Source organism: Micromonospora sp. NPDC048170 (assembly GCF_040652795.1).
GTDB lineage: Bacteria > Actinomycetota > Actinomycetes > Mycobacteriales > Micromonosporaceae > Micromonospora.
Genome location: NZ_JBEZMR010000001.1, coordinates 322541 through 380211, shown reverse-complemented (window position 1 = coordinate 380211; position 57671 = coordinate 322541). Strand labels below are relative to the sequence as shown.

Below are 57671 nucleotides of genomic sequence, written 5' to 3'. Positions count from 1 at the left end.
GGTGGCCGGCGAGCCGGTACGCCTTCCGGCGTTCGGCACCATCGCGGACGGCATCGCCGTCGGCCGGCCGGGGGACCTCACCTTCACCCACGTCCGCAAGCTGGTGGACGAGGTGGTCACGGTCTCGGAGGAGGACATCTCCCGGGCGCTGTTGATGCTGCTGGAGCGGGGCAAGCAGGTGGTCGAGCCGGCCGGTGCGGTCGGCGTGGCCGCGCTGCTGGCGGGCGTCGTCGAGGTGGAGGCGCCGGTCGTGGCGGTGCTCTCGGGCGGCAACATCGACCCGCTGCTGATGCTCCGGGTGATAGAGCACGGCCTTGCCGCCGCCGGGCGCTACCTGCGGGTGACCGTACGCTGCTCGGACCGCCCGGGTCAGCTCGCGTCGCTGCTCGGTGAGATCGCCGAGCACCGGGCGAACGTGGTGGACGTGGAGCACCAGCGGGCCAATCCGCACCTGCGCCTGGGCGAGGTGGAGGTGGCCCTGTCGGTGGAGACCCGGGGTGTGGAGCACTCCGACACGCTGATCAGCGCGTTGCGGGCCAGCGGCTACCAGGTGGTCTTCGCCGGCGAGGCGTGACACCGGGGACCGGTGCCACGCCTCGCCGGGTCGTGTCGTTCGTCCGTATCACCCCGGGCCGAGCCGGGCGGCGGAGATGCTCAGCCGGAGAACGGCTCGAAGCTGACCACGGTCACCTTGATGTCGGCTCCGCTGGGAGCCGTGTAGGTGCAGGTCTGGCCGGGGCGACCACCCAGGATCGCCTTGCCCAGCGCCGACTCAGGGCTGTAGACCGTCAGGTCGGTGGTCGACGCGATCTCCCGGGAGCCGAGCAGGAAGGTGTCGGTGTCGTCCTTGTCGTCGTCGAAGTAGATCGTCACGACCATGCCGGGCGACACCACGTCGGCGGCCGGTGCCCCACCCACCTTGGCGGTGCGGAGCAGTTCCTTGAGGTAGAGGATGCGCCCCTCGGCCTTGCCCTGCTCCTCGCGGGCGGCGTGGTAGCCACCGTTCTCCCGCAGGTCGCCCTCCTCGCGCCGGGCGTTGATCTCGGCGGCGATGACCGGCCGGTTGGCGATCAGCTCGTCGAGCTCGGCCTGGAGCCGGTCGAATGCGTCCTGGGACAGCCAGGTGGCGGGCGCCTCGTTGCCAGTGGACACAGGCGGTCTCCTCGTTTGTGCGTGCTGGCTGACAGGTGAAGTTCCAAGCTACCAGTGCGGTACGACACAGGGTGCGCTCGAGCGCCGTCGCGGCCCTCGGCACGGAGGCCGTCCGCGGCGTCCGCGCCGATGCCTCCGGCCCGCGTCGTGGCTGCTCAGGCGGGGGGTCGGCAGCGCACCACCTCGCCGATGAAGGGTCGGGCGGTGGTGGCCAGGCGGTGCTGTGTGGTCACCTGCCGCTGGTCGGGCCGGGCGGTCACCGTCACCTCTTCCCGGGCCACCTCGGCGCCGTCGCGGTCCCGGGCGCGCAGCAGGCAGACCGCCGAGCCACCCTCCGGCACGGTGACCCGGAAGTCGACCAGCACCTGACTGTCGGTGATCCCGGTGTAGGTGATCACCTGGGAGTCGTAGTTCGGGTCGCCGTACTGCCGGTAGAGCCGCACCGAGACCAGGGTCATGACCGCGACCAGGGCGACCACCAGCAGACCCGCCAGCAGCGGGCGGCGACGCCCGGGCGCCCGGCGGCGGCCGTACCGGCCCGGCGGGAAGGCGGGCGCGCCCGACGGAAGTGTGGCGTGCGTCTCGGTCACCGGCGGGTATCTCCTGGCGTCGTTGTCGGCGGCATCAGCAAGAATGGCAGAGTTCCATCCTCCCAGCCCGTCCTGTCGTCAAATATGACAGGTCGGCACCGGCAGGTCCCGGCGCGGGGGAGGATTCCGGCAGGTCAGCCGGGCGGTCCTGCGGGGGGTCCGCCGGCGGGCAGAGACGAGGAGCGCCGACGTTGGCAGAGCGACTGCGACTGATGGCCGTCCACGCGCATCCCGACGACGAGTCGAGCAAGGGTGCCGCGACCATGGCGAAGTACGTCGCCGAGGGCGTGGACGTCCTGGTGGTCACGTGCACCGGCGGCGAGCGCGGCAGCGTGCTCAACCCGAAGATGGACCGACCGGACGTCTGGGCCAACATCGCCGACGTACGCCGGGCGGAGATGGACGCCGCGCGGGCGATCCTCGGCATCGAGCAGGCGTGGCTCGGCTTCGTCGACTCCGGCCTGCCCGAGGGCGACCCGCTTCCGCCGCTGCCCGAGGGCTGCTTCGCCCTCCAGGACGTCGAGGCGGCGGCCGGCCCGCTGGTGCGGCTGATGCGCCAGTTCCGTCCGCACGTCGTCACGACGTACGACGAGGAGGGCGGCTACCCGCACCCCGACCACATCATGACCCACAAGGTCAGCGTGGCGGCGTTCGAGGCCGCCGGCGACCCGGAGCGCTACCCGGAGCTGGGCGAGCCGTGGCAGCCGCTCAAGCTCTACTACGACATCGGCTTCTCCAAGGGCAAGATCATGGCGCTGCACGAGGGGCTGCTCGCCGTCGGCCTGAACTCGCCCTACGAAGAGTGGATCAAGCGCTGGGAGGACCGCCCCGACAAGGGGCCCCGGATCACGACGCGGGTCGAGTGCGCCGACTACTTCCCGGTCCGCGACGACGCGCTGCGCGCCCACGCCACCCAGATCGACCCGGACGGCTTCTGGTTCCAGGTGCCGATGGAGTTGCAGAAGCAGGCGTGGCCGACGGAGGACTTCGAGCTGGTCCGCTCGACGGTCGACAGCCCGCTGCCCGAGTCGGACCTCTTCGCCGGGGTGCGCGAGACGGCCCATGCCCGCTGATCCGACCGAGGGCTACCCTGGTCACCAACCGCACACCGGAGGAACACCATGCTGACCGCCGCACAGGTGCTCGCCCAGAACAACTTCGGGGACACCCGCACGGGTGGCCTGGCCGGGCCGATGGGTCTCTTCCTCATCCTCGTTCTGGCGACCGCCACCGTCCTGCTGATCCGCAACATGAACACCCGGCTGCGTCGGCTGCCCGACCGGTTTCCCCATCAGGGCCCGCCGGAGACGTCCGACCGGGCGGAGGCGGCAGTCGTCGATCCGACAGAAGGCGGGCGGGCACAGGATTCATCCTCCGCTGCTCCCACCGGGCGTCAGCAGCGTCGCAACGGCTAGTCCACGCATGATTCACGTCGAACCGGGCCGTAGCCCCCTGTTGCGGCCACCGGGTTTGCCTTAGCCTCTCGCCGGGGGGACCAAGAGTTCCCGAGCCGTGCGCGGGAGGGGGCGCCGATGACCACCACACCAGCGGTCGCCCGTCGTACCGGCGAGCGGCCCGCCGGCGGAGCGGATCGGTGACCTCCGGCAGGGCCGGCGAGTCGACCGACCGGCTCGGAGCCCGCGACACCTCCGCGCGGCTGCTCCTGCTCACCATCGCCGTCGTGCTGACCGCCGTGGTCGCCGCCGCACTGGGCTGGACCGCGCCATCACGCCTACCCGCCGGCGACCCGCTCGGCGGGCCGGCCCGGTTCGGCCTCGCCGTAGTCGTGTTCGCCGTCGCCCAGCTGGCCCGGCTGCGGTTCCGCACCGCCGCCGGAATGGTGAGCATCACCTGGGGCGAGGCGGCGCTGATCATCTGCCTCTACCTGACGCCCACCGGCTGGCTCCCCTCCACCGCGCTCCTCGGCACGGCTCTCGCCTGGTCGGCCATGTCGCTGCTGGGCGACCGGCGGCCGGTGCTGGAGGTGGTCCGGATCACGGCCTCGGTGACCGCCGCCACCGCCCTGGCCGTCTCGGTCACCACCGCGCTCGGTGATCCGCTGCTGGCGACGCCGACCCCGGCGCTCGCCCTGGCCGTGCTCGCCGGATCGGTCAGCTACCTCATCGCCACCGCCTGGCTCGGCGGCGCCACCCTGGCGCTGCGGCACGGCATTCCCGTCGCGCCGCCGCTGCTTGCCGCGCTGCGGGGCAAGCTGCTGATGTTCGTCGGGAACGTGGCCGTCGGCCTGGTCGTGGTGGCGCTGCTCGAGCTCGACGCGCGCTGGCTGCTGCTGCTCCCGCCGCCGCTCTGGCTGCTTCAGCAGACCTACCGGCACCGGCTCCGCGCCGACCAGGAACGCCGCACCTGGCGGGCCTTCGCCGAGGCCACCGCCGCGCTCAACCAGCTCGACGAGCGGGGCGTCGCCACGGCCGCGGTGAGTGGCGCGCTGGCCCTGTTCAACGCCGAACTCGTCGACGTCGACGTGGCCCGGGGCGACGGCCGGTGGCGGCGCTACCGGGGCGACGCAGGCGGCCAACTGGTCGATCGGGAGGTCGCACCGCCCGGCCGGACCGAGCCGGAGGAACACGAGCTGGTGCGTACCCTCACCGTGGGGGCGGCCCGGGTGGGCGAGCTTCGGGTCCGGTTCCCGCGCTCCGCGCCCCCGATCGCCTGGGAGCGCGACGCGGTGGCCGCGTTCGGCGACGCACTGGCCGCCGCACTGCACGACGCCGCGACCCACCGGGAGCTGCGCCTGGTCACCGCCCGCTCGTCGTACGAGGCGGTGCACGACCAGCTCACCGGGCTGGTGAACCGGTCGGCCATGCTCAGCAAGGGCGACCAGGCGCTGCGCCAGCTCGCCCACGACCATCCGGTGGCGCTGCTGCTGCTCGACATCGACCAGTTCAAGGAGGTCAACGACACCCTCGGGCACGCCGCCGGCGACCAGTTGCTGCGGTTGACCGCCAACCGGCTGGGCACCCTCGCCCGCAGCGGGGACCTGCTCGCCCGGCTCGGCGGCGACGAGTTCGCGCTGCTGCTGACGTCGGTCCCGGTGATCGGTGACCGGGCCGCCCCGGTGGCGTACGCGCTGCGGCAGGCCCGCGAGATCGCCGAGCAGCTCGCCGCGCCGACCGAGGTGGCCGGGGTGCGGATGTCCGTCGAGGTATCCGTCGGGGTGGTGGTCGCCGACGCCGGCACCGCCGACCTGACCGAGCTGCTGCGCCGGGCCGACATCGCCATGTACCAGGCAAAGGAGGGCGGTGGCAGCGTCGCCGCGTACGACTCCACCCGGGACGCAGCGAGCACCGACCAGTTGGCGCTGCTGGCCGAACTGCGCGAGGCGCTGAAGGCCGACGACCAGCTCGTGCTGGCGTTGCAGCCGGCGGTCGACCTGGCCACCGGCGCCCCGACCGGGGTGGAGGCGCTGATCCGCTGGCGGCACCCGCGCCGGGGCTGGCTCGGGCCGCACGACTTCATCCGGCCGGTCGAGAACAGCGAGCAACTCGGCACCTTCACCCGCTACGTGCTGGACAAGGCGCTCGCCGTCGCCGCCGGCTGGGCCCGTGACGGGCTCGACGTGCCGATCTCGGTCAACCTGTCGGCGCGCAGCCTGCTCGACCCCCGCCTGCCCGCCGAGATCGCCGATGCCCTGCGCCGGCACCAGGTGCCGCCGAACCGGCTGGTCCTGGAGATCACCGAGACGGTGGTGATGAGCGAGCTGGAGGTCATCGACGAGGTGCTCGCCACGCTGCGGTCGATGGGCGTGCAGCTCGCGGTCGACGACTTCGGCACCGGCTTCTCCTCGCTGACGTTCCTCACCCGGATCGCCGTGGACGAGCTCAAGGTGGACCGTTCCTTCGTGATCCGCATGGCCGACTCCCCGGAGGCGGCGGCGATCGTACGGACCACCGTCGGGCTCGCCCACGAGCTGGGGCTGCGGGTGGTGGCCGAGGGTGTGGAGACCGCCGAGCAGCGCTCCGCCCTGGCCGAGCTGGGCTGCACGGCCGCCCAGGGCTACCACTTCTTCAAGCCGATGCCGGCCGACAAGATCGGCGCGGTGCTGGGCACCCTGCTCGACGAGGCCCGCCCCAACGTCTTCCCGCTGCGCGCCGACGGCGCCTCCTGACCCGGCCCCGCCCGCCGTACCGCCCAGCGGGCCACTGCGGAGCGCGGGCGGGCGCGTCACCGGGTGGTTATGGTCGTCGGGTGAACCGACTCGCTGACGCCACGAGCCCGTACCTGCTCCAGCACGCCGACAACCCGGTCGACTGGTGGCCGTGGTGCGACGAGGCGTTCGCCGAGGCGAAACGGCGGGACGTGCCGGTGATCATCTCGGTCGGCTACGCGGCCTGCCACTGGTGCCACGTCATGGCCCACGAGTCGTTCGAGAACGAGCAGGTCGGCGCCCTGATGAACGATGGCTTCGTCTCGATCAAGGTGGACCGTGAGGAACGCCCCGACGTCGACGCCGTCTACATGACCGCGACCCAGGCGATGACCGGGCAGGGCGGCTGGCCGATGACCGTCTTCGCCACTCCGGACGGCACCCCGTTCTTCTGCGGCACGTACTTTCCCCGGGAGAACTTCCTCCGGCTGCTCCAGTCGGTCACCACCGCCTGGCGGGACCAGCGGGACGCCGTGATCCAGCAGGGCGCCGCCGTGGTCGAGGCCATCGGCGGTGCGCAGGCCGTGGGCGGCCCCACCGCGCCGCTGGACGCCACGCTGCTCGACGCCGCGGCCGACCAGCTCGCCAAGGAGTACGACGAGGTGAACGGCGGCTTCGGCGGCGCGCCGAAGTTCCCGCCGCACATGAACCTGCTCTTCCTGCTCCGGCACCACCAGCGCACCGGCTTGCGGCGCAGCCTGGAGATCGCCCGGCACACCTGCGAGGCGATGGCCCGGGGCGGCATCTACGACCAGCTCGCCGGCGGCTTCGCCCGCTACTCCGTCGACGGGCACTGGACCGTGCCGCACTTCGAGAAGATGCTCTACGACAACGCGCTCCTGCTGCGCGCGTACACCCAGCTCTGGCGACTGACCGGCGACCCGTTGGCCGCCCGGGTCGCCGCCGAGACCGCCGCCTTCATGATCGACGACCTGGGCACTCCCGAGGGAGGCCTGGCCTCCGCGCTGGACGCCGACACCGAGGGCGTCGAGGGGCTCACCTACGCCTGGACGCCGGCCCAGCTCGTCGAGGCGCTGGGGGAGGACGACGGACGCTTCGCCGCCGACCTGTTCGCGGTGACCGACGAGGGCACGTTCGAGCACGGCACCAGCGTGCTGCGGCTGGCCCGGGACGTCGACGACGTCGCCCCGGAGGTGGCCGCCCGCTGGGAGCGGATCCGGGCCCGGCTGCGCGAGGTCCGCGACACCCGACCCCAGCCGGCCCGCGACGACAAGGTGGTCGCCTCCTGGAACGGGCTCGCGGTCACCGCGCTGGTCGAGCACACCGCGCTCACCGGCGACCCGGTCACCGCCGCCGCGGCGGTACGGATCGGGGAGGCGCTGGCCGATCGGCACATCGTCGACGGGCGGCTGCGTCGGGTCTCCCGGGCCGGGGTGGTCGGCGAGCCGGCCGGCGTGCTGGAGGACCACGGCTGCGTGGCCGAGGCGTTCTGCGCGCTGCACCAGCTCACGGGGGAGGGGCGGTGGCTGGAGCTGGCCGGTCAACTGCTGGACACCGCGCTGGAGCGGTTCGCGGCCCCGGGCGGCGCCTTCTACGACACCGCCGACGACGCCGAGCGGCTCGTGACCCGCCCCGCCGACCCCACCGACAACGCCACCCCGTCCGGGCGCTCGGCGATCGTCGCGGCGCTGGTCGCGTACGCGGCGCTGACCGGCCAGACGCGCTACCGGGAGGCCGCCGAGGCTGCCCTGTCGACCGTGGCGCCGATCGTCGGCCGGCACGCCCGCTTCACCGGCTACGCGGCCACCGTCGGGGAGGCGCTGCTCTCCGGGCCGTACGAGATCGCGGTGGTCACCGACGAGCCGACCGGGGACCCACTGGTCGCGGCGGCGCACCGGCACGCCCCGCCCGGCGCGGTGATCGTGGCGGGCCACCCCGGCCAGCCCGGGGTGCCGCTGCTCGCCGACCGGTCGCTGGTCGACGGGCGGCCCACCGCGTACGCCTGCCGGGGTTTCGTCTGCGAGCGGCCCGTGACGGCGGTGGACGACCTGGTCGCCCAGCTCACCCGGCGCTGAGCCGCCCGGTGCGGCGGTGTGCGATCGGCCATCCGGCGGCGCAGGTGGCGGGCCGTCCCGATAGGCTGGCGCCGCTATGGATTCCCGTACCGGTCTGCCCGTTGTCGGCATGGTGGGCGGCGGCCAGCTCGCCCGGATGACCCACCAGTCCGCGATCGCCCTCGGCCAGTCGCTTCGCGTGCTCGCGCTGGCCCCCGACGACGGCGCCGCGCTGGTCGCCGCCGACGTCCAGTACGGCGACCACACCGACCTCGCCGCGCTGCGCACCTTCGCCAAGGACTGCGACGTGGTCACCTTCGACCACGAGCACGTCCCCACCGAGCACATCCGGACGCTGGCCGCCGAGGGCGTGAAGCTCTTCCCGCCGGCTGACGCGCTGCTGCACGCCCAGGACAAGCGGGCCATGCGGGAGCGGCTCGGCGAGTTGGGCGCACCGAACCCGGCGTGGCGGCCCGTCGCCGAGCCGGCCGACCTGGTGGCGTTCGGCGACGAGACCGGCTGGCCGGTGGTGCTCAAGGCGGCCCGTGGCGGGTACGACGGCCGAGGCGTCTGGCTGGTCGACGGCGCGGCGCAGGCCGACGAGCTGGCCACGACGCTGCTGGCCGGCGGCACCCGGCTGATCGTCGAGGAGCGGGTGCCGCTGCGCCGGGAACTCGCCGTGCAGGTGGCCCGCTCGCCGTTCGGGCAGGTCGCCGCGTACCCGGTCGTCGAGACGGTGCAGCACGACGGCATCTGCGTCGAGGTGCTCGCCCCCGCCCCGGGTCTGCCGGAGGAGCTGGCGGTCGCCGCCCAACAGCTCGCCATCGACCTGGCCACCGCGCTCGGCGTGGTCGGCCTGCTCGCCGTGGAGCTGTTCGAGGTCGCCGACCCGGCCGCCCCCGCAGGCAGCCGGATCGTGGTGAACGAGCTGGCGATGCGGCCCCACAACTCCGGGCACTGGACCATCGAGGGCGCGCGTACGTCGCAGTTCGAGCAGCACCTGCGGGCGGTGCTCGACTACCCGATGGGGGACACCTCGCTGACCGCCCCGGTGGTGGTGATGGCGAACGTGCTCGGTGGCGAGCCGGGCGGGATGTCGATCGACGAGCGGCTGCACCACCTCTTCGCGGCCGAGCCGGGCGCCAAGGTGCACCTCTACGGCAAGCAGGTGCGGCCCGGCCGCAAGATCGGGCACGTCACGGTGCTCGGTGACGACTTGGACGACGTACGGACGCGGGCCGCGCGGGCCGCCCGCTGGCTGCGGGAGGGGCACGAGTGAGCACCGTTGGGCTGATCATGGGCAGCGACTCGGACTGGCCGACGATGAAGGCCGCCGCCGAGGTGCTGGACGAGTTCGAGGTGCCGTACGAGGTCGAGGTGGTTTCGGCGCACCGTACCCCGATCAAGATGATCGACTACGGGCGCGCCGCGGCCGACCGGGGCTTGAAGGTCATCATTGCCGGGGCGGGTGGCGCCGCCGCCCTGCCCGGAATGATCGCCTCGGTCACCCCGCTGCCCGTGATCGGCGTCCCGGTGCCGTTGAAGCACCTCGACGGGATGGACTCGCTGCTGTCCATCGTGCAGATGCCGGCCGGCGTGCCCGTGGCCACCGTGTCGATCGGCAACGCCCGCAACGCCGGGCTGCTCGCCGTACGCATCCTGGCTGCTGCCGATCGCGCTCTGCTCGATCGCATGTCCGCCTACCAGGCCGACCTGGAGCAACTGGTCGCCGAAAAGGACGCCGCCCTGCGCGCCTCCCTAACCTGACTCTTCCTTCCTTTCTGCCCCGCCCTCGCCCCCGCCCTTCCCTCCCTTTCGCCAAGCTCGCGATCTTGCATTTTCAGCCCTCGATATGCGTAGTTCGCGCTATTTGTCCGGGCCGGAAGTGCAAGATCGCGATGAGGGGTGAATGGCGGAGGGGGAGGGGAGGAAGGCCGTGTGCAGGGTGGGGTGTGTTGCTTTGGGTGACGGTGCTTGCGTTACTCAGGGTTATGGCTGTGGCTGGTGGTGGCTTCCGCCCTCTGGCGCCTTTGCTCTGCAGCCGCCGATGCACCAGTCCTCTGAGCTGGCTGTTTCTGTCGATCTTGCTGTTTGAGCGTGCAAGCGTTCGGAACGCACAGTAACTGTTGCGTTGGTGGCTGCAGAGCAAAGGGGCCGGAGAGGGTGGTGGCCGCCGGTTCGATCCGTCACGCTGTGTAATCTCGGATTTGGTGCTCGACCGAGTCGCCGGATCGTCGGGTTGCAGGAGCCGATCGTGCGGTGCCGGCAGGTCTCGCTGAGGCAGCGATGTGGGATTCAACACTGCGCCGTCCGGACCGCACGTCGCCCTGACCGCGTGATGCTTCGACCCACGCCGCCTGGACCGCACGCCGCCCGGACCGCACACGGCCCGGACCGCGCGCCGCCCCGATCGTGTGATGCCCTGATCGCCTCGGCCTGGCTGGGTCCCGCGTCGGCAGCGGCGGAGAGCTGCCCCTCCGGGCCTACCGCATGCCGCGTAGGGCCGTCTGGAGGCGTTCCTGGGCGCGGCGTCGGCGCTCGTTGCTCGCGCCGAGCACCAGCAGCAGGATGCCGACGGGGATCAGGGCCAGCCACGGTCCAAGGCTGAACAGCGCGTGTACTGCCGCGACCGCGGTGACGGCAGCGCCGACGATCACGGGTGCCTGTTGCTGACTCATCGATCCGAAGACGAGCACGGCCACGGCACCGAGCAGCAGCAGCACCTGGCGCAGCGTGCTGGAGTCGGTGGCCAGCACGATCGCAAGGGTCGGCACGAACGCGACGACCAGCGCAGGCCCGTACGCGGCCCAGCTGGTCAGGTCGGGTCGGTGCCGCAGCTCCAGCACCCCGACGAGCAGGGCGAGCGCCGCGAAGGGCAGCGTGTACGCCTCCGGTAGCGCCACGTCGGCGACCCGCATCAGGATCCACCAGGCGACGATCTCGCAGACCACCACGGCCCAGAACAGGATGCGTCGCTCCACCGGCCGGCGGCCCGGTCGGGTCGCCGCCACGCCGAGGACCGCACCCCAGGCGGCCAGCAGCGCCGCGATGTGCCGGGGCGAGTCGAAGGCCAGCGCCAGGGCGATCAGGGCGGCGGCGTACCCACTCCACTCGACGGTGGCCGCCTCCCGTTGGGCTTCGGGGCGACGCAGTCGGGGCAGGGTCGCGGCGAACACCTGTAGGGCCGCGCCGACCGCCAGCACACCGAACGCCGACCAGACGGCCGCCAGGCCGGCCACCAGGCCGGCGGTGAGCACGAAGAGCTGCGCCATCAGCGAGGCGAACAGCCAGCCGAGGATGCGCGCCCGCTGCGTGGTGCCGAAGAGCGCGGCCACCGTGCCGACGCCGACGGCGCCGCCGAGGGTGAACAGGGTCAGCTCCCGGGTCGCCAGGCTGCCCACCAGGCCCGCGCCCCCGGCAGCCAACCCGATGACGAAGACGAGCACCCGGGTCAGCCGCAGCGAGCGGGCCCGCTCGGCCAGCGGTGGGGGCGGGGTGAGCGCCAATCCCAGCATCGAGATGGTGAACACGGCCAGCGCAGCCAGGGTGCTCGCCGGCCAGCCGTTGCCGAGCGACACCGGCGTGATCAGCAGGGTCACGGCGGCGCCGGGCAGCACCACCGGCACCGCCCGGGAGCGCCGCCCGCCGCTGAAGCCGGTGGCGGCCAGCGCGGCGGTCGCGGTGAGCAGCAGCGCGGTCAGCACGTGGGTCGCATCGACCGCGTCGGGCGGCGGGGTGAGCAGTTCCGGCGGTGGTCCCTGCCAGACCCGGGCGAGGCTGCGGTGCGGATCGACCAGGGCCACGATCAGGGACGGCGCGATCGACACCAGCGCCAGGGCGGTGGGCAGCGCGGCGGCGGCGAGTGCACCGGCGGCGGGGCTGACCCGCCAGCGGCGCTGCGTCCCGTCGTCCGGCAGCCGCCGCAGCGCGCCGTCGAGCAGCACCGACCAGCGCCGCACCGGCTGGGCCGCGTCTACGGGCGGTTCGGTCGCGCCCCGGACCAGTTCGGCGAGCACCCCGAGCAGGGCGGCCGCGGCGGCGTAGACACCGACGGGCAGGCCGACGGGCACGGCGGCCAGGGCGCTCACCGTGGCACCGCCGGCGGCCGCCGCGCTCGCCCAGGGCAGGTACTGCGGGATCCGCCGCCGGGCGGCGGCCACCGCCGCCAGCCCCAGGCTCGACGCGGCCAACGCGGCGGTGAGCACCACCTCCGGTGCGCGCTCGAACTCGGCCGCCAGCGCCGCGACGGCGCCGGGGAACGCGAACAGGGCGGCGCCGGCCGCGGCACCCCCGATCTGGGCCAGGTGCGGCGGCATCCCCTCGGTTTCGACGTCGTCCACCAGCGGTACGGCCAACGACCGGGCCAGCGCCGCCACCATGACGCCGATCAGCGCGATGCTGCCCAGCGCCAGCGCGGTCGTCCACGGCCGGACCAGGCCCGCCCCGGCGGCGTGCAGGGCGACGACCCCGGCCACGACTGCCCGGGACAGGCCGGCGCGGGGGTCGACCGAGGCCACGGCGGCGGCCCCGAAGAGGGTGGCGACCATGCCACCGACCAGGACGGGCGACCACCACGGCAGGTCGAACGCGGCCGGTGCGCCGATCGTGGCGAGCACAGCCGCCACACCCGAGACGTCGTACTTCCACGGTGGCGGCAACAGGACCGCGGCGGCGACGCCGAGCAGAGCCAGCGCGACCGGGGCCTGCCACGTCGACCCGCCGGTCGGTCCGACCGGCCAGCCGGTGAGGTCCCCGGCCCAGATCGGGCCCGGGGTCGCGAGCACCCCGACCCCGCCGCGCAGCGCGCTCCAACCGGCCAGCAGCCCGATCAGCATGCCGCCGACGGCGAGGCCGACGATCGGCCCGCGTCGCCACTCCTCCGGCATCGCCCGGGCGGCCACGGCCACCACCAGCACCAGCCCGGCGGCGACGGCGAGCTGCCCGCCGGGGGCGAGCACGGCCGCGATCCGGGCCAGGGTGGCGATCAGGGCGGCGGTCACCGCCGCGGCGGCCAGGTCGGAGCCGTCGAGGGTGAGGTCAGAGCGTCGGCCGGCGTCGATGGGGCCGGCGAACACCACCATCGCGGCGGCGACGAGCAGCAGGCCGCCGACCCAGGCGTCCGCGGAGGTGGCGCCCGGCGCCCCGAACGCGGCGGCGGTGACCGTGACCGCGCCGAGGGCGGTGCCGACCGCCAGGGGCGTCGGGATGCGTCGTTGGGAGACCTGCACGACGGCGGCGTAACCCAGGGTGACGCAGACCGCCAGGAAGCTGGCCGCGAGCACCGGGACGGTGACTTCGCGCAGGCTCGCCGGGGTGGGCGTCGGGTCGACGGGCACGGTCGCGGCCACGAAGGCGGCCACCGCGCCCGGCAGCGCGAACGCCGCGCCCCCGGCTGCCCAGACCGAGACGGTGTCGGCCGCCGCCGGGGCGAGCCGCATCCGGGGGGCCACGGCGACCAGGACACCAGCGGTGAAGAGGGTGAGCAGCACCGCGGCGGTCAACGCGGGCCGGGCCAGCCCGGCGCCCGCGCCGAACAGGCCGACACCGGCGGCGGCAGCCGCGTGCGCCAGTGCGGCGCGTTCGGTGCGCGCGGAGAGCCCGACCACTCCGATGCCGACCGCCGTCAGCACCATCGGCCAGGGGGCCACCGCCCACCCGAGACCGAACGACGCCGGTACGGCGAGTGCCGTCAGCGCCGCGCCGACCACGGCGAACTCCCGGCGGATCTCCGTCGGCAGGGCCAGCACCGCGGCGACGGTCAGCAGGAAGGCGCTCGCGGCGAGCTGCCAGACGGCCGGGCCCACGGCGGCCGACAGCTCGGCCGGGTAGCGGTCCAGGTCGGCTGCCCAGGCCGGCAGCGCGGCCCGGACGGGGGCGACCCCGGCGCGCAGGGCACCCCCGGCGACCATCACCCCGCTGACCGTGAGCGCCACCGCAGAGGCGAACTGCGGCCCGCGTCGAGCCGCCTCCGGCACCACCCGTACGGCCAGCCCGGTGAGCGTGATGACCGCCGCGATCAGCAGCAGCGCGCGCCCCGGGAACGCCACCGAGGCGATCCGGCTCAGCGCGCCGATCACGGCGAGGGTGAAGATCCCGGCGCCGAGGTCGGGCAGCGGCGGCCGGCGCAGCAGCAGCGTCCCGCCGAGCCCCACCGCGGCGGCCAGCAGCAGGGCCAGCCCCGCCCCGGTCGCGGTCGGCACGGTGCCCGCGCGGAGCAGGGCGGAGACGGCGTACGCGAGGGCGAGGGCGACCGCCACCCCGTGCAGCACGAGGGTCAGCTCACGCAGCCACGGCACCGGCTGGGCGGCGGGAGTCTGCTCCGCCGCCGGCGGGTCGACGTCGAGCACCTCGCCGGCCTCCTCCGGCGCCCCCTCCGGCCGGTCGTCGGCACGGCGCTGGCGGGGCGGGGCGGGACTCGCCGAGGCGGCGGGCGCGGCCGGCGGCTCGGGAAGGTCGCGGCGGACCGGCCGCTCCAGCGTGACGGCGGAACGTGCCAGCCAGAGGTCGAGCAGGGCCACCGCCGTCAGCACCAGCGCCCAGCCGCCCGGGCCGGAGATCCGGTCGTACGCCAGGAGGGGGAGCACCGGCTGGGCGGCCAGTACGGTGGCGAACCGGGGCGCGCGCAGCTCCGTCCAGCCCGCGTAGCCGAAGGAGACGCCGGCGGTGGCGGCGAAGATGATTCCGGCGAAGACCGCGCCCGAGGCGCCGCCGTTGCCGATCCGGTCCACCGCCCACAGCGCGTAGCCGGCGAGCGGTACCAGGAGCAGGCCGACCGCGGAGATGGTCTCGGCGGTCGAGGTGAGCCCGCGCCGGGCCAGCACCGGCGGGGCGAGCAGCATCAGCACGGTGGCGAGCAGCAGGACGCCCAGCCGGGCCAGCGCGTCCATCGAACTGGTGGCCACCGCGGCGAAGACCACGGCGGCGACCCCGAGCAGCAGCGCGCCGAGCCCGAGGGGGATGTTCTGGACCTCGCGGGAGGACGCCTCCGGCGGATGCTCCGGGTTGTCGGCGTCGAGCCAGGTGGCGGTCGACGGCGGGGGCGGCGGCGGGTCGTCCGGGCCGGCCGGTGCGCCCTGCCGGGGCACCCGTGGTGGAGCTCCGGTGGCGGCCGTGGGCGGGCGGCGGCCGGGTCTGCGGCGCAGCACCCGACGGGGACGGGCGGCCTGCTTGAGACGTTCCTCACCGGCGTGCGCGAGGGTGTCCCGTTGGAAGAGCGCGGCCTGCATCCTGGCGGCGATCTGCCGCTGCTCGCTGGCGATGGCGGCCTCGCGGGCCTTCATCTCCGCGATGGACCGCTCGATCTCCGCCAGGTGCTCGACCCACTGTGGCTGGTGCGTGCCGCAGTGCGGACAGCTGACGGCCGGCTTGATCTCCTGGCCGCACGAGGAGCACTGAAAGCTCGCCACGACACCCCTCCGCCCGCACTGTGGACTTCCACCTTGGCAGCATGCCCAATGTGGGCGCGGATTTCGACAGTTGTCGGCGGGTCCGGGGCAAAGGTCGTCAGGGCGGACGGCGAACGGCCGGTCGCGGAGCGTGCTCCGGGAACGGCCGTCGGTCGTCGATCGTCAGGGGCGGCCCATGCCGCGGTACTCCCAGCCGGCCTGCGTCCACAGTGCCGAGTCCAGGCAGTTACGCCCGTCGACCACCTTGCGGCCGGCGACCAGCTCGCCGAGAGCCACCGGGTCGGCGTTGCGGAAGTCGGCCCACTCGGTGAGTACGCAGACCAGGTCCGCGCCGGTCACGGCCTCGTTGATGCCGGGTTCGTAGACCAGTTCGGGCGCCACGGCCCGCGCCCGCTCCATGCCCTGCGGGTCGTAGACGTGCACGTCGGCGCCGGCCTTGCGCAGCAGCGCGGCGACGGAGAGCGCCGGGGCGTCGCGTACGTCGTCGGTGTTGGGCTTGAAGGTCGCGCCCAGCACGGCGATGCGGGTGCCGGAGAGATCCGGCCCGGCGGGCCCGGTCCGGCGGCCGAGCAGCTCGGCGGCGAGCTGGACCACCCGGGTCCGGCGGCGCAGGTTGATCAGGTCGACCTCGTGCAGGAAGCGCAGCGCCTCCCCGGCGCCCAACTCCTGGGCGCGGGCCTGGAACGCGCGGATGTCCTTGGGCAGACAGGCGCCGCCGAAGCCGAGCCCGGCCTGGAGGAACCGGTTGCCGATGCGCGGGTCGAAGCCGATGGCCCGGGCGAGGTGGGTGACGTCGCCGCCGGAGGCCTCACAGACCTCGGCCATCGCGTTGATGAAGGAGATCTTGGTGGCGAGGAAGGCGTTCGCGGCGACCTTGACCAGTTCGGCGGTGGCGAAGTCGGTGACCACCAGGGGCACCTCGCGGTCCTCCGTGGCGGCCAGGTCGAAGACGCCTTTGTGGGCGGCGTAGAGCATGCCGTTGGCCCACTCGCTCTTGACGCCGACGACGATGCGGTCGGGCCGCAGCACGTCGTCGACGGCGAAGCCCTCCTGGAGGAACTCGGGGCTCCACGCCACCTCGACGCCCAGGTCGGCGGGGGTGTGCTTGCTGACCAGCTGCTCCACCCACTCGGCGGTGCCGACCGGCACGGTGGACTTGCCGACGATCAGCGCCTTGCGGGCCAGGTGCTGGGCCAGGCTGGTGACGGACGCCTCTACGTACGACAGGTCGGCGCCCATGCTGTCGGCGCGCTGCGGCGTGCCGACGCAGATGAAGTGCACGTCACCGAACTCGGCGACCTCGGCGATGTCGGTGCTGAACCGCAGCCGCCCGGCGGCCAGGTTGCGCTTGAGCAGCTCGTCCAGGCCGGGCTCGTGGATCGGCACCTCGCCGGCGTTGAGCATGGCGATCTTGTCGGCGTCGACGTCGAAGCCGAGGACCTCGTAGCCGAGTTCCGCGTAGCAGATGGCGTAGGTGGCACCGAGGTAGCCGGTGCCCAGGAAGGTCACCCGGGGGCGCGGCGCGCCGGAGGGGGGCGTCACCGCGGCGATGGCGGGCATCGGCTGGGTGTTCGGGTACGGGATCGTCACGCCTGTCTTCTCCGCTCGCGCTGGCGTCGCTCGTCGCGTCGCGTTCTGCTGCGGCGCCTGGGCGGGCACCGGAGGGACTCTACGTCGGTCTCTTCCATCATCGCCGGGCGGCGTCGGCGCATCACACGTGCTACGCGGCGGTAACATCACCCGAACCGTGTCGCTATCCTTCAGTCTGCGCCGTCGACGGTCAGGAAACGTTACAGACTGCGCATGATAGCGGTGAAGGGGAGGGGCCGACATGGCCGCAGAGCAGTCGTTCGACGTCTACCGGTTGCCCGAGGAGCACGAGGCGATCCGGGAGGCGGTCCGTGAGGTCTGTGCGGCCAAGGTGGCGCCGCACGCCGCGGAGGCGGACGAGTCCGGCGAGTTTCCGAAGGCGTCGTACGACGCGCTGCGGGCGGCCGACTTCCACGCCCCGCACGTCCCCGTCGAGTACGGCGGCGCGGGCGCGGACGCGCTGGCCACGGCCATCGTGATCGAGGAGGTGGCGCGCTCCTGTGCGTCGTCCTCGCTGATCCCGGCGGTCAACAAGCTCGGCACCATGCCGCTGCTGCTGGCCGGTTCCGAGGAGCTCAAGCGGCGCTACCTGACCCCGGTGGCGGCGGGCGACGCGATGTTCTCGTACTGCCTCTCCGAGCCGGAGGCCGGCAGTGACGCGGCGTCGATGACCACCCGCGCGGTGCGTGACGGCGATCACTGGGTGCTCAACGGCGTGAAGCGCTGGATCACCAACGCCGGGGTCTCGGAGTTCTACACCGTCTTCGCGGTGACCGACCCGTCAGCCCGGTCCCGGGGCATCTCCGCCTTCGTGGTCGAGAAGTCCGACGCCGGCGTCAGCTTCGGCGCGCCGGAGAAGAAGCTCGGCATCAAGGGCTCGCCGACCCGCGAGGTCTACCTGGACAACGTCCGGATCCCGGCGGACCGCATGATCGGCGCCGAGGGCACCGGCTTCGGCACCGCGATGAAGACCCTGGACCACACCCGCGTCACCATCGCCGCACAGGCCGTCGGCATCGCCCAGGGCGCGCTCGACTACGCCAAGGGGTACGTCCAGGAGCGCAAGCAGTTCGGCAAGGCGGTCGCGGAGTTCCAGGGCGTCCAGTTCATGCTCGCCGACATGGGCATGAAGCTGGAGGCGGCCCGGCAGATGACGTACGTCGCGGCCGGCAAGTCCGAGCGTGGCGACGCCGACCTGACGTACTTCGGCGCGGCGGCCAAGTGCTTCGCCTCGGACGCCGCGATGGAGATCACCACCGACGCGGTGCAGCTGCTCGGCGGCTACGGCTACACCCGGGACTACCCGGTCGAGCGGATGATGCGGGACGCCAAGATCACCCAGATCTACGAGGGCACCAACCAGGTGCAGCGCATCGTGATGGCCCGTCAGCTCCTGAAGGACTGACCGGTTCGGCGGGCGGGCCGGACGACCGGCCCGCCCGCACATCGTCACCAGATCCCGGTTCCGTCGTCGCCCGGCCGCACGGCACGCGTACGGCCGGACCGTCACCGGATCTCGGTCGTCGTGTCCTCCTCCGGTCGGTTGGTGCCGCGCGGCGGCGCCGACCACGGCGACCCCCCGCCGGTGCGTCGCGGCAGCGGCTCGTTCGGCGTCGGGTCCGGGTAGCCGAGGCTCATCGGGGTGGTGTCCCGGTCGGTCGAGTCGGCCGGCGGCCAGTCGGTCAGTGTGAAGTCGTTCCGGTCCGGCCCCTCGGCGGTCGCCGGCGTCGGCTCGGCCACCGGTCGGGGCCACCGCCGCCAGCGCTGCCCGCTGACGGTGGCCATGACCAGCAGCAGGCCGATCAGGAAGAGCGTGCCGTTCTCCACCGGAACGTGCAGCGGCAGGGGGTCGCCGAAGACCTTCCAGCCGTCCGGGATGCGGTCCCGTACCTGGAAGGGCGCGACGAACATCCCCACGTACGGGGCGGCGAGCAGCAGCCCGGCCACGAGCGGGCCGAGCGGTGACGTGCGCAGCGTGCCGAGCAGACCGAGCAGCACCCCGCCGACGGCGAGGTAGACGGCGGGCTCGATGAGATTGGCCGAGTTGGACGTGCCGATCTCGACCCAACGGTCGACGGTGCCCGTCGACCCGTCCTGCCCGAGGGTGACCAGCACCCACGTGACGGGCGCCACCACCAACCCCGCGAGGAAGCTCCAGAGATGTCGCATCCGCGCACCGTACCGTCTTCGACATGACCGAGCACCCCTCCTCCGCGCCGACCGGCAAGCCGACCTCGTACTCCCGCGTCACATTGAGCCGGATCATGACGGCGGTCGACGTCAACCTCTACGGCACGGTGCACGGCGGCGTGCTGATGAAGTTCATCGACGACGTCGCGGGGGCCGCCGCAGCCCGGCACAGCGGCGGTACGGCGGTCACCGCGGCCATCGACGAGATCGTCTTCACCGAGGCGGTTCGGGTCGGGGATCTGCTGCACGCGCACGCCCAGGTGAACTGGACCGGGCAGACCTCGATGGAGGTCGGGGTCCGGGTGGTGGCCGAGCGGTGGGACTCGGCCGAGGACGAGCCGGTCCGGGTGGCCACCGCGTACCTCGTCTTCGTGGGCGTCGACCTCGGCGGCGCGCCGCGGACGGTCCGGCCGGTGCTGCCGGAGGACCCGGAGGACGAGCGCCGGTTCCGGGAGGCGGAGATCCGCCGCGCCCACCGGCTCGCCCGTCGCCGCGCCATCCAGGCCCACCGCGCTGGCTGACGGTGTAAGGAAGGGACCCTTCCTCTACCGGAGACGTTAGGAAGGGGCCCTTCCTCACACCTGGCCCACACCGGGTGGGGGTGGGGCATGTGGGTTCGGCACGTGCGCCGACGGGGGTCGGGTGCGGAGAATGGCGCTCTGAGGTAGGGCAAGATGGCGCCACGGCCCATTTCACAGTGTCGTGCGGGGCCAGGGGGAGGGTGGAGCAGTGGGTGACGTGCTGTGGACGCCACCGGCGGACGTACGCGAGCGGTCCCGGATCGGGAGCTACCTGCGCTGGCTGCGTGAGCACCGGGGGTTGGACTTCGCCGACTACGACGAGCTGTGGCGCTGGTCGGTGACGGACCTGGACGCGTTCTGGCAGTCGGTCTGGGACCACTTCGAGGTCGTCGCGCACACCCCGCCGACCGCCACGCTGACCGACCGGGGCATGCCCGGCGCGCGATGGTTCCCCGGCGCCACCCTCAACTACGCGGAGAACGTGCTGCGGATGCCGGGCCGGGCCGCCGACGACCCGGTGGTGATCGCGCACGGCCAGACCCGGGCGCCGGTGACCCTCACCGCCGCCGAGCTGCGCGAGCAGGTCCGCCGGGTGTCCGCCGGGCTGCGCCGGCTCGGCGTCACCGCCGGTGACCGGGTGGCCGCCTACGCGCCCAACATCCCCGAGACGTACGTGCTGCTGCTCGCCACCAGCAGCCTCGGCGCGATCTTCTCGTCCTGCGCGCCGGAGTTCGGCACCCGCAGCGTCACCGACCGCTGGCAGCAGATCGAGCCGAAGGTGCTGGTCGCCGTGGACGGCTACCGCTACGGCGAGAAGCCGGTGGACCGCAGCGGCGAGGTGGCCGCGATCCGGGCCGCCCTGCCGTCGCTGGAGCACACCGTCAGCATCGCCTACCTCGACCCGGCCGGGCCGCCGCCGGAGGGTGCGCTGGCCTGGTCGGAGCTGGCCGCCGGCACCGACGAGCCGCTGACCTTCACCCCGGTCGCCTTCGACCACCCGCTCTACGTGCTCTATTCCTCCGGCACCACCGGGCTGCCGAAGCCGATCGTGCACGGCCACGGCGGCATCCTGCTGGAGCACCTGAAGATGCTGGCCCTGCACCACGACCTGGGCCCGGCGGACAGGTTCTTCTGGTTCACCACGACCGGCTGGATGATGTGGAACTTCCTGGTCTCCGGGCCGGCGGTGGGCGCGGCGATCGTGCTCTTCGACGGCAACCCGGGCCACCCCGACCTGGGCGCGCTGTGGCGGCTGGCCGGGGAGACCGGCACCACGTACTTCGGCACGTCCGCGCCGTTCCTGCTGGCCTGCCGCAAGGCCGGGCTGGTGCCGAAGGAGACCGCCGACCTGTCCGCGCTGCGCGGGGTCGGTTCGACCGGCGCGCCGCTGCCCGCCGAGGGCTTCACCTGGGTGTACGAGACGGTCGGCGACGACCTCCAGCTCCAGTCGCTCTCCGGCGGCACGGACGTCTGCACCGGTTTCGTCGGCGGGGTGCCGCTGCTGGCGGTGCACGCCGGGGAGATCACCTGTCGGGCGCTGGGCGCCAGGGTGGAAGCCCGCTCGGCCGACGGCACCCCGGTCATCGGCGAGCTGGGCGAGCTGGTGATCACCGAGCCGATGCCGAGCATGCCGGTGGGCTTCTGGAACGACGCGGACGGCAGTCGCTACCGGGAGGCGTACTTCGACCTCTACCCGGGCGTCTGGCGGCACGGCGACTGGATCACCATCAACGACCGGGGCGGCTGCGTGATCACGGGCCGCTCCGACGCCACCCTCAACCGGGGCGGTGTGCGGCTCGGCACCGCCGAGTTCTACTCGGTGGTCGAGGGGCTCGACGAGGTCGTCGAATCGGTGGTGGTGCACCTGGAGGACGACGAGGGCGGCGCCGGGGAGTTGCTGCTGTTCGTGGTGCTCGCCGAGGGCCTGGAGCTGGACGACGCGATGCGGAAGAAGATCTGCCGCGAGCTGCGTACCGCCCTGTCGCCCCGGCACGTCCCGGACGAGATCCACCAGGTACGGGCCGTGCCGCGCACCCTGTCGGCGAAGAAGCTGGAGGTGCCGGTGAAGAAGATCCTCACGGGCACTCCGGTGGACTCGGCGGCGGCCAGGGGCGCCCTCGCCAACCCGGAGTCCCTGGCGGCCTTCGCCACCCTCGCCCACCACCGCACCCCCCGCCCCTAACCCTCACCTCACCCTCGCCCACTGTCCTTCCCCCTCCCCGCCCTCCTCCCCGCCCAAGCCCGCGCCGATCTTGCACTTTGTGCCCCGAGATAAGGGGTGAATCGCCCATATCGAGGGCGCAAACTGCAAGATCGCGCGGGCACGAGGGGCGGGCGTGCGGGCGGGCGGGTGGGGTGGGGGTCAGGGCAGGGGGTGGGTTACGCGTTCCGTGGTGGTGCGGGACGGTAGGCGGGCGGGGTCGAGGTTGGCGCAGAGGACCGTGGTGGCGTTGGCCGTCAGCGGGGCGAGCAGCCAGTCGACCGGGTCGGGGTACTCGGCCGTGTCGACCAGGACCCGGTCGCCGGGCGTGATGCCCAGCTCCGTCGCGCGGGCGGTCGCGCGGGCCAGCAGCTCCGCGTCGCCCGGGCCACCCTTCGCGTACGGGGTGAAGTGGTCGCCGTGCGCGCGTACCTCCGACACGTAGTCGGCGAAGCCGGGCGGCACCTGGCGCATCGGCAGGGCGAACGGGTCGAGCGCGAGGACGTACCGCTCGCCGGCCGGCCAGGCTTCCGCCTCGGCGACCCGCGCCACGGGGGCGAAGAGCACGTCCACGTCGCCCGGCGTGTCGGTGACGGTCAGCCCGACCGACCAGCAGCCGAGCAGCACCGCGGCGGTCTGCCAGTGCGGGGGTAGCAACACTCCGGCGGTGTCACCGGGGCTCACGGCCGCCTCGTCGACGAGCAGGTTGGCCGTCTTGGCCACCCAGTTCGCCAGCGTGGCGCCGGAGAGTTCGGTGCGTTCGCCCGTGGCGTCGTCGTACCAGGTCAGCAGCGGTCGGGTCGGGTCGGTCGCGATCGCGTCGGCGAGGACCCGGGCAATGTTGTCGGCCATCGGCGCGAACGATACGCGCCAGCGGCCGTACTCGATGACAACGACAAGTCGGCGTACCGTCGGGTCGCAGTCAGCGTCCGCGCCGGGCTCCGGCGTAGGCTTGCCCGGAGTGTTGTTCCCCACAGTCTCGTCAGTTCAAGGAGTCGCCCCGTGACCGCCGGTCGCCCGCCCCGCGTGCTCATCGACGCCACGAGCGTCCCCGCCGATCGTGGCGGTGTCGGTCGATACGTCGACGGCCTGCTCGGCGCCCTCGGCAAGGTGTGCGGGTCGGGGGTGGACCTGGCCGTCGTCAGCCTCCGCACCGACCTGGAGCGCTACACCCGGATGTTGCCCGGCGCGGAGATCATCCCCGCCCCGGCCGCCGTCGCGCACCGCCCCGCCCGGCTCGCCTGGGAGCAGACCGGCCTGCCGCTGCTGGCCCAGCAGGTGGGCGCGCAGGTGCTGCACTCGCCCTTCTACACCTGCCCGCTGCGGGCCGGCTGCCCGGTCACGGTGACCGTCCACGACGCGACGTTCTTCACCGAGCCGGAGCACTACGACAAGTCGCGGCGCACCTTCTTCCGCAGCGCGATCAAGACGTCCCTGCGCCGTGCCGACCGGGTGATCGTGCCGAGCAAGGCCACCCGGGACGAGCTGATCCGGCTGCTCGACGCCGATCCCACCCGGATCGACGTCGCCTACCACGGCGTCGACCACGCCGCTTTCCACGCGCCCAGCGACGAGGAGAAGGCCCGGGTCCGGGCCCGGCTGGGGCTCGGCGGCACCAACTACGTGGCCTTCCTGGGGGCCAAGGAGCCGCGCAAGAACGTGCCGAACCTGATCCGCGGCTGGGCCCGCGCGGTGACCGACCGGGAGGATCCGCCGGCCCTGGTGATCGCCGGCGGCCAGGGGCACGACGACGACATCGACCGCGCGGTGGCGGAGGTCCCGTCGCACCTGCGGCTGCTGCGCCCGGGCTATCTCCGCTACGCGGACCTGCCGGGCTTTCTCGGCGGGGCGCTGGTGGCCGCCTATCCGTCCTACGGGGAGGGCTTCGGCCTGCCGATCCTGGAGGCGATGGCGTGTGCCGCGCCGGTGCTCACCACGCCCCGGCTGTCGCTGCCGGAGGTGGGCGGCGACGCGGTCGCGTACACCAGTGAGGCGCCCGACCAGATCGCCGCCGACCTGGCCGCGCTGCTCGACGACGAGCAGCGGAGGTTGTCACTGGCCAAGGCCGGTTTCGACCGGGCCAAGGAGTTCACCTGGGAGTCCAGCGCCGAGGTGCACATCGCGGCCTGGAGCCGGGCCCGGTCCTGACCGGGCCGGCCCCTGGCGGCGAGAATGCGTCCTCGGTCAGGCGAATCGGGCATGATGTGCGGGTGATCTACGCCGTAATCCCGGCGGGTGGCAGTGGCACGAGGTTGTGGCCACTGTCCCGTGCCGGCCACCCCAAGTTCCTCCATCCGCTGACCGGCTCCGCCGCCTCGCTGCTCCAGGCGACGGTGGAGCGGCTGGGCCCGCTGACCACCGCCGAGCGCACCCTGGTGGTCACCGGGACCGCGCACGTGACGGCGGTCGCGCGCCAGCTCGCCGGGCTGCCGGAGGAGAACATCCTGGTCGAGCCCTCGCCCCGGGACTCGTGTGCGGCGATCGCCCTGGCCGCCGCGGTCATCGCGCGGCGCGACCCGGAGGCGGTGATGGGTTCCTTCGCCGCCGATCACCTGATCGGTGACCCGGAGCGCTGGCGGGAGGTCGTCCGCGAGGCGGTACGCGGCGCGGAGCAGGGCCTGCTGATGACGGTCGGCATCACCCCGACCCGGGCCGAGACCGGTTACGGCTACCTCCAGACCGGCGACCCGGTCGACGGGGGTCCGCTGCGGCCGGTGGCCGAGTTCAAGGAGAAGCCGAGCGCCGAGGTGGCCGAGGCGTACCTCCGTTCCGGGCGGCACCTCTGGAACGCCAGCATGTTCGTGTGGCGGGTCGACGTGTTCCTCGCCGAGCTGGCCCGCCAGCAGCCCGCCCTGCACGCCGGGATCGTCGCGATCGCCGAGGCGTGGGGCACCGAGGAGCAGGACGACGTGCTCGGCACGGTCTGGCCGACGCTGCCGAGGATCTCCGTCGACTACGCGGTGATGGAGGGCGCGGCGACCGCCGGCCGGGTGTCCACCGTGCCGGGCGACTTCGGCTGGAACGACGTCGGCGACTTCCACACCCTGGGCGAGGTGCTGCCCGCCGACGCCGACGGCAACGTGGTGCTCGGCGACGACGCCAAGCCGGGCGTGCTGCTGCGGGACAGCGGCGGGCTGGTGGTGGTGCCCCACTCCGGGCGGCTGGTGGCCGCCGTCGGCGTGCACGACCTGATCATCGTCGACACCCCGGACGCGCTGCTGGTCTGTCCCCGGGACCGGGCGCAGGACGTCAAGAAGGTCGTCGACGAGCTCAAGGAACGGGGCGAAGCGGGGCTCGTCTGAGCGTCGCCAGGGCCGGGGCGACCAGGCGGGCCGTCCCGCCGGCCAGCGGCTCCGGCAGCCGGTCCGGCGGGAACCAGCCCAGCGCCTCGGACTCCTCGCTGACCCGTTCCACGGCGCCGGGCGGGGCGAGGACGGCGAAGCGTACGTCGTGGTGCAGCGAGCCGCCCTGGCAGCTCACCGGGTGGATGTCGACGTCGATCGGCACCGGGTCGATCCGCAGGCCGGCGATGCCGGACTCCTCGCCCGCCTCGCGCAGGGCAGCGCCGGCGAGGGTCCGGTCGGCCGGCTCGCAGTGCCCGCCGAGCTGCACCCACCGCCGGAACTTGCCATGCAGGCAGAGCAGCACCCGTGACCCGGTGGCGTCGAGCACCAGCGCGCTCGCGGTGACGTGCCCGGGCCGGTGCGCGCGGCTCATCGCCACCGGCCCGGCGGCCAGCAGCGCCACGGTGCGGTCCCGGGCCTCGGCGGCGGACGGGCCCGTCGGTTCCCACCGGCCCAGTGTCGCGACGGCGTCGGCGTGCAGTGCCGCATACACCTCGGCGTCCGGCAACGGTCGGGAAACGGCGGCGGTGGGGGAGTCGGCCATGTCGACACTGTACGAGCCGGCGCTTCGTACCCTGGCCCGGTGACCCTGCGACTGTTGGAGTTCGTCGTGGCCGGCAACGAGGCCAGTGACCTGTTGCCGGTGCGTTCCGTGCCGCTGCTGCGGGCGCACGGTGCCCGGCGCGGCTTCTGGACGGTGTTGGACGAGGGGCCGGTGGAGCACTGTCTGGCCCTGCTGCTGGAGCTGGCGGACGGCCGCTGGGTCGCCCACCACGTGGCCGCCGACGCCGGGGTGGAGAACGGCCGCACGGAGGACGGCGAGGCGCTCGCCCACCACGACGGCTGGGTGTACGTGTTCGGCTCGCACTTCGGTTCGAAGGCGGGGCCGCTGCGCCCACGACGCGCCTTCGTGGCCCGGTTCCGCGAGGACGACGCGGCGGTGGGCCCGCTGCCGGTGCAGGTGGTGCGCAACCGCTTCCGGCTGCACCGGGCCGTCAACGACGCCCTGCTCAAGGCGGCGTTCACCCCGTTGCCGCCGGGGGAGAGGGTGCGGGCCCGGTTCATCGGGGAGACGGTCGCCCGGGGCACCGCCCGGTCGAAGCGCTGGGTCAGCCGGCTCGTCCCCGACGACCTGCCGCTGAACGTGGAGGCCGCCGCCTTCACGCCGACCGGCGCTGTCCTGCTCGGACTGCGGTTCCCGGTCACCGCCGACGGCGAGCCGATCCTGGTCGAGCTGACCGGTGTGGCGGGCATGTTCGACCCTGTGCCGAGCTGGCCGCAGGCGTCCGGGGCGTACGTCCTGACCGGGGTGACCCCACCGGGCGAGCTGGCCGGTTTCCGGGCGATCGCGCCCACGGACGACGGCGGCTACGCGGCGATCATCGGATCGATCGACGCGCTGGGCAAGGGGTCGGTGCTGCTCGACGACCATCCGGCCGGCGGCGAGGTCACCTCCCGGCACGTCCGGTTCTCCCCACCCGGCGACGGGCATCTGGTCCCGGGCGAGCTGGTGGCCGACCTGGCGCCGTTCCACCACGTGGAGGGGGTGGCCGAGTGGGACGGGCAGAGTTTCTACGTCACTGACGAGGACCATCGGGTGGCGCTCTGGGTCGACTGACCGGCGGCGGATCGACGACCGGACGGCACCTCCGCGGAACCTGGCCGCAGACCCTCGTGGTGCCGCCCGGTCGCCGGGCCTTTCCCCCAGTCCCCCCGGGTGCCCCGGTTCCGGACGTGTCGGCGACGCGCCCGCCCCCGTACGCGGGCAGTGGAAGCATGCCGAACGGTCCCGGGGGGCGTCGAGGTCTTTCAGCCCACGCTTAAAAACGGAGATAATTGCCGGCCAGGTACAGTGCAAACGGTTGCCAGGTATCCCCTCTGCCGGGCGATTCGGGAGCCGTCCATGCTGAAGATCTACTTTTCCGCCGAGGACATCCTCCGGACCAGGGTGGCTCCGGCGGCGGATCCGGTGTGGGAACTGGTTCTCAGCCTGCACCTGCTGCCCGGCCGTGGCCGGGATCCGCTGCTGGCGGGCTGGCGGCAGAGCGTGACCCGCGGGCTGCGCGAGAACAGCGACTCGGCGGGGCTGCGCCTTCTCCTGACGCTCAACCCGCCCCGCGGCTACTTCCCCGACTTCCTCACCCCGTACGAGACCAGGTCGGGGTTCGAGGCCGGTATGGAGGCGGTCCGCAGCACCCCCGTGGCGCTGCTGCACCGCGACCTGGCGCTGCTCGCCGCCGACAGTTCCGTGCCCGCCGGAGCGGTGCCGCTGGCCCGGGGGGATACGGACACGCTGCGTGGCCTGACCGACGCGATGGAGCGTTACCGTGGCCTGGCCATCGACCCGTACTGGACCCGGATCCAGGCGGCGGTGGAGGCCGACCGGGCCCGGCGGGCCCGGGCCCTGCTCGACGACGGGGTGGAGGGGCTGCTGGCCAGCCTGCGGCCCGCCATGCGCTGGGAGTCCGGGGTGCTGGAGATCCGCGACTATCCGCACAGCCGGGAGCTGCACCTGGACGGGCGCGGGCTGCTGCTGGTGCCGTCCTTCTTCTGCGCGGCCACCCCGGTGACCCTGCTCGACCCGGCGCTGCCCCCGGTCCTGGTCTACCCGGTGGACCGGCTCGGCGGCCTGCTGCCGGCCCCCGGTGAGGGCGCCGGCCCCGGGGCGCCGGATCCCGGGCGGGAGGCGCTGGCCGCGCTGCTCGGCCGCACCCGGGCGGCGGTGCTGGCGGCCAGCGACGACGGCTGCACCACCGGCGAGGTGGCCCGCCGGCTGAACATCTCGGCGGCCGCCGCGAGCCAGCACACCACCGTGCTGCGCAACGCAGGGCTCCTCGTCAGCCAGCGCGACCGCAACACCGTCCTGCACACCCTGACCCCGTTGGGGCGGGCGATGCTCAACTCCTGAGCGCCGCCCAGGCCCGACCGGGCGGCGTCAGCGTCGTCACGTGCGCCGCCGGAGCCTCCGCCTCACAGGGCCAGGACGGCGCTGGCGGTGGTGCCGGGGGGCGGGGGAAGCAGCAGGGAGGCGACGCCCTCGGCCGCCAGGGCGGTGCGGAGGCGTTGCAGGTCGGCGCCGAAGCGGACCAGGTCGGTCGGGCCGGCCGGGGTGGCCGGGGAGCCGAGCACCAGGGTCGTCGCCTCCGCCGGCCAGCCGGGCACCCGGGCGGTCAGCCCGGCGCGCGCCTCCTCGTCGGCGACGAGGCTGAAGATCGTGCCGGGCGCGACCACGTCCGCGACCGTGCCGATCGCCCGGCGTACGGCCTGCGGGTCGGGCGGGGTCGGGTTGGGGCCGTCGGGCAGGGTGGCGGCGGCGGCCAGCCCGGCGGCCTTCGCCTCGGCGGTGCCCAGCGAGAAGAGGTCCATCGTGGCGTCCCGGACCAGCTCCGACGCGCCGGCGCCGTCGTCGGGCCGGGGCGCGGTGAGGTAGCCGCGCACCACCGCGACCGGCATCTGGTCGCACTTGCCCTTGATCAGCTCGCCCGCGCCGGCCAGTTCGTCCACGACCGCCATCTGGGTCAGCTGGAGCTCGTTGCCGTACGGGTCGACCTCGCCCCGGTGGTCGCGGATCGCGTCCATCCCGGCGACGCCGAGCGCCACGTCGGTGAGCCCGTTGCGCCAGGGCCGGCCCATCGTGTCGCTGACGATCACCGCGACGTCGACGCCGTGGCGATCGCGCAGGGCGGCGCGCAGCGCCCGGGCCGAGGCGTCCGGATCCTCGGGGAGCAGCACCAGCCGGGTCTTGTCGACGTTCGAGGCGTCGATGCCGGCCGAGGCCATCACGAAGCCGTGGTGGGTCTGCACGATGCGGGTCGCGCCCCGGGTGGCCACCACCCGCGCCGTCTCGGCGGCGAGCACCTCGTCCCGCGCGGCGAGCCGCTCCGGCCCGTCCGCCGGGACGTCGACCAGCCGCCCCTCCGCCTTCGAGACGATCTTGCTGGTCACCACCAGCACGTCGCCGTCGCGCAACCAGGGCGCGGCGGTGGCGATCAGGGCCGCCAGGTCGTCGCCCTCGGACACGTGGCCGATGCCCGGCACCGGCAGGATCTCAAGCCTCACGTCAGCTCCAGCGCGGCGCGGACCATGGCCGCCGTCGCCGCCTCGTCGGTCATCCGCAGCGGCGCCGCGCGGACGGTCACCTCCGGCACCACGGTGCCGGCGTCCTCCTCGGCGACCAGCCAGCCGTCGAGCAGCCCGCCCGCTGACCGGCCCCCGTAGAGCCGGCCCACGCCGGCCGCGCTGCACTCCACGCCCAGCACCGACAGGCAGCGGTCGGCCATGCCGCGTACCGGTGCGCCACCGATGATCGGCGACACTCCGACCACCGCGGCGGGGCCGTCCGCGACCGCCTCGCGCAGCCCGGGCACGGCCAGGATCGGGGCGACGCTCACCACCGGGTTGCTCGGCGCGACCAGCACCACGTCGGCCGCGGTGACCGCCTCCAGGACGCCGGGCGCCGGCCTGGCGGTCTCCGCGCCGACGAAGACGAACCGGTGGGTGGGGACGTCGCCGCGGTGGCGTACCCACCACTCCTGGAAGTGGATCGCCCGCTGCCCGCCGTCGGCGTCGCCCGCGACCGTCGGTCCGCTCACCACCACGTGGGTCTCCAGCCGGTCGTCGGTCGCCGGCAACAGGCGTACGCCGGGCTGCCAGCGGGTGGCGAGCGCCTCGGTGACCGCGTGCAGCGGGTAGCCGGCGTTGACCATCGTGGTCCGCACCAGGTGGGTGGCGATGTCCTTGTCGCCGAGCCCGAACCAGGTCGGCTCGGCGCCGTACGCCGCCAGCTCCTCCTTGACCGTCCAGCTCTCGCCCACGCGCCCCCAGCCACGCTCGGGATCGGCGCCGCCACCGAGCGTGTACATGACGCTGTCCAGATCGGGGCAGACCTTGAGGCCGTGCAGGAGCAGGTCGTCGCCGACGTTGACCACGGCGGTCACCTCGGCGCCGACCTCGCGGGCGTACGCCCGGACGCCGACCAGGAAACGAGCGCCTCCGATGCCGCCCGTCAGAACCACGATGCGCATGCCGACCATCCTCGCGCACGGGCCGCCTCCGGTCCGAGTGTGGGCCGGGAGACTAGGCTCACGTCGGCAACTGTCCGCATTCGCCCCGAGGGGGAACCCGTGACCAGCCCCGCCGAGCCCGCGTCCACCGACGCGACGCAGGCCAGCCAGCTGACCAAGCCGCTGCGTGAACTCGCCGCCTTCGTGCTGCTCGGCGCGAACGCCGTGTTCCTCTTCATCGGCCTGATCCGGCTGGTGACGCCGACCGAGTACAGCACATTCGGGGGTCGGGCGGGCAGCGCCTTCTACGCCTTCGTCGGCGTGGAGGCGGTGTTCCTGCCGCTGCTGGCCGTGCTGCTCGCGACGCACGTGAAGCCCCCGGTGCCGAAGGCGAAGCTGATCACCCAGGCGGCCCTGGGCGAGTACGCCGTCAGTGCGCTGTTCGGCGGGCTGACCTTCCTCTTCTGGACGGTGAACCGGCTGGCCGAGGGCGAGGTCCTCGACGCCTTCCTGGGCCTGCTCAGCCGGGTGGCCTGGCTGGCGCTGTTCGCGGTCGCCGCGTACGTCGTGTTCAAGGTCTGGCGCACCCTCTACTACGTCCCCAAGCCGAAGCCCCAGCCCGGCGTGTACGGCCAGCCGCAGCCGGGCTGGCCCCAGCAGCAGGGCGGCTACCCCGCGCCGGGCCAGCAGGTCCCCGGTCAGCAGGTCCCGGGTCAGCAGGTCCCGGGTCAGCAGGGCGGCTGGCAGGCACCGGGCCCGTACGGCGCCCCGTACGGTCAGCAGTCCGCGCCGTTCGCCGGTGGCCCGCAGCAGAGCTCGCCGTTCAGCCCGGCCCCGCAGTCCGCCCCGCCGTTCGGCCAGGCCCCGCAGTCGGCACCCCCGGCGGCGTCGGAGGGGCAGACCGTCCCGCAGTTCAGCCCGGCCCCGCAGTCGGCACCCCCGGCCGCACCCGCCCCGCATTCCGCGCCCCCGTTCGGCCCGCCGCAGTCCGCGCCTCCGTTCGGCCCGCCGCAGGGCGCCCCGCCGTTCGGCCAGCCGCCCTCGGCAGACCCCACCCAGGCGATCCCGCGCCAGTCCGCCGAGCTCACGGAGCCCACCCAGGCGATCCCGCGTCCCGCCGCCGACGAGACGGACCGCACCCAGCGGATCAACCCCGGCGACACCCCCGACGCCCCACGCTGACCGGGTCGACAGCCCACACCCGAGCGCCCCGCACCCACCGTGCGGGGCGCTCGCCATCCCACTGACCACCTCCCACCCCACCCACCCCGCCCCACCCCGCCTCCCGGTGGTGATCAAGAGGTTTTGGTCGGCGGGAGGCGCCTTCCAGGGCGAAAACTTCTTGATCACCGCGCCCGAGGGGCGGGGTGGGCGCCCGAAGGGCGGGTGGGCGGGGGGTGGGTGGGCAAAGGGGGGTGCGGTTGTTCACGCGGGGCAGGGGGGCGGGGCTGGGCGGATGAGCGCTTAGGCTGGGCGGATGGTTGATCGCACCGTGCCCGGACCGACCGACGCGAGCGTGCGGCGGGCGCTGCACCGGGCCGCGAGCGGGCGGGCACTCGACGTCGACGAGGCCGCCGCGCTGCTGGCCGCCCGGGGCGAGGCGCTCGACGAGCTGCTCGACATCGCCAGCGCCGTCCGCGACGCCGGGCTGCGCGAGGCGGGGCGGCCGGGCGTGGTCACGTACTCGAAGAAGGTCTTCATCCCCCTCACCCGGCTGTGCCGGGACCGGTGCCACTACTGCACCTTCGCCACCGTGCCGCACCGGCTGCCGGCGGCCTTCCTCGACCGGGACGAGGTCCTCGCCATCGCCCGGGCGGGGGCGGCACAGGGCTGCAAGGAGGCCCTGTTCACGCTCGGCGACCGGCCCGAGGAACGCTGGCCGGCGGCCCGGCAGTGGCTGGACGAGCGCGGCTACGACTCCACGCTTGACTACCTGCGCGCCTGCGCGGTGGCGGTGCTGGAGGAGACCGGGCTGCTGCCGCATCTCAACCCGGGCGTGCTCTCCTGGTCGGAGTTGCAGCGGCTCAAGCCCGTGGCGCCCAGCATGGGGATGATGCTGGAGACCACGGCGACCCGGCTCTGGTCGGAGCCGGGCGGTCCGCACTTCGGCTCGCCCGACAAGGAGCCGGCGGTACGGCTGCGGGTGCTCGACGACGCGGGCCGGGTCGGCGTGCCGTTCACCACCGGCATCCTGATCGGCATCGGCGAGACTCCCGCCGAGCGGGTCGACGCGATCTTCGCGATCCGCCGCGCGCACCGCGAGTACGGCCACCTCCAGGAGGTGATCGTGCAGAACTTCCGCGCGAAGCCCGACACGGCGATGCGCGGGATGCCCGACGCCGAACTGCATGACCTTGCCGCCACGGTGGCGGTGACCCGGGTGCTGCTCGGGCCGAAGGCCCGGATCCAGGCCCCGCCGAACCTGATCGCGGGCGAGTACGACCTGCTGCTGCGTGCCGGCATCGACGACTGGGGCGGGGTCTCCCCGCTGACGCCGGACCACGTGAACCCGGAACGGCCCTGGCCGCAGATCGACGAGCTGGCCCGGCACACGGAGAAGTCCGGCTTCACCCTGCGCGAGCGGCTGACGATCTACCCCGAGTACGTGCGGGCCGGCGACCCGTGGCTGGACCCGCGCCTGTTGCCGCACGTCGGCGCGCTGGCCGACGCGGCGACGGGGCTGGCCGTCGAGGAGGCCCGGCCGGTGGGCCGCCCCTGGCAGGAGCCCGACGAGACGTACGGCGGCCGGACCGACCTGCACGCCACCATCGACACCACCGGCCGGACCGGCGACCGGCGTGGCGACTTCGACCACGTCTACGGCGACTGGTCCGAGGTGGCGGGCAAGGTCACCGCCGGCGGCGGGGGAGGGACCGACCACGACCTGCGGGCGGGGCTGCGGCTGGCGGCCGACGACCCGGCCGCGCTGCTCGACCCGCGGCACGAGGCGGCGACGCTGGCGCTGTTCGCCGCCGACGGGCCGGCGCTCGACGAGCTGTGCCGGCTGGCCGACGACGTGCGACGGGCGGCGGTCGGCGACGACGTGACGTACGTGGTCAACCGCAACATCAACTTCAGTAACGTCTGCTACGTCGGCTGCCGGTTCTGCGCCTTCGCCCAGCGGGAGCGGGACGCCGACGCGTACCGGCTCTCGGTGGAGCAGGTCGCCGACCGGGCCGAGGAGGCGTGGGCGGCCGGGGCCAGCGAGGTGTGCCTCCAGGGCGGGATCGACCCGAAACTGCCGGTGACCGTCTACGCCGACCTGGTCCGGGCGATCAAGGCGCGGGTGCCGGGGATGCACGTGCACGCGTTCTCGCCGATGGAGATCGTCACCGCCGCCGCCAAGGCCGGCGTGTCCGTGCGGGAGTGGCTGACCGGGCTGCGCGAGGCCGGGCTGGACACCATCCCGGGCACCGCCGCGGAGATCCTCGACGACGACGTGCGGTGGGTGCTCACCAAGGGCAAGCTGCCGGCCGCCGCCTGGGTCGACGTGGTCGGCACGGCCCACGAGCTGGGCATCCGGTCCAGCTCCACGATGATGTACGGCCACGTTGACCACCCCGGGCAGTGGCTCGCGCACTTCCGGGTGCTGGCCGGGTTGCAGGACCGTACGGGCGGCTTCACCGAGTTCGTGGCGCTGCCGTTCGTGCACACCAACGCCCCGATCTACCTGGCCGGCATCGCCCGCCCGGGGCCGACGTGGCGGGAGAACCGGGTGGTGCACGCGATGGCCCGGCTGTTGTTGCACGGCCGGATCGACAACATCCAGTGCTCGTGGGTGAAGCTCGGCGACGAGGGCACGGCGGCGATGCTCCGGGGCGGCTGCAACGACCTGGGCGGCACGCTGATGGAGGAGACGATCTCCCGGATGGCCGGCTCCGGCAACGGCTCGGCGCGTACGGAGGAGCAGTTGGTCGCCATCGCGACTGCCGCCGGACGGCCGGCCCGCAGGCGTACGACCGCGTACGGCCAGCCCCGACCCTAGCCGGTGCGGTGACGTCCGCCCGGGTGGCCGTACGTGGACTGCCCGGGGTCGGTCGACCGGACATCGACGAACTCCCTGACTCTCCACACTGGCTGTCGCCCCGCGCCGCGTCGGCTGGTCGGCTCCGCCCGCCGGTGCCCGTACCGCTTGATGGGACGGCAGGGCGGCATCCGGTGGGATTTCTGTCGTTAGTGGACGGACGACCGGATTCGTCCGGCCAGCAGTGCGTCGACCGTTCCTCGCCCGCCGGTAGATGCCGTCCTGTCGCCGTGTCGTGTCCACATCGTGGGCGGGAGCGCCGTCGGGGTTCCGGGCTCGACGGGCGGTCCGCGCCAACTCGGGTTAACCTGTGCCCCACCAAGATCAACGGATCGTGGTGGGTGACTTTCCCGGGCCTCCGCCGACCCGCCCGCTCGGGTCGGCGGGGAAGCGCCACGGGAGAAAACTCGGGCAACTCGCCGGAGAGGGCGTTACTCGGCCGGGGTCTGAATCGATAGGGCAGGTTGCGAGGCCGGGTGGCCGGGTGGCTGTCCGGAGTGTTGTCGGGAGGGCGACTCCATTATCAAGTTCGGCTTGACGGCGCACGCATTACACGCGTGTAATTTGAATGGGGTTGTTCGCACGGAACGCAACAAATCGGGACCGTACGGACAAGCACGCCTTCCGCGTGGGGGGTTGCAGCGGCGATGACGCCGGTGCGCGACAAGGAGGCATCTGATGGACGGCCAGCTTGAGGTGGCCGACCTGCTCGGAAACGCGCCGGAGTGGCAGGAGCAGGCGCTTTGCTCCCAGACCGATCCGGAGGCGTTCTTTCCCGAGAAGGGCGGTTCGACCCGCGAGGCGAAGCGGATCTGCTCGCGCTGCGAGGTGAAGACGGAATGCCTCGAATACGCTCTCGGCCACGACGAGCGGTTCGGGATCTGGGGTGGGCTCTCGGAACGGGAGCGGCGCAAGCTCAAGCGGCGGGCCGCCTGAACGTTGCCCGGGCCGGGGCGGTGGGGGCCGCCCGGCTCAGGCGCGGCACGGCCGGCGGTTCAGGCCAACTCGTCGGGGTCCACCCCGAGCAGATTGGCCACCTGTTCGATGATCACGTCGTGTACGAGATCCGCGAGGTCCTCGCGGTCCATCGCACGAAACTCCAACGGCCGGCGGTAGAGCACGATCCGCGGGGGAACCTCCTGCCTGCCGGGCCGGCCGGGCAGCAGTCGGGCGAGCGGCACCTCGCCGTCCTCCAGCACGTCGGAGTCGTAGACGTTGAGATCCGGCGGGACGTCCTCCACCGCGAACTCGACCCCGGCCAGTTCCTTGGCGAACCGCCGTTCGAGGGTCTCGACCGTGTCCAGCACCAGGTCGTCGAAGATCTCCGCCTTCGTACGCGCCAACGGCACCGTCGCCGGCACCAGCCGCCCGCGCAGACCGCGCCCGTGCCGGTCCCGGTGGGCGCGCCGGCCGGGGCGGCGGTGTTCCGGGCTCGTCATGAGGAAGAGGTTAGCGCCCGCACCGACCTGGGCCGCGGCAGCACCACCGACGCGGCGCGGCGCGGGCGGCACGGGCCGAATTGTGATCACCGCTACGGGCGTGTCGCAACGCGAACCAGTGCGCCGGACCCGGTAATGGAGATACCCTGCCGCCGTGAGGTCACCACGGCGCTGCTCCCGTAACGGCTGCCCCCGGCAAGCGGTCGCCACGCTGACCTATGTCTACAACGAGTCGACAGCGGTGGTCGGCCCCCTGGCGGCATTCGCCGAGCCGCACACGTACGACCTCTGTGAGCCGCACGCCCGGAGCCTGACGGCGCCGCGCGGCTGGGACGTGGTCCGGCACGAGGGCGAGTTCGAGCCCCCGCCGCCCACCACCGACGACCTGGTCGCTCTCGCCGAGGCCGTCCGCGAGGCCGCCCGCCCGGTGGCGCCCCGCCCGCCAGAGGACAACGGGACCGTCAACTCGGCCCCCCAGACGGGCCGCCGGGGTCACCTCCGCGTCATCCCCCCGAACCACTGACCCGCCGCGCCGGCCGAGGTCACAGGCGTGACCAGGCCTCGGTGAGCACGGCGCGCAGGATCTGCTCGATCTCGTCGAACTGCTCCTGCCCGGCGGTCAGCGGCGGGGCGAGCTGGACGACGGGGTCGCCCCGGTCGTCGGCCCGGCAGTAGAGCCCGGCGGAGAAGAGCGCCGTGGACAGGAAGCCGCGCAGCAGCCGCTCGGACTCGGCCTCGTCGAAGGTCGCCCGGGTGGCCTTGTCCTTGACCAGCTCGATGCCGTAGAAGTAGCCGTCGCCGCGCACGTCGCCGACGATCGGCAGGTCGTGCAGCTTCTCCAGGGTGGCGCGGAAGGCCGCCTCGTTCGCCCGGACGTGCCCGGTCAGGTCCTCGCGGGCGAAGACCTCCAGGTTGGCCAGCGCCACCGCGCAGGAGACCGGGTGGCCGCCGAACGTCACCCCGTGGGCGAACATGCCGGTCTCGGTCAGGAACGGCTCCATCAGCCGGTCGCTGGCGATCATCGCGCCGAGCGGCGCGTAGCCGGAGGTGATGCCCTTGGCGGTGGTGATGACGTCCGGCTGGTAGCCGTACCGGACGGCGCCGAAGTATTCACCCAGCCGGCCCCACGAGCAGATCACCTCGTCGGAGACGAGCAGCACGTCGTACGCGTCGCAGATCGCGCGGACCCGCTCGAAGTAGCCGGGCGGCGGCGGGAAGCAGCCGCCGGAGTTCTGCACCGGCTCCAGGAACACGGCGGCGACCGTGTCCGGCCCCTCCCGCTCGATCGCCCGGCCGATCTCGTCGGCGGCCCAGCGGCCGAACGCCTCGGGGGAGTCGCGGTGCTCGGGGGCGCGGTAGAAGTTGGTGTTCGGCACCTTGATGGCGCCCGGCACCAGCGGCTCGAAGTCGCTCTTGATGCCGGGCAGTCCCGTGATCGACAAGGCCCCCATCGAGGTGCCGTGGTAGGCGACGTAGCGGCTGACGACCTTGTGCTTGTTCGGCTTGCCGGTGCGCTTGAAGTAGGCCCGGGCCAGCTTCCAGGCCGCCTCCACGGCCTCCGATCCGCCCGTGGTGAAGAAGACCCGGTTCAGGTCGCCGGGGGTGAGCCCGGCGATCCGCTCGGCCAGCTCGATCGCCTTCGGGTGGGCGTACGACCAGAGGGGGAAGTAGGCCAGCTCGCCCGCCTGCTTGGCGGCGGCCTCGGCCAGCTCGGCGCGCCCGTGGCCGGCGTTGACGACGAAGAGCCCGGCGAGCCCGTCCAGGTAGCGCCGGCCCTGGGCGTCCCAGACGTACGAGCCCTCGCCGCGCACGATGGTCGGCACCTCGCCGGCGGAGTAGCTCGCCATCCGGGTGAAGTGCATCCAGAGGTGGTCGGTGGCGTCGGCCATGTCAGCCCCATCGGGTCTCGGGCCGGTCAGGGGTGTCACCGGCCGCTCTGCCCCTGGTTATCCCACAGCCCGGCGAGCATGCGCAAGTGAGATCGACGGCCCGTGGGCAATCTGGCGACGGAATCAGTTAGCCCGCATCTTGTTGGCAACGAATTTCGCATGAGCGATCGCCGCTGCAGTGACTCGGGCGACCTCCCCAGACAGACGCTGTCGAGCTGCCCCACCCATGCGCCCACCAAAAGGCCGAACGTCCCCCCGCCCCCCAATCCGCGCCCCTGTCCTCCTCGCGATCTTGCACTTTCAGCCCCAGGGTTCTTCACATAACGGCACATAAGGCGGACCAAAAGTGCAAGATCGCGGGGCGGGGCCGGGCCGGGTGTTCGTCCGGGACAGCAAGGACCGCGCCGGTGGCACGCTCGCCTTCGGCCCCGACGCCTGGCGGGCCTTCGTCGGCCTGGTCGGGCGGCGGGGCTGACCGCGCCGGCCGGCTCGGGCCAGGGGTGCCGCGCCGCTCAGGCGGTGCCCCATGAGGCGCTGCTCAGATCGTTCCCCAGGAGGTCGCTGCTCAGGCGGTGCCCCAGGTGTACGTCTGCTTGCGCAGCTTGAGGTAGACGAACGCCTCGGTGGAGAGCACACCGTCGACGGCCCGCAGCCGTTGCAGGATCTCCAACAGGTGGTCGTCGTTGCGGCAGACGACCTCGGTCAGCAGGTCGAACGAGCCGGCGGTGATCACCACGTCGTCGACCTCCTCCAACTCGGCGAGGCGGTCGGCCACGGCCTCCAGGTCGCCGTCGGTGCGCAGCCCGATCATGGCCTGGCGGGGAAAGCCGAGCTGGAGCGGGTCGGTCACCGCGACGATCTGCATCACGCCCGCGTCGAGCAGCCGTTGCACCCGTTGGCGTACCGCGGCCTCGGAGAGCCCGACCGCCTTCCCTATCGTGGCGTACGGGCGGCGGCCGTCTTCCTGGAGTTGTTCGATGATCTGCTTCGCCACGTCGTCGAGCAGGACGTGGTTGGCACCGCCGCGCACGGTGACCCGCCGTCCGCCATTGCCGTTTTCGTGCTGCCGGTTCGTCATCGACCGCTCCCATATTCAATCCCGGCTGAGCCTAGCGCCAACGCGCAGTCTGGCGTATTTCGTCGTGCATCGCTATTCACGCAACGGAATCCCTTGTAAGGGAGGTTTTCTCATGTCAGGATCAGTCGTTCACCGCACCTGACCCACCGCCGGCGCGCCACCCCGCCCGCTCGCCGACGATGACCTCAAGGAGTCGTCACATGCGAACTCCCTTTCGGCCCCTCACCCGGCGTGGCCTGCTGACCGGCACCCTGGGCTCGGCCGTGCTGCTCGCCGCGGGCGGCTCGCTGGCCGGCTGCGGCACCAAGGCGGCCACCCAGACGGAGGCCGGCTGCGTCAGCGAGGACCTGTCCGGCACCGAGAAGACTCTGACATTCTCCAACTGGCCGCAGTACATGGACGTGGACGACTCCGACGAGTCCAAGCGGCCGACCCTCGACGCGTTCGTCGCGAAGAGCGGCATCCAGGTCGCCTACACCGAGGACGTCAACGACAACAACGAGTTCTTCGGCAAGGTGCAGAACCAGCTCGCGGGGTGCCAGTCGACGGGGCGGGACATCATGGTCCTCACCGACTGGATGGCGGCGCGGATGATCCGCCTCGGCTGGATCCAGAAGCTGGACAGGTCGAAGCTGCCCAACGTCGAGGCCAACCTGCTGCCCTCGCTGCGCGGCCGGTCGTTCGACAAGGAGGACCAGCTCGCCATCCCGTGGCAGTCCGGCCTGGCCGGGCTCGCCTACAACGGCAGGGTGACCAAGGAGATCCGGACGGTCGACGAACTGCTCACCCGCCCCGACCTCAAGGGAAAGGTGACCGCGCTGTCGGAGATGCGGGACACCATGGGCCTGCTGCTCCAGTCCAACGGGCACGACCCGGCGAACTTCACCGCCGCCCAGTACGACGACGCCCTCAACAAACTGAAGAAGGCCGTCGACTCCGGCCAGATCCGCAGGTTCACCGGCAACGACTACGCGCCGGACCTCGCCAAGGGCGACATCGCCGCGTGCATCGGCTGGTCCGGTGACGCCATCCAGCTCGGCTTCGACGATGAAAAGATCAAGTTTGTGGTGCCCGAATCCGGCGTCATGATCTGGTCGGACAACGTGGTGGTGCCGAACAAGGCCACCCACAAGGGCAACGCCGAGCAGCTCGTCAACCACTACTACGAGCCGGCGGTCGCCGCCCGGCTCGCCGCGTTCGTCAACTACATCTGCCCCGTCCAGGGCGCCAGGGCCGAGATGGAGAAGATCGATCCGTCGCTGGCCGCCAACCCGCTGATCTTCCCCGACGACGCCATCCTCGCGAAGTCCACGGTCTTCATGGCGCTGGACGAGAAGCAGGAACGCGAGTACGAGGCCAAGTTCCAGCAGGTCATCGGGGCGTGAGCGGGATGCGTGGGACGACTGCGGGACGCGGGGGCCCGGCCGGCGACCTGCGGCTGGCCAACCTCACCAAACGGTTCGGCACCGTCACCGCCGTGGACGACCTCAGCCTGACCGTCCCCCAGGGTTCGTTCTTCGCCCTGCTCGGCGCGTCCGGCTGCGGCAAGACCACCACGCTGCGGATGATCGCCGGCCTGGAGGAGCCGACCGGCGGGCAGGTGCTGCTCGGCGACCGCGACGTCACCCGGCTGCGCCCGTACCGGCGGCCGGTGAACACCGTCTTCCAGAGCTACGCGCTCTTCCCGCACCTGGACGTCTTCGAGAACGTGGCGTTCGGCCTGCGCCGGCGGGGGATCCGCTCCGTCGACGACGAGGTCATGGGGATGCTCGCGCTGGTGCAGCTCGACGACCACGGCCACCGCCGCCCCGCCCAGCTCTCCGGCGGGCAGCAGCAGCGGGTCGCCCTGGCCCGTGCCCTGGTCAACCGTCCGCAGGTGCTGCTGCTGGACGAGCCGCTCGGCGCGCTCGACCTGAAGCTTCGGCGGCGGATGCAGATCGAACTGAAGCGGATCCAGACCGAGGTCGGCATCACGTTCGTGCACGTCACCCACGACCAGGAGGAGGCCATGACGATGGCCGACACCGTCGCCGTGATGAACGCCGGGCGGATCGAGCAGCTCGGCGCCCCCGCCGACCTCTACGAGTACCCGGCCACGGCGTTCGTGGCGAACTTCCTCGGCCAGTCCAACCTGCTCGCCGGCGAGGCCGCCGGTGTGGGCGGGGACGACGTGGCGGTGTCGGCGTACGGCCGTCGCTTCTCCGTGCCCGCCGGCCGGGCCCGGGTCGACCGGGGGCCGGTCCACCTGGGCGTACGCCCCGAGAAACTGCACCTGGTCGACTCCGCCGACGAGGTCCCCGCCGGGTGCCAGCACGTCAGCGGGGTGGTCACCGACGCCTCCTACGTGGGGGTGAGCACCCAGTACCTGCTGCGTACCGGCTGGGGCGGCGAGTTGTCGGCGTTCGTGGCCAACAGCGGCGCGACCGGTCCACTGCCGGTGGGCGCGGAGGCGGTGGCGTACTGGGACCCTCGGCACGCCTTCCTGCTGCCCCGCGAAGCCGGCGAACCCGACCCGGCCACGCCGCTGCGGGACGAGCCGGTGGGCGCACCCTCGTGAGCGAGCGCAGCGAGGCGGCGACGTGAGCGCGCTCGCGCACCTGCCCACCGGGTCCGGCCCGTCGTCGGCACCCGCACCGCCCCGTCGGCCCGGGCGGCACCGCCTCCTGCCGTACCTGCTGCTGCTACCCGCGGCGGCCTGGCTGCTCGTCTTCTTCGCGGTGCCGCTGCTCCAACTGGCCGCCGCCAGCCTCTACGACCCCGCCGGCTCGCTCGCCACCGGCTACGCGATGACCTGGGCGTTCGGCAACTACCCGGACGCGCTCGCCGCGTACTGGCCGCAGTTCGTGCGGTCCTTCGGCTACGCCGGGGCCGCGCTGGTGCTGGCGCTGCTGGCGGGCTACCCGCTGGCGTACGCCATCGCGCAGAAGGCCGGGCGGTGGAAGAACCTGCTGCTGGTCTGCGTGGTCGCGCCGATGTTCACCAGCTTCCTGGTGCGTACGCTGGCGTGGAAGACGATCCTGTCGGACAACGGCTGGCTCGTCGGGCTGCTGCGCGACGTGCACCTGCTCGCCCCCGACGGCCGGCTGCTCGCCACCCCCGTCGCGGTGGTGCTCGGCCTGACGTACAACTTTCTGCCCTTCCTGGTGCTGCCGCTGTACGCGAGCCTGGAGCGGCTGGATCCCCGGCTGCTGGAGGCGGCCGGCGACCTCTACGCCAGCCCGCTGCGGGCGTTCCGCAGGGTCACGCTGCCGCTGTCCATGCCGGGCCTGGTCGCCGGCACGCTGCTGTTCTTCATCCCGGCCAGCGGCGACTACATCAACGCCGAGCTGCTCGGCACCCCCAACGAGTACATGATCGGCAACGTCATCGACTCGGCGTTCCTGGTCCGGCTGGACTACCCGCAGGGCGCGGCGCTGTCGTTCCTGCTGATGGCGGCGATCCTCGCGGTGGTCTTCGGCTACCTGCGCCGAGCCGGTACGGAGGAGGTGCTGTGACGACGCGGATCGCCCGCTGGCTGGCCGACCGCTGGGTGACGGGCGCGGCGCTGCTGGTGCTCGGCTACCTGCTCCTGCCGGTCGCCGTGGTTGCCGCGCTGTCCTTCAACCGTCCCTCCAGCCGCCTGTCGTACGACTTCAACGAGTTCACCCTCGACAACTGGCGCAACCCGTGCGCCACCTCCGACATGTGCGACGCGGTGGTACGCAGCGTCCAGATCGGCTTCGTCGCCACCGTGGTCGCCACGGTGCTCGGCACCCTGATGGCGTTCGCGCTGGCCCGGCACCGGTTCCGTGGCCGCTCCGGGATCAACGTGCTGATCTTCCTGCCGATGGCCACCCCCGAACTGGTGATGGGCACCTCGCTGCTCGCCCTCTTCGTCTCCGCCGGGGTGCCGCAGGGCTTCTGGACCATCGTCGTCGCGCACGTCATGTTCTGCGTGTCGTTCGTGGTGGTCACCGTCAAGGCGCGGCTGGCCGGGATGGACACCCGGCTGGAGGAGGCCGCGATGGACCTCTACGCGAGCGAGTGGCAGACCTTCCGCCGGATCACCCTGCCGCTGGCGCTGCCCGGCATCGTGGCCGCCGCGCTGCTCGCGTTCTCGCTCTCCTTCGACGATTTCATCGTCACGAACTTCAACGCCGGCACCACCGTCACGTTCCCGATGTACGTCTGGGGCGCCGCCCAGCGGGGCATCCCGCCGCAGGTCAACGTCATCGGCACCGCGATGTTCGTGGTCGCGCTGCTGTTGGTGCTCGCCAGCACGCTGCGCGGGCGGCGGGGCCGTCGCGCCGGCCTCCGGCCCGTACGGGCGGGCGACGCGTCGGGGCGGCACCCGTCATGACCGGCCCGCGCACCGGCCGGCCCGCCGGTCCGCCCACCGGCCCGGCGCTCGCCGATGCGGCGCGCGTGCCGTACTGGCTCGACCGCCCGGAACGCCCCGACGCGCTGCCGCCGCTGCCCGGCGACACCGACACCGACCTGCTGGTCGTCGGCGGCGGCTACAGCGGCCTCTGGACGGCGCTGCTCGCCAAGCGGGACGATCCCGGCCGGGACGTGCTGCTGATCGAGGCGGGCACCTGCGGCTGGGCGGCGTCCGGGCGCAACGGCGGCTTCTGCGCCGCCTCGCTCACCCACGGCCTGGCCAACGGCGTCGAGCGCTTCCCCGACGAGATCGGCGTGCTGGACCGGCTCGGCCGGGAGAACCTGGACGCCATCGAGGCGACCGTCGAGGAGTACGGCATCGACTGCGACTTCGAGCGCACCGGTGAACTGTCCGTCGCGGTCGCGCCCCACCAGCTCACCGGCCTCGTCGAGGACGCCGCGCTGGCCCGCCGGTACGGCCACGACGTGCGGCTGCTCGACCGCGCCGAGGTACGCGCCGAGGTGAACTCGCCGACGTACCTCGGCGGGCTGTGGGACCGCGACCGGGTGGCCATGCTGGACCCGGCCAGGCTGGCCTGGGGGCTGCGCCGCGCCTGCCGGGAACTGGGCGTACGGGTGCACGAGCACACCCGGGTCACCGGGCTGCGACGGGACGGAGCCGCGCTGCGGGCCAGGACCCTCGGCGTACCGCCAGGGCGCGGCGATCCGGATGGCCGCGACGATCCGGGGTCCGGGCGCGGCGATCCGGGCGGCCACGGCATGCCCGGGTCGGTGCGGGCGCGGCAGGTGGTGCTCGCCACCAACGCGTTCCCGCCACTGCTGCGCCGGCTGCGGGCGTACGTCGTGCCGGTCTACGACTACGCGCTGATGACCGAGCCGCTCACCCGACAGCAGCACGAGGCGGTCGGCTGGCACCACCGGCAGGGGCTCGCCGACACCGGCAACCAGTTCCACTACTACCGGATCACCGGCGACGGGCGGATCCTCTTCGGCGGCTACGACGCCATCTACCACCACGGCAACCGGATGGCCCCGGAACTGGCCCAGCGACCGGCCACCTTCACCGCCCTCGCCGCGCACTTCTTCACCACGTTCCCGCAGCTCGCCGACGTGCGCTTCAGTCACCGCTGGGGCGGCGTCATCGACACCTGCACCCGGTTCTGCCCGTTCTTCGGCACCGCGTACGACGGTCGGCTGGCGTACGCCGCCGGCTACACGGGTCTCGGCGTCGGCGCGACCCGGTTCGGGGCCCGCGTGCTGCTCGACCTGCTGGGCGGCGAACCGACCCCGCTGACCCGGCTCGACCTGGTACGGCGCAAACCGCTGCCGTTCCCGCCGGAACCCCTGCGAGCCACCGGCATCCAACTCACCCGGTGGTCCCTGGCCCGCGCCGACGCGCACGCCGGCCGGCGCAACCTCTGGCTCCGTACGCTCGACCGTCTTGGTTTGGGGTTTGACTCGTGATGCGGATCCTGCTCGTCGGCGCCGGCGGTGTCGGCTCCGCCGCCGTCGCCATCGCTGCCCGCCGCTCCTTCTTCGAGACCATCGTCGTGGCCGACCACGACCCCGACCGCGCGACGCGTGCCGTGGCGGGCCACGGCGACCGCTTCGTCGCCGCCACCGTCGACGCCCGATCGGCCGACGAGATCGCCGGGCTCTGCCGCGCGCATCGGATCACCCACGTGCTCAACGCCGTCGACCCACGCTTCGTCATGCCGGTCTTCGACGGGGCGTTCGCGGCCGGCGCCGACTACCTCGACATGGCCATGTCGCTGTCCCACCCGCACCCGACCCAGCCCTACGCGGAGACCGGCGTCAAGCTCGGCGACGACCAGTTCGCCGTCGCCGACCGGTGGTCGGCGGCCGGCCGGCTCGCGCTCTGCGGCATGGGCGTCGAACCGGGGCTGTCGGACGTCTTCGCCCGCTACGCCGCCGACGAACTGTTCGCCGAGATAGACGAGATCGGCGTACGCGACGGCGCCGACCTGACCGTCGACGGTCACGCCTTCGCGCCGTCGTTCTCCATCTGGACGACCATCGAGGAGTGCCTCAACCCGCCCGTCGTCTGGGAGGCCGGGCGAGGCTGGTTCACCACCCCGCCGTTCTCCGAACCGGAGGTCTTCGACTTCCCGGAGGGAATCGGCCCGGTCGAGTGCGTGAACGTCGAACACGAGGAGGTGCTGCTCATCCCGCGTTGGGTCCCGGCCCGGCGGGTCACCTTCAAGTACGGCCTCGGCAACGAGTTCATCGAGGTGCTCAGGACGCTGCACAGGCTGGGCCTGGACTCCGTCGCTCCCGTCCAGGTCGGCGACGTGTCGGTGTCGCCCCGCGACGTCGTGGCCGCCTGCCTGCCCGACCCGGCCGCACTGGGCGACCGGATGCGCGGCAGGACCTGCGCCGGCACGTACGTGACCGGCACCGGGATCGACGGGCGGCCCCGGAAGGTCTACCTTTACCACGTCGTCGACAACGAGTGGTCCATGCGGGAGTACGGCCACCAGGCCGTCGTCTGGCAGACCGCGGTGAACCCGGTCGTCGCCCTGGAACTCCTCGCCACCGGCGCCTGGTCCGCCACCGGCGTACTGGGCCCCGAAGCCCTCCCCCCAAGCCCCTTCCTGACCCTCCTAACCACCTACGGCTCCCCCTGGCACCTCCAAGACCGCTAACCCCCCGCCCCCACCCACCCTCCCTCCCTCCCCCCGCCCCGCCCCGCCCCCGCCCCCGCCCTCCCTCTCCGCGTCGATCTTGCACTTTTGGCCCCGGCAATACGGGCATCCTTCACTTCTTGAGGGCCGCAAGTGCAAGATCGCCGAGGCTGGCCCGGGGAGGGCGGGCACGCGTCACCTCCCGGGCCGGGGCGCGGGGGCGGGCGCCTAGCACGGGGAGGGGAGGGGGCGGGGGTTGTCCACAGGGCGGAGGGTTGTCCACAGGGGGCCGGGTTGGGGTGGGGGATGGGGCGGGAGTTCTCGATTCTGTGCGCATGTCTACACAGCTGTGGCGTGTCGATGAGCTGATGCGAGGGCTCACCGTGAAGCGGATCCGTACCCGCGTCGGCAGAGCGGAACTGCTCCGGGTGCGCAGGGGTGTCTACGCCGAGCAGCCCTGCGGCGACGAGGACGAACTGCGCGCCCTCATGATGTGCCTGCCCGAGGAAGCCGTGCTGACCAGGCAGAGCGCGGCCCGCCGGCACGGCTTCGGCGTGCTGCGTGAGGACCTGGTACACGTCCAGTTGCCGGCGGAGGTGCCCAAGCCCCGGCTTCCCGGGCTCGCTGTGCACCACTCGGTGCTTTCCGTACAGCCTGTCGTCGTCAACGGGGTGCCCTGCGTGCCGGCGGCCCGATGCGCCGTCGATCTGGCGCGTACCGTCGGGCGGCTGGACGCCCTGCCCGTGCTCGATGCCGCACTCCGGGCGGGCGCGGTCACGCCGGACGAACTGTTGGCGGAGGTGGCAATCCACCAGGCGCTGCGTGGCGTACGGCAGGCCCGGGAACTCGTACCGCTGGCGGACGGCCGGGCGGAGTGCCGGCAGGAGAGCCAACTGCGGTTGACCCTGATCGACGGTCGGCTGCCGGCACCCGAGCCGCAACTGTGGGTGCACGACCGGGACGGCGTGCCCCGCTACCGGCTGGACCTGGGCTACCGGAAGCGCAGGATCGGCATCGAGTACGACGGGCTGTCGCACCTGGACCGTGACCAGCTGCGGTACGACCGTGAGCGCGTCAACTGGCTCGACGCCAACGGGTGGCGGATGCGCTACTTCACCGACCGCGACCTGTACCGCCGCCCCGCCTACATAGTCGCCACCATCCAAGCCGCCCTCTCCTGACCACACCCCCACCCCCCCGCCCCGCACCCCCGCCCCCCCCGCACCCCGCACCCCGCACCCCGCCCCCCGCACCCCGCACCCCGCACCCCGCCGCGATCTTGCACTCTCGGCCCGCCGAATGTCCGCTTCGCGCGAATCGTCCGGGCCGAAACTGCAAGATCGCGGGGGCTGGGCCGCGGAGGGCGGGAGGGGTGGGGAGGCGCGGGGGTGCGGGGCGGGTGCGCGGGGAGGGGGGTTCAGCGGAGGTGGGAGCGGGTGAGGAAGCGGACGCCTTCGGGGGCCTCCAGGGAGAAGCCGCTGCCTCGGCCCGGGACCACGTCGACCGTCAGCGTGGTGTGCTTCCACAACTCCCACTGGCTCGCCGACATCCAGAACTCGACCGGCTCGGGTACGCCCTCCACCACGAGGGACGCGAGCAGGACGTCCGATCCGCCGGTGCGGAACTCGCCGGCCGGGTAGCACATCGGGGCGCTGCCGTCGCAGCAGCCGCCGGACTGGTGGAACATCAGCGGACCGTGCTGCCCCCGCAGCGACCGGATCAGCTCGGCCGCCGCAGGGGTCACGGAGACGGGGTCGCCCATCAGAAGAAGCCGAGCTTCTTGGGGGAGTAGCTGATCAGCAGGTTCTTGGTCTGCTGGTAGTGCTCCAGCATCATCTTGTGGTTCTCCCGGCCGATGCCGGACTGCTTGTACCCGCCGAACGCCGCGTGCGCCGGGTAGGCGTGGTAGCAGTTCGTCCAGACCCGGCCCGCCTGGATCGCCCGACCGGCCCGGTAGGCGGTGTTCATGTCCCGGGTCCAGACGCCCGCACCGAGGCCGTACAGCGTGTCGTTGGCGATCTTCACCGCGTCGGACAGGTCCGCGAAGGAGGTCACCGAGACCACCGGCCCGAAGATCTCCTCCTGGAAGATCCGCATGGAGTTGTGGCCCTCGAAGATCGTCGGCTCGACGTAGTATCCGCCGGACAGGTCGCCACCCAGATCGGCCCGTGATCCACCGGTGAGTACTCGAGCGCCCTCCTGCCGGCCGATGTCCAGGTAGGAGAGGATCTTCTCCAACTGGTCGTTGGAGGCCTGTGCCCCGATCATCGTCTCGGTGTCCAGCGGGTGCCCCTGGCGTACGGCGCGCGTCCGCTCCACGGCCGCGGCGAGGAAGTCGGCGTAGTGGCCCTGCTGGATCAGCGCCCGGGACGGGCAGGTGCAGACCTCGCCCTGGTTGAGGGCGAACATGGTGAAGCCTTCGAGGGCCTTGTCGAGGAAGTCGTCGTGGGACGCGCTGACGTCGTCGAAGAAGATGTTCGGGCTCTTGCCGCCCAGTTCCAGGGTGACGGGCTTGATGTTCTCGCTGGCGTACTGCATGATCAGCCGCCCCGTGGTGGTCTCGCCGGTGAACGCCACCTTCGCCACCCGGGGCGAGGACGCCAGCGGCCTGCCCGCCTCGACGCCGAAGCCGTTGACGATGTTCACCACGCCGGGCGGCAGCAGGTCGGCCACCAGCGACAGCCAGTAGTGGATCGAGGCGGGGGTCTGCTCGGCCGGCTTGAGCACCACCGCGTTGCCGGCCGCGAGCGCCGGGGCGAGCTTCCAGGTGGCCATCAGGATCGGGAAGTTCCACGGGATGATCTGCCCGACCACGCCGAGTGGCTCGTGGAAGTGGTAGGCGACAGTGTCGTTGTCCAACTCGCCGAGGGAGCCCTCCTGTGCCCGGATCGCCCCGGCGAAGTACCGGAAGTGGTCGATGGCCAGCGGGATGTCGGCGGCCAGGGTCTCCCGTACCGGCTTGCCGTTCTCCCAGCTCTCGGCGACGGCCAGGGACTCCAGGTTCTCCTGCATCCGGTCGGCGATGCGGTTGAGGATCAGCGCCCGCTCGGCGACGGGGGTGCGGCCCCAGGCGTCGGCGGCGCCGTGCGCGGCGTCGAGGGCCTTCTCGACGTCCTCGGCGGTGCCCCGGGCGATCTCGCAGAAGTCCTGCCCGGTCACCGGTGTGGGGTTGGTGAAGTAGCGGCCGTGGTGTGGCTTCACGTACTCGCCGCCGATGAAGTGGTCGTAGCGGGACTGCCAGTGGGTGGGCGCGTCGTAGCGCGTCATGGTTACCTCCGCCGTCCGGTCTCGGGTGACGGCGGGAACGCTAGTTCCGGGGACGTTGCAGCGACGTTGCGCGCGGCAGGTCGTACTCCTGGGAGAGCTGGTCGATGCGGGCCAGGGCGAGCGGCCGGCGTGGCGCGCCGGGTGGCAACGCCCGGGCCAGCGCCTGCCAGGCGGCGAGGTCGTCGGTGCCGGCGGGCGTGCCGGTCCAGGCCGCGAGCAGCGCCGGGTCCCGGGCGGCCAGCACGGCCGCGCGGAGCTGGCCGTCGACCAGCCGGCGCAGCCGCGCCACTCCCGGCGCGTCCGAGCCGGGCAGCAACGAGCCGGCGTACGCGTCGAGGGCTCCCGCCGGATCGCCGCGTTCCAGCAGCTCGCCGACGGTACGGAAGTCGGCCCGGACGGCGCCGCGCAGCCGGTACGGGCGCGAGTCGAGCAGCTCGGGGCCGAGGACGCGGCGCAGCCTGGACAGCTCGGCCCGCAGGGTGACCGGGTGCAGCCGGTCGTCGCCGTACAGGTCGAGGCCGAGTTGCTCGCCGGTGCGCCCGTCGGGACGGTCGAGCAGCAGCACCAGCAGTTCGCTGTGCCGTCGGCCGAGCCGGATCCGCCGCCCGTCGACCCGCAGCTCCGCCTCGTCCCGGCCGAGCGCGGCGACCGCGACCACCCCGGGCCCGACGGGCCGGTCGGCGGCGAGCTGCGCCTCGGCGGCCCGGGCGGTGGCCCGGACCAGGGCGAGGCTCTGCGGGTTGGCCAGGTGGTCGCCGCCGGTGATGTCGACCGCGCCGAGGAGCCGCCCGGTGACCGGGTCGTGGATGGGCGCGGCGGCGCACGTCCACCGCTGCACGGGCCGGCTGAAGTGCTCGGTGGCGAAGATCTGCACGCTGTGGTCGACCGCCAGGGCGGTGCCCGGGGCGTTGGTGCCGGCGTGCGACTCGTCCCACCGCGCCCCGGGGACGAAGTTCATCCGTTCGGCGTGCCGGAGCACCCCCGGATGCCCCTCGACCCACAGCAGCCGCCCGTACGCGTCGCAGACCGCCATCAGGTGCGCGCCGTCCTGGGCGATCCCGCCGAGCAGGTCGCGGAAGAGCGGCAGCACCCGGGCGAGCGGGTGCGCCGTGCGGTAGCTCTCCAGCGCGTCGTCGGCCAGCTCGATCGGCGGGGTGGCCTCCGGGTCGAGCAGCGCACCCGCCGACCGCCGCCAGGATCGGGCCACCACCTCGCGTACCTGCCGTGGCGTGGCGCCCGCGCTGAGGAAGGCCTCGTGGGCGGCACCGACCTGCGCGATCCGTTCCGCCGGATCGACGCCGAACTGAAGGGCGAGCCACGGGTCAGCCATCGGCGACCTCCTCGCGCCCATCGTGACGCAGCGCACCTGCCAACGCCAAACGGTCCCCGGGGGCGGACCCATGGGCGGCCGTCGACGGAAGCCGGCGGCGTGGGCCCGGGTCCGGCGGCGACGGTGCGTGGCGGGCGACGCCCCGGGGCGGGACTCTGTCGGTCAGCCGCCGAAAGCCGCCTCCAGGATGTCCAGCCCCCGGTGCAGTTCAGCGTCGGAGATCACCAATGGCGGCAGGAGGCGCAGCACGTTGCCGTACGTGCCGCAGGTGAGGACGAGCAGGCCGGCGGCGTGACAGGCCGCCGCGACCGCCGCCGTGGCGGCCGGGTCGGGCACGAGCGTGCCGGGCCGGACCAGCTCCACGGCGAGCATCGCGCCCCGGCCGCGTACCTCGGCGATCCCCGGGTGCCGGTCCGCCACGGCCCGCAGGCGGTCTGTCGCCACCGAGCCGATCCGCCGGGCCGCCGCGACCAGGTCCAGCTCGCGCATCGTGTCGATCGACGCGAGCGCCGCCGCGCAGGCGACCGGGTTGCCGCCGTACGTGCCGCCGAGGCCGCCGGCGTGCACCGCGTCCATCAGGTCGGCCCGGCCGGTCACGGCGGCCAACGGCAGGCCACCCGCGATCCCCTTGGCGAGCGTGACCAGGTCCGGCTCGACGCCCTCGTGCTCGCAGGCGAACCAGTCGCCCGTACGGCAGAAACCGGTCTGGATCTCGTCGGCGACGAAGACCACCCCCGTCGCCGTCGCCCACTCGCGCAGCGCCGGCAGGAACCCCGGCGCGGGTACGACGAAACCGCCCTCGCCCTGGATCGGCTCGATCAGCAGGGCGGCGACGTTCTCCGCGCCGACCTGCTTCTCGATCATGTCGATCGCCCGCGCCGCCGCCTCGGCGCCGGACAGGCCCCCGTCGCGCAGCGGGTACGACATCGGCACCCGGTAGACCTCCCCGGCGAACGGCCCGAACCGGTGCTTGTACGGCATGTTCTTCGCGGTCAGCGCCATCGTCAGGTTGGTCCGCCCGTGGTACGCGTGCTCGAAGACCACCACCGCCGGCGACCCCGTCGCGTGCCGGGCGATCTTCACCGCGTTCTCCACCGCCTCGGCGCCGGAGTTGAACAGCGCCGAGCGCTTCTCGAACCCGCCCGGGGTGAGCGCGTTGAGCTGCTCGCAGACCGCCACGTACGACTCGTATGGCGCGACCATGAAGCAGGTGTGGGTGAAGCGCTCGACCTGCGCGCGGACCGCCTCGACCACCCTCGGCGCGGAGCTGCCGACGTTGGTCACCGCGATGCCGGCCGCGAAGTCGATCCACTCCCGCCCGTCGACGTCGGTGAGCGTGCCGCCCGCCGCCCGGTCCACGTAGGAGGGGATGACGCTGCCGACACCCCGGGCGACGGCCTCGCTCCGTCGCTTGTGCAGCTCCGCCGACGACGTCATGACGGTGCCTCCGTTCCGTTCGCGGGGGAGTGTCAGCCCTCGATGTGGTGCATGACGTGCTTGATCCGGGTGTAGTCCTCCAGGCTGTAGACCGAGAGATCCTTGCCGTGCCCGGAGTGCTTGAAGCCGCCGTGCGGCATCTCGGAGACGAACGGGATGTGGGTGTTCACCCAGACGCAGCCGAAGTCGAGCCGGCGGGTCATCCGCATCGCCCGGCCGTGGTCCCTCGTCCACACCGAGGCGGCCAGGCCGTATTCGACGCCGTTGGCCCAGCGCACCGCCTCGTCCTCGTCGGTGAACCGCTGCACGGTGATCACCGGCCCGAACACCTCGTCCTGGATGATCTCGTCGGCCTGGCGCAGCCCGCTGACCACCGTCGGGGCGTAGAAGTAGCCGCGCTCGCCGAGCCGCGAGCCGCCGGTGTGGATGTCGGCGTGGTCCCCGAGACGGTCGACGAAGCCACTGACCCGGGCGAGCTGGTTGGCGTTGTTCAGCGGGCCGTAGGTCACGTCCGCGTCGTCGGGCGCGCCGGTCTTCGTGTTGCGGGCCTGCTCGGCCAGCGCCGCCACGAAGTCGTCGTGGATGCCGGGGCCGGCGAGCACCCGGGTCGCCGCGGTGCAGTCCTGCCCGGCGTTGAAGTAGCCGCCGAGCGCGACGGCCTCCGCCGCCGCCTCGACGTCCGCGTCGTCGAAGAGCACCACCGGGGCCTTGCCGCCCAACTCCAGGTGGGTCCGCTTCAGGTCGGGGGCCGCCGCGGCGGCGACCTCCATGCCCGCCCGGGTCGAGCCGGTGATCGACACCAGCTGCGGGGTCGGGTGCGACACGAGCGTACGACCGGTGTCCCGGTCGCCACAGACCACGTTGAGTACGCCCGGCGGGAGGAACTCCGCCGCGATCTCGGCCAGCAGCAGTGTCGACACCGGCGTGGTGTCGGACGGTTTGAGCACCACCGTGTTGCCGGCGGCCAGCGCCGGGGCGATCTTCCAGACCGCCATCATCAGCGGATAGTTCCAGGGGGTGACCTGGGCGCAGACCCCGATCGGCTCGCGCCGCACGTAGGAGGTGTGCCCGGCCAGGTACTCGCCGGCCGACCGGCCCTCCAGCATCCGGGCCGCCCCGGCGAAGAACCGGAGCTGGTCGACCGACGGCGGCAGTTCCTCCTCGGCGGTGAGCTGGCGCGGCTTGCCGGTGTTGCGGACCTCCGCGTCGACCAGTTCGGACGCCCGCGACTCCACCGCGTCGGCGAGCCTGAGCAGCGCCCGCTGCCGCTCGGCCGGGATCGCGTCCCGCCAGCTCTCGAAGGCCGTGGCGGCGGCCCGCATCGCCGCGTCGACGTCGGCGGCCCCGGAGACCGGGGCCTGCGCGAAGACCTCGCCGGTGCACGGGTCGATCAGGTCGGCGTAACCGCCGTCGGTCGGCTCGACGTGGACGCCGTTGACGAAGTTGCGCAGCTGCTGCTGGTCGCTCATGACGGGCTCACTCCGGTGAGGGATGCGGTCTGCGGCGGTAATCGCAATCTGTCTGCCATCCTCGCTACCGAATTCGCGGCAGACAAGGCCCAAGACCACTGTTTCCGTGGAAGCCGGTCGTCTACGCTGCTGCATGTGGACTCCGTCGCCTTCCATGTCGCCTCCCGTCCCGCACACGGCGAGGGCGAGCTGACCGTCCACCACCCGTACGACGGGCGGGCCGTCGGTCGTACCACCCTCGCCACCGCCGACCAGGTCGAAGCGGCCGTCGCGGCAGCCGCCGGGGTGGCCGCGACGGCCGCGGCCCTGCCCGCGCACGCCCGCGCGGCGGCCCTGGACCACGTGTCCCGGCGGCTCGCCGAACGGGCCGAGGAGTTCGCGCGGCTGATCACCGCCGAGAACGGCAAGCCGCTGAAGTGGGCGCGGGCCGAGGTCGGGCGGGCCGTCTCCACCTTCCGCTGGGCCGCCGAGGAGGCCCGCCGCTTCTCAGGCGAGCTGCAGCGTCTTGACACCGACCCCGCCGCCACCGGGCGGATCGCCCTGGTCCGGCGGGCGCCGAAGGGGCCGGTGCTCGGCATCGCGCCGTTCAACTTCCCGTTGAACCTCGTCGCGCACAAGGTCGCCCCGGCCATCGCGGTCGGCGCCCCGATCATCGTCAAGCCCGCCCCCGCCACCCCGCTGTCGGCGCTGCTGCTGGGCGAACTGCTCGCCGAAACCGAACTGCCGGAGGGGATGTTCTCGGTCCTGCCGCTGCCCAACGAGCGCGCCGCCGAACTGGTCACCGACCCCCGGCTGCCCGTGGTCTCGTTCACCGGCTCCGGTCCGGTCGGCGCGGCCATCCGCCGGTCCGTGCCCGAGAAGCACGTCACCCTGGAGTTGGGCGGCAACGCCGCCGCCGTGATCTGCGAGGACTGGAACACCGACGAGGACCTGACCTTCGCCGCGCACCGTATCGCGACGTTCTCCAACTACCAGGCCGGGCAGTCGTGCATCGCCGTGCAGCGGGTCTACGTGCACGAATGGCTCTACGACGCCTTCCTGCCCCGGCTCGTCGCGGCGGTGCAGGAGCTGCGCACCGGCGACCCGTCCGACCCGCTCACCGACGTCGGGCCGCTGATCTCCACCGATGCCGCCCAGCGGGTCGAGGCGTGGGTGGACGAGGCGGTCACCGCCGGTGCCACCATCGAGGTGGGCGGCCGGCGCGAAGGCGCGACCTACCCGCCGACCGTCCTCACCGGCGTGCCGGCGGACGCCAGGGTCTGCGCCGAGGAGGTCTTCGGTCCGGTGCTCGTGGTAGCCCGCGTCGAGCACGACCAGGCCGCGTTCGCCGCCGTCAACGACTCGGCGTACGGACTGCAGGCGGGCGTCTTCACCCACCGCCTCGACACGGCCTTCGCGGCGCACCGCACCCTGGAGGTGGGCGGGGTGATCGTCGGTGACGTGCCGTCGTACCGGGCCGACCAGATGCCGTACGGCGGGGTGAAGGGCAGCGGCGTCGGGCGCGAGGGCCTGCGCAGCGCCATGGACGACTACACCGAGCCCCGGGTCATGGTGCTGACCGGCCTGTCCTTGTAGCGTTCGCGAGGCGCTGCCCGCTCACCAGGTGCCGTCGTCGCGGACGCGGGCGGGGGCCCGGCCGAGCAGCAGGGTGGTCAGCGCGGCGTCGATGTCCTCGCCGAGGAACCACTCACCGGCCTGGTCCAACGCGAACACCCGCCCCCGCTCGTCGACGGCGAAGATGCTGTCACCGTGCTCGGACCCGACGGGAAAGAGCCTCATGCCGAGTACGGCGGCGAAGTCGGCGAGTGTGTCGGCCGAGTGCGCGCTGCGGAGCGGGTTGGTAGTGAACCGGCTGATCCAGACCTGCTCGCCGGGACCTCGGCGGCTGCTCACTATCGCGGGGAAGGCGGTCAGCGTCAGCTCAGCCGCGGGGAAGGGTTCGTGGCGGTGCCGCTGGCCGGCGACCTCGCACGTCTCCCGGATCGCCCCGGCGGCCAGGGCGGGGTTGAACTCACTGTCCTCCCAGCCGGCATCCATGAGTGCGTCGCCGACAGCGGGCGGGAAGCGGCCCGGATGATGCGGATGCTGTGGCTGGGGGTGCCACTCCGAGGTGAAAGCAAGGTCCGCCCAGGACAATGCGTTGAAGTGGACCAGGAAGTTGAGGCACGAGTCGCAGGCTCTCTCGGCCCTGCCGCCGTAGGGATCACCCGGCTCCCGTACCCGGAAGACCTCGAAGCGGGCGCCGCTCAGCAGCATCTCCGCATCGGCCACGCCGAGCGGCGCGATGCCCTCGGCGGCACGGCGGTGATCGTATTCGTGCAGGACGTCGGACACGACGATCAGCTCGGCATGCCGGTCGCCGCCGCGCACCAGGTGACCGGGGGGTAGCCCGTCCAGATAGGACCTGACGAGCGGGTGGTGGTTGAGCACGACGTCGCCCTTGGCACCCTGCGCCCGGAACAGCCGCCCCTCGACCGTCAGGTGCGCCACTGCCGCAGGAGCAGGCAAGCGGCGGATCTCGCGGAGCAGTTGGCTGGCGGGATCGACCGTGCGCGCCGCGCCGGGGCTCTCCGGCCGGCTCCGGCGGTACATCTGCTCGACCACCTCGGCCGGCACACGCGGCCAGGTGGTCACCTCACCGGTCTGCTTGTCCACCACCGTGGTCGGCAGGTCACCGGGCACCGTCGTCGCCTCGATGGGCACTGTGGAGGTGATGACGTAGCCGAGGTCGAACTCGTCCACCCTCGGGCGGCACTCATGTCCCAGGCGCTGTGACTCACGGCGGGCCCACGCGGCGGCCAGCTGCTCGGCCTGCTGGCGATCGATCACGGTCTGAAACTACCGGACCACGCGAATTCATGGCGCCCGGTATGGTTCGCCCTACCGACGGTAACCATGGGGAGGGTGGCGTTGGCCGAGAGCGTGGACCGGGACGCCAATCGCGCGCTGCGAGCACGGTTCGACGAGGTGTACGGGGACTATCAGCGGCTGAGGTCCGGTTTGGACGAGCTGCAGGCGCGGCTCGCCGACCTGCGGGTGACCGAGCGATCCGAAGACGGTCAGGTGACCGCCATCGCCGGTGCCCGGGGCGAGCTGATCTCGGTCGAGCTGCACCCGTCCGTCTTCCACGACCGGGACGCGAAGGCGTTGAGCCGGAAGATCACCGCCACGGTCCACCGGGCCGGTGCGGCGGCGGTCGCCGCCACCCAGGACCTCGTGGCCGGCTACCTTCCCGCCAGCTCCGGGACGGCGGATTTCCTGCGTACGGGTGACTTCGGTTCGTTGCTGGGCCGGGCCGACGCCGTGCTGCGCCGGGGCGAGTGATGGGCGGTCAGCTCTGGCTCGACCCGCAGCGTGCCCGGCGCGGGGGTGTCGACCTCTCGCTGTCCGGCGAGGCGATCACGGCGCGTCGTCGCCAGACGGGTGGCGCGATCGCGGCAGCGAGCGCCCGGTCGCCGTGGGGCAAGGACGACATCGGGGCCGCGTTCGAGCAGAAATATCGGGGCTTCGAGGAGTTGGTCCTGCGCACCTGGGACGGCGTGGGCCGGCACGTGGAGGGCCTCGGCGCCGACGTGGTCCGGTCGGTTGACGCCAACCTGCGGACGGACGCGTCGAGCGCGGGTCGGCTCGGCCGCGTGGACGACCGGCACCAGCAGCGCTGATCCGCTGAGGAGACCCGGATGAGTCTGTTGCCGAGCCCCATCCCGCACCCGCTCGACTACTCACCCTGGCAGCTGCCCGGCTGGGTCTACGAGGCCCTCGACTGGGTCATCGGGGTCGAGTGGCCGGAGGGGAACGAACGCGCGGTCTGGGAGCTCGCCGACCAGTGGTACGCGGTGGCCACCGCGCTGGCCGGGCCGCGGGCCGATGCCGTCGCCGCCGCCGGCGAGGTGCGCGGCGGGTACGGCGGGGTCGGGGCGGTCGCCGCCGCCTTCGACACCGCCTGGCGTCGGGTGGCGGAAGGCGACGACGCGCCGCTGCCCGTACTGCTCGCCGTCAGCACCGAGCTGGGGCGGCTGGTGGAGGAGTGCGGCTGCGACATCGAGGGCGCCAAGCTGGAGGTCTGGATCGAGCTGGGCATCCTGGTGGTGGAGCTGCTGTCGCTGGCCGTCGCGACCGTGCTCACCGCAGGCGCGGCCTCGCCCGCCGCCGGGGCGGCCATCGTCGCCACCAGGCTGATCGTGCAGCAGATCTTCAAACGGCTGATGGCGCAGCTGGCCCGCAAGTCGCTCAAGCAGGGTCTCAAGGAGGCCGGCGAGCGGGCGGCGAAGGAGGTCACCAAGGGCGGCGTGCGAGGGTTCAGCCGTCGGGCGGCGCTGAGCGGTGTGTCCGAGGCTGCCGAGGAAGGCGGCATCAACCTCGCCACCCAGGCGTACCAGAACTCGACCGGCCGCCGGCACGGGCTGGACGTGACGGAGTTGGGCACCACGGCGCTCGGCGGCATGGCCGGCGGGATGGTGGCACCACTGGCTGGTCTCGGTCGACACGCCACCGGCCGGGGCGCCCGGATCGGGGAGCACTTCGGCCGTGAGATGGC

The 57671-nt window shown here is 73.0% G+C and carries 47 protein-coding genes and 1 pseudogene (2 of these 48 running past the window's edge); 30 read left to right on the top strand and 18 right to left on the bottom strand.

Annotated elements, in window-relative coordinates:
• On the top strand, nt 1–574 hold the 3' portion of the coding sequence (gene ilvA, locus AB0D32_RS01630; protein ID WP_357083133.1) for a threonine ammonia-lyase. The gene continues 647 nt to the left of window position 1, outside the view; only the last 574 of its 1221 coding nucleotides appear in the window; the start codon falls outside the window, past its left edge; it ends in the stop codon at nt 572–574.
• Between the two features lie 80 nt (nt 575–654).
• On the opposite strand, the gene greA is transcribed toward ilvA, so the two are convergent.
• Together greA and AB0D32_RS01620 are read right to left on the bottom strand one after the other, a co-directional pair.
• Nucleotides 655–1152 carry a transcription elongation factor GreA gene (gene greA / locus AB0D32_RS01625; protein ID WP_357083130.1) on the bottom strand — a complete coding sequence of 166 codons (498 nt, stop codon included), beginning with the start codon at nt 1150–1152 and terminating at the stop codon, nt 655–657.
• 155 nt (nt 1153–1307) lie between these two features.
• Nucleotides 1308–1742, bottom strand: coding sequence for a DUF4307 domain-containing protein (locus AB0D32_RS01620; RefSeq protein WP_357083127.1), 435 nt, complete (start codon nt 1740–1742; stop codon nt 1308–1310).
• 191 nt (nt 1743–1933) lie between these two features.
• On the opposite strand from AB0D32_RS01620, the gene mca reads away from it, so the two are divergent.
• From mca to purE, 6 genes are all read left to right on the top strand, one after another.
• Nucleotides 1934–2815 (top strand): mycothiol conjugate amidase Mca, encoded by an 882-nt coding sequence (mca, locus tag AB0D32_RS01615; RefSeq protein WP_357083125.1) that lies wholly within the window; start codon nt 1934–1936, stop codon nt 2813–2815.
• 48 nt (nt 2816–2863) lie between these two features.
• Nucleotides 2864–3157, top strand: coding sequence for a hypothetical protein (locus AB0D32_RS01610; protein WP_357083122.1), 294 nt, complete (start codon nt 2864–2866; stop codon nt 3155–3157).
• Between the two features lie 242 nt (nt 3158–3399).
• Nucleotides 3400–5868, top strand: a complete 2469-nt coding sequence (locus tag AB0D32_RS01605) for an EAL domain-containing protein (RefSeq protein WP_357084162.1) — start codon at nt 3400–3402, stop codon at nt 5866–5868.
• 80 nt (nt 5869–5948) lie between these two features.
• Nucleotides 5949–7943, top strand: a complete 1995-nt coding sequence (locus AB0D32_RS01600) for a thioredoxin domain-containing protein (protein WP_357083119.1) — start codon at nt 5949–5951, stop codon at nt 7941–7943.
• Between the two features lie 76 nt (nt 7944–8019).
• Nucleotides 8020–9201: a 5-(carboxyamino)imidazole ribonucleotide synthase gene (locus tag AB0D32_RS01595; RefSeq protein WP_357083116.1), complete on the top strand. Its 1182-nt coding sequence runs from the start codon at nt 8020–8022 to the stop codon at nt 9199–9201.
• Complete coding sequence (gene purE, locus AB0D32_RS01590) at nt 9198–9689, top strand: 5-(carboxyamino)imidazole ribonucleotide mutase (RefSeq protein WP_357083113.1); 492 nt, start codon at nt 9198–9200, stop codon at nt 9687–9689. The genes AB0D32_RS01595 and purE overlap by 4 nt, the downstream gene beginning before the upstream one ends.
• Nucleotides 9690–10405: 716 nt before the next feature.
• Here the strand turns inward: purE and AB0D32_RS01585 are convergent.
• Nucleotides 10406–15328: a permease gene (locus tag AB0D32_RS01585; RefSeq protein ID WP_357083110.1), complete on the bottom strand. Its 4923-nt coding sequence runs from the start codon at nt 15326–15328 to the stop codon at nt 10406–10408.
• A 162-nt stretch (nt 15329–15490) separates the two neighbouring features.
• The gene (locus AB0D32_RS01580) at nt 15491–16918 is read right to left on the bottom strand and encodes a UDP-glucose/GDP-mannose dehydrogenase family protein (protein ID WP_357083108.1); all 1428 of its coding nucleotides are present in this window, start codon (nt 16916–16918) and stop codon (nt 15491–15493) included.
• 241 nt (nt 16919–17159) lie between these two features.
• Between AB0D32_RS01580 and AB0D32_RS01575 the strand changes: the two genes are divergently transcribed.
• Nucleotides 17160–18323: an acyl-CoA dehydrogenase family protein gene (locus AB0D32_RS01575; RefSeq protein ID WP_357083105.1), complete on the top strand. Its 1164-nt coding sequence runs from the start codon at nt 17160–17162 to the stop codon at nt 18321–18323.
• A 101-nt stretch (nt 18324–18424) separates the two neighbouring features.
• Here the strand turns inward: AB0D32_RS01575 and AB0D32_RS01570 are convergent, their stop codons facing one another.
• A complete protein-coding gene (locus AB0D32_RS01570) occupies nt 18425–19087 on the bottom strand; it encodes a hypothetical protein (RefSeq protein ID WP_357083101.1) in 663 nt (220 codons plus the stop codon).
• A gap of 23 nt (nt 19088–19110) precedes the next feature.
• Here AB0D32_RS01570 and AB0D32_RS01565 point away from each other — a divergent pair, with 23 nt between their 5' ends.
• Nucleotides 19111–19629, top strand: a complete 519-nt coding sequence (locus AB0D32_RS01565; protein WP_357083098.1) for an acyl-CoA thioesterase — start codon at nt 19111–19113, stop codon at nt 19627–19629.
• A 208-nt stretch (nt 19630–19837) separates the two neighbouring features.
• Nucleotides 19838–21811: an acetoacetate--CoA ligase gene (locus AB0D32_RS01560; protein ID WP_357083095.1), complete on the top strand. Its 1974-nt coding sequence runs from the start codon at nt 19838–19840 to the stop codon at nt 21809–21811.
• Nucleotides 21812–21991: 180 nt separating this feature from the next.
• Here AB0D32_RS01560 and AB0D32_RS01555 read toward each other — a convergent pair whose 3' ends face one another.
• Nucleotides 21992–22681: a TIGR03089 family protein gene (locus AB0D32_RS01555; RefSeq protein ID WP_357083092.1), complete on the bottom strand. Its 690-nt coding sequence runs from the start codon at nt 22679–22681 to the stop codon at nt 21992–21994.
• Nucleotides 22682–22831: 150 nt separating this feature from the next.
• Here AB0D32_RS01555 and AB0D32_RS01550 point away from each other — a divergent pair, with 150 nt between their 5' ends.
• Nucleotides 22832–23977 (top strand): glycosyltransferase family 1 protein, encoded by a 1146-nt coding sequence (locus tag AB0D32_RS01550; RefSeq protein ID WP_357083089.1) that lies wholly within the window; start codon nt 22832–22834, stop codon nt 23975–23977.
• 62 nt (nt 23978–24039) lie between these two features.
• On the top strand, nt 24040–25131 hold the full coding sequence (locus tag AB0D32_RS01545; RefSeq protein WP_357083086.1) for a sugar phosphate nucleotidyltransferase: 1092 nt from the start codon (nt 24040–24042) through the stop codon (nt 25129–25131).
• Here AB0D32_RS01545 and AB0D32_RS01540 read toward each other — a convergent pair.
• Nucleotides 25100–25717, bottom strand: coding sequence for an NUDIX domain-containing protein (locus tag AB0D32_RS01540; RefSeq protein ID WP_357083083.1), 618 nt, complete (start codon nt 25715–25717; stop codon nt 25100–25102). The genes AB0D32_RS01545 and AB0D32_RS01540 overlap by 32 nt on opposite strands.
• Before the next feature lie 39 nt (nt 25718–25756).
• On the opposite strand from AB0D32_RS01540, the gene AB0D32_RS01535 reads away from it, so the two are divergent.
• Nucleotides 25757–26791, top strand: a complete 1035-nt coding sequence (locus AB0D32_RS01535; protein ID WP_357083080.1) for a hypothetical protein — start codon at nt 25757–25759, stop codon at nt 26789–26791.
• 285 nt (nt 26792–27076) lie between these two features.
• The gene (locus AB0D32_RS01530; RefSeq protein ID WP_357083077.1) at nt 27077–28081 is read left to right on the top strand and encodes a winged helix-turn-helix domain-containing protein; all 1005 of its coding nucleotides are present in this window, start codon (nt 27077–27079) and stop codon (nt 28079–28081) included.
• A 62-nt stretch (nt 28082–28143) separates the two neighbouring features.
• Here AB0D32_RS01530 and AB0D32_RS01525 read toward each other — a convergent pair whose 3' ends face one another.
• Nucleotides 28144–29232 (bottom strand): coenzyme F420-0:L-glutamate ligase, encoded by a 1089-nt coding sequence (locus AB0D32_RS01525; RefSeq protein ID WP_357083074.1) that lies wholly within the window; start codon nt 29230–29232, stop codon nt 28144–28146.
• On the bottom strand, nt 29229–30197 hold the full coding sequence (cofD, locus tag AB0D32_RS01520) for a 2-phospho-L-lactate transferase (protein WP_357083071.1): 969 nt from the start codon (nt 30195–30197) through the stop codon (nt 29229–29231). Before cofD ends, AB0D32_RS01525 begins: the two co-directional genes overlap by 4 nt.
• A gap of 99 nt (nt 30198–30296) precedes the next feature.
• On the opposite strand from cofD, the gene AB0D32_RS01515 reads away from it, so the two are divergent.
• From AB0D32_RS01515 to AB0D32_RS01505, 3 genes are all read left to right on the top strand, one after another.
• On the top strand, nt 30297–31358 hold the full coding sequence (locus AB0D32_RS01515; protein ID WP_357083068.1) for a hypothetical protein: 1062 nt from the start codon (nt 30297–30299) through the stop codon (nt 31356–31358).
• A gap of 295 nt (nt 31359–31653) precedes the next feature.
• A complete protein-coding gene (locus AB0D32_RS01510; RefSeq protein ID WP_357083065.1) occupies nt 31654–34161 on the top strand; it encodes a bifunctional FO biosynthesis protein CofGH in 2508 nt (835 codons plus the stop codon).
• Nucleotides 34162–34878: 717 nt separating this feature from the next.
• Nucleotides 34879–35136 carry a WhiB family transcriptional regulator gene (locus tag AB0D32_RS01505; protein WP_007074725.1) on the top strand — a complete coding sequence of 86 codons (258 nt, stop codon included), beginning with the start codon at nt 34879–34881 and terminating at the stop codon, nt 35134–35136.
• Between the two features lie 59 nt (nt 35137–35195).
• Here AB0D32_RS01505 and AB0D32_RS01500 read toward each other — a convergent pair whose 3' ends face one another.
• Nucleotides 35196–35639 (bottom strand): metallopeptidase family protein, encoded by a 444-nt coding sequence (locus AB0D32_RS01500; RefSeq protein ID WP_357083062.1) that lies wholly within the window; start codon nt 35637–35639, stop codon nt 35196–35198.
• A 154-nt stretch (nt 35640–35793) separates the two neighbouring features.
• Between AB0D32_RS01500 and AB0D32_RS01495 the strand changes: the two genes are divergently transcribed.
• Nucleotides 35794–36162 carry a DUF3499 domain-containing protein gene (locus tag AB0D32_RS01495; RefSeq protein WP_357083059.1) on the top strand — a complete coding sequence of 123 codons (369 nt, stop codon included), beginning with the start codon at nt 35794–35796 and terminating at the stop codon, nt 36160–36162.
• A gap of 19 nt (nt 36163–36181) precedes the next feature.
• Here the strand turns inward: AB0D32_RS01495 and AB0D32_RS01490 are convergent, their stop codons facing one another.
• Nucleotides 36182–37528, bottom strand: coding sequence for an aspartate aminotransferase family protein (locus tag AB0D32_RS01490; RefSeq protein WP_357083056.1), 1347 nt, complete (start codon nt 37526–37528; stop codon nt 36182–36184).
• 367 nt (nt 37529–37895) lie between these two features.
• On the opposite strand from AB0D32_RS01490, the pseudogene AB0D32_RS01485 reads away from it, so the two are divergent.
• Nucleotides 37896–38003: pseudogene (locus AB0D32_RS01485) on the top strand (DUF397 domain-containing protein); the annotation flags it as partial.
• A 90-nt stretch (nt 38004–38093) separates the two neighbouring features.
• Here AB0D32_RS01485 and AB0D32_RS01480 read toward each other — a convergent pair.
• Nucleotides 38094–38606, bottom strand: coding sequence for an Lrp/AsnC family transcriptional regulator (locus tag AB0D32_RS01480; RefSeq protein ID WP_357083053.1), 513 nt, complete (start codon nt 38604–38606; stop codon nt 38094–38096).
• A 200-nt stretch (nt 38607–38806) separates the two neighbouring features.
• Here AB0D32_RS01480 and AB0D32_RS01475 point away from each other — a divergent pair, with 200 nt between their 5' ends.
• The 7 genes from AB0D32_RS01475 to AB0D32_RS01445 all read left to right on the top strand — a co-directional run bounded on the left by AB0D32_RS01475 (nt 38807) and on the right by AB0D32_RS01445 (nt 46812).
• Nucleotides 38807–39991 (top strand): spermidine/putrescine ABC transporter substrate-binding protein, encoded by a 1185-nt coding sequence (locus AB0D32_RS01475; protein WP_357083050.1) that lies wholly within the window; start codon nt 38807–38809, stop codon nt 39989–39991.
• Between the two features lie 5 nt (nt 39992–39996).
• Nucleotides 39997–41163 (top strand): ABC transporter ATP-binding protein, encoded by a 1167-nt coding sequence (locus tag AB0D32_RS01470; protein ID WP_357084158.1) that lies wholly within the window; start codon nt 39997–39999, stop codon nt 41161–41163.
• Between the two features lie 22 nt (nt 41164–41185).
• Nucleotides 41186–42100 carry an ABC transporter permease gene (locus AB0D32_RS01465; RefSeq protein ID WP_357083046.1) on the top strand — a complete coding sequence of 305 codons (915 nt, stop codon included), beginning with the start codon at nt 41186–41188 and terminating at the stop codon, nt 42098–42100.
• Nucleotides 42097–42945, top strand: a complete 849-nt coding sequence (locus AB0D32_RS01460) for an ABC transporter permease (protein ID WP_357083043.1) — start codon at nt 42097–42099, stop codon at nt 42943–42945. The genes AB0D32_RS01465 and AB0D32_RS01460 overlap by 4 nt, the downstream gene beginning before the upstream one ends.
• Nucleotides 42942–44450, top strand: a complete 1509-nt coding sequence (locus AB0D32_RS01455; protein ID WP_357083040.1) for an FAD-dependent oxidoreductase — start codon at nt 42942–42944, stop codon at nt 44448–44450. Before AB0D32_RS01460 ends, AB0D32_RS01455 begins: the two co-directional genes overlap by 4 nt.
• On the top strand, nt 44450–45652 hold the full coding sequence (locus AB0D32_RS01450) for a saccharopine dehydrogenase C-terminal domain-containing protein (protein WP_357083037.1): 1203 nt from the start codon (nt 44450–44452) through the stop codon (nt 45650–45652). The genes AB0D32_RS01455 and AB0D32_RS01450 overlap by 1 nt, the downstream gene beginning before the upstream one ends.
• A 314-nt stretch (nt 45653–45966) precedes the next feature.
• Nucleotides 45967–46812, top strand: a complete 846-nt coding sequence (locus AB0D32_RS01445) for a DUF559 domain-containing protein (protein ID WP_357083034.1) — start codon at nt 45967–45969, stop codon at nt 46810–46812.
• A 236-nt stretch (nt 46813–47048) separates the two neighbouring features.
• On the opposite strand, the gene AB0D32_RS01440 is transcribed toward AB0D32_RS01445, so the two are convergent.
• The 5 genes from AB0D32_RS01440 to AB0D32_RS01420 all read right to left on the bottom strand — a co-directional run bounded on the left by AB0D32_RS01440 (nt 47049) and on the right by AB0D32_RS01420 (nt 53134).
• On the bottom strand, nt 47049–47393 hold the full coding sequence (locus AB0D32_RS01440) for a DUF779 domain-containing protein (protein ID WP_357083031.1): 345 nt from the start codon (nt 47391–47393) through the stop codon (nt 47049–47051).
• Entirely contained in the window at nt 47393–48898 is a 1506-nt protein-coding gene (gene adh, locus AB0D32_RS01435) for an aldehyde dehydrogenase (protein ID WP_357083028.1), read from the bottom strand. Before adh ends, AB0D32_RS01440 begins: the two co-directional genes overlap by 1 nt.
• Before the next feature lie 40 nt (nt 48899–48938).
• Nucleotides 48939–50228, bottom strand: a complete 1290-nt coding sequence (locus tag AB0D32_RS01430; protein ID WP_357083025.1) for a GAF domain-containing protein — start codon at nt 50226–50228, stop codon at nt 48939–48941.
• 162 nt (nt 50229–50390) lie between these two features.
• Nucleotides 50391–51665 carry a 4-aminobutyrate--2-oxoglutarate transaminase gene (gene gabT / locus AB0D32_RS01425; RefSeq protein WP_357083022.1) on the bottom strand — a complete coding sequence of 425 codons (1275 nt, stop codon included), beginning with the start codon at nt 51663–51665 and terminating at the stop codon, nt 50391–50393.
• Between the two features lie 32 nt (nt 51666–51697).
• Nucleotides 51698–53134, bottom strand: coding sequence for a gamma-aminobutyraldehyde dehydrogenase (locus AB0D32_RS01420; RefSeq protein ID WP_357083019.1), 1437 nt, complete (start codon nt 53132–53134; stop codon nt 51698–51700).
• A 135-nt stretch (nt 53135–53269) separates the two neighbouring features.
• Between AB0D32_RS01420 and AB0D32_RS01415 the strand changes: the two genes are divergently transcribed.
• Complete coding sequence (locus tag AB0D32_RS01415; protein ID WP_357083016.1) at nt 53270–54709, top strand: aldehyde dehydrogenase family protein; 1440 nt, start codon at nt 53270–53272, stop codon at nt 54707–54709.
• Between the two features lie 21 nt (nt 54710–54730).
• Here the strand turns inward: AB0D32_RS01415 and AB0D32_RS01410 are convergent, their stop codons facing one another.
• Entirely contained in the window at nt 54731–55963 is a 1233-nt protein-coding gene (locus tag AB0D32_RS01410) for an SUKH-3 domain-containing protein (protein ID WP_357083013.1), read from the bottom strand.
• Nucleotides 55964–56029: 66 nt separating this feature from the next.
• On the opposite strand from AB0D32_RS01410, the gene AB0D32_RS01405 reads away from it, so the two are divergent.
• The 3 genes in view from AB0D32_RS01405 to AB0D32_RS01395 are tightly spaced (at most 18 nt apart) and all read left to right on the top strand, a layout consistent with a single transcriptional unit that may run on beyond the window.
• On the top strand, nt 56030–56458 hold the full coding sequence (locus AB0D32_RS01405; protein ID WP_357083010.1) for a YbaB/EbfC family nucleoid-associated protein: 429 nt from the start codon (nt 56030–56032) through the stop codon (nt 56456–56458).
• Nucleotides 56458–56796 (top strand): hypothetical protein, encoded by a 339-nt coding sequence (locus tag AB0D32_RS01400; RefSeq protein ID WP_357083006.1) that lies wholly within the window; start codon nt 56458–56460, stop codon nt 56794–56796. Before AB0D32_RS01405 ends, AB0D32_RS01400 begins: the two co-directional genes overlap by 1 nt.
• A gap of 18 nt (nt 56797–56814) precedes the next feature.
• Nucleotides 56815–57671: the 5' end (the start) of a toxin glutamine deamidase domain-containing protein gene (locus AB0D32_RS01395; protein WP_357083003.1), read on the top strand. The gene runs 3475 nt beyond the window's last position; the window shows 857 of its 4332 coding nt (coding positions 1–857); its start codon is at nt 56815–56817; the stop codon falls past the right edge of the window.

Excerpts from the sequence above, each read along its gene's own strand:
- AB0D32_RS01610 (WP_357083122.1), top strand. The coding sequence starts at position 2,864 with ATGCTGACCGCCGCACAGGTGCTCGCCCAGAACAACTTCGGGGACACC.
- AB0D32_RS01595 (WP_357083116.1), top strand. The coding sequence starts at position 8,020 with ATGGATTCCCGTACCGGTCTGCCCGTTGTCGGCATGGTGGGCGGCGGC.
- AB0D32_RS01575 (WP_357083105.1), top strand. The coding sequence starts at position 17,160 with ATGGCCGCAGAGCAGTCGTTCGACGTCTACCGGTTGCCCGAGGAGCAC.
- AB0D32_RS01570 (WP_357083101.1), bottom strand. The coding sequence starts at position 19,087 with ATGCGACATCTCTGGAGCTTCCTCGCGGGGTTGGTGGTGGCGCCCGTC.
- AB0D32_RS01565 (WP_357083098.1), top strand. The coding sequence starts at position 19,111 with ATGACCGAGCACCCCTCCTCCGCGCCGACCGGCAAGCCGACCTCGTAC.
- AB0D32_RS01555 (WP_357083092.1), bottom strand. The coding sequence starts at position 22,681 with ATGGCCGACAACATTGCCCGGGTCCTCGCCGACGCGATCGCGACCGAC.
- AB0D32_RS01540 (WP_357083083.1), bottom strand. The coding sequence starts at position 25,717 with ATGGCCGACTCCCCCACCGCCGCCGTTTCCCGACCGTTGCCGGACGCC.
- AB0D32_RS01530 (WP_357083077.1), top strand. The coding sequence starts at position 27,077 with ATGCTGAAGATCTACTTTTCCGCCGAGGACATCCTCCGGACCAGGGTG.
- cofD (WP_357083071.1), bottom strand. The coding sequence starts at position 30,197 with ATGCGCATCGTGGTTCTGACGGGCGGCATCGGAGGCGCTCGTTTCCTG.
- AB0D32_RS01510 (WP_357083065.1), top strand. The coding sequence starts at position 31,654 with ATGGTTGATCGCACCGTGCCCGGACCGACCGACGCGAGCGTGCGGCGG.
- AB0D32_RS01505 (WP_007074725.1), top strand. The coding sequence starts at position 34,879 with ATGGACGGCCAGCTTGAGGTGGCCGACCTGCTCGGAAACGCGCCGGAG.
- AB0D32_RS01500 (WP_357083062.1), bottom strand. The coding sequence starts at position 35,639 with ATGACGAGCCCGGAACACCGCCGCCCCGGCCGGCGCGCCCACCGGGAC.
- AB0D32_RS01490 (WP_357083056.1), bottom strand. The coding sequence starts at position 37,528 with ATGGCCGACGCCACCGACCACCTCTGGATGCACTTCACCCGGATGGCG.
- AB0D32_RS01480 (WP_357083053.1), bottom strand. The coding sequence starts at position 38,606 with ATGACGAACCGGCAGCACGAAAACGGCAATGGCGGACGGCGGGTCACC.
- AB0D32_RS01475 (WP_357083050.1), top strand. The coding sequence starts at position 38,807 with ATGCGAACTCCCTTTCGGCCCCTCACCCGGCGTGGCCTGCTGACCGGC.
- AB0D32_RS01470 (WP_357084158.1), top strand. The coding sequence starts at position 39,997 with ATGCGTGGGACGACTGCGGGACGCGGGGGCCCGGCCGGCGACCTGCGG.
- AB0D32_RS01455 (WP_357083040.1), top strand. The coding sequence starts at position 42,942 with ATGACCGGCCCGCGCACCGGCCGGCCCGCCGGTCCGCCCACCGGCCCG.
- AB0D32_RS01450 (WP_357083037.1), top strand. The coding sequence starts at position 44,450 with ATGCGGATCCTGCTCGTCGGCGCCGGCGGTGTCGGCTCCGCCGCCGTC.
- AB0D32_RS01445 (WP_357083034.1), top strand. The coding sequence starts at position 45,967 with ATGTCTACACAGCTGTGGCGTGTCGATGAGCTGATGCGAGGGCTCACC.
- AB0D32_RS01440 (WP_357083031.1), bottom strand. The coding sequence starts at position 47,393 with ATGGGCGACCCCGTCTCCGTGACCCCTGCGGCGGCCGAGCTGATCCGG.
- adh (WP_357083028.1), bottom strand. The coding sequence starts at position 48,898 with ATGACGCGCTACGACGCGCCCACCCACTGGCAGTCCCGCTACGACCAC.
- AB0D32_RS01430 (WP_357083025.1), bottom strand. The coding sequence starts at position 50,228 with ATGGCTGACCCGTGGCTCGCCCTTCAGTTCGGCGTCGATCCGGCGGAA.
- gabT (WP_357083022.1), bottom strand. The coding sequence starts at position 51,665 with ATGACGTCGTCGGCGGAGCTGCACAAGCGACGGAGCGAGGCCGTCGCC.
- AB0D32_RS01420 (WP_357083019.1), bottom strand. The coding sequence starts at position 53,134 with ATGAGCGACCAGCAGCAGCTGCGCAACTTCGTCAACGGCGTCCACGTC.
- AB0D32_RS01405 (WP_357083010.1), top strand. The coding sequence starts at position 56,030 with ATGGGGAGGGTGGCGTTGGCCGAGAGCGTGGACCGGGACGCCAATCGC.
- AB0D32_RS01400 (WP_357083006.1), top strand. The coding sequence starts at position 56,458 with ATGGGCGGTCAGCTCTGGCTCGACCCGCAGCGTGCCCGGCGCGGGGGT.